Origin of the sequence: Fulvivirga marina, assembly GCF_016775155.1 — a bacterium.
Classification (GTDB): Bacteria; Bacteroidota; Bacteroidia; order Cytophagales; family Cyclobacteriaceae; genus Fulvivirga; species Fulvivirga marina.
Genome location: NZ_JAEUGD010000023.1, coordinates 173,014 through 230,684, shown reverse-complemented (window position 1 = coordinate 230,684; position 57,671 = coordinate 173,014). Strand labels below are relative to the sequence as shown.

The 57,671-nt window shown below is 39.0% G+C and carries 53 protein-coding genes and 2 pseudogenes (1 of these 55 running past the window's edge); 28 read left to right on the top strand and 27 right to left on the bottom strand.

Annotated elements, in window-relative coordinates; translation table 11 throughout:
- A protein-coding gene (locus JMN32_RS07975) for an ABC transporter permease (protein ID WP_202855781.1) crosses the window boundary here: on the bottom strand, window positions 1-1,545 show its 5' portion. It extends 882 nt beyond the left edge of the window; the window shows 1,545 of its 2,427 coding nt (coding positions 1-1,545); it begins with the start codon at window positions 1,543-1,545; the stop codon falls past the left edge of the window.
- A gap of 614 nt (window positions 1,546-2,159) precedes the next feature.
- On the opposite strand from JMN32_RS07975, the gene JMN32_RS07970 reads away from it, so the two are divergent.
- The 4 genes from JMN32_RS07970 to JMN32_RS07955 all read left to right on the top strand — a co-directional run bounded on the left by JMN32_RS07970 (window position 2,160) and on the right by JMN32_RS07955 (window position 7,813).
- The gene (locus tag JMN32_RS07970) at window positions 2,160-3,536 is read left to right on the top strand and encodes a sigma-54-dependent transcriptional regulator (protein ID WP_202855780.1); all 1,377 of its coding nucleotides are present in this window, start codon (window positions 2,160-2,162) and stop codon (window positions 3,534-3,536) included.
- Window positions 3,537-3,542: 6 nt separating this feature from the next.
- Window positions 3,543-4,880: a sensor histidine kinase gene (locus tag JMN32_RS07965; protein WP_202855779.1), complete on the top strand. Its 1,338-nt coding sequence runs from the start codon at window positions 3,543-3,545 to the stop codon at window positions 4,878-4,880.
- An 869-nt stretch (window positions 4,881-5,749) separates the two neighbouring features.
- Entirely contained in the window at window positions 5,750-6,979 is a 1,230-nt protein-coding gene (locus JMN32_RS07960; RefSeq protein WP_202855895.1) for a 4-hydroxy-3-methylbut-2-enyl diphosphate reductase, read from the top strand.
- 90 nt (window positions 6,980-7,069) lie between these two features.
- The gene (locus JMN32_RS07955) at window positions 7,070-7,813 is read left to right on the top strand and encodes a phosphatase PAP2 family protein (RefSeq protein WP_202855778.1); all 744 of its coding nucleotides are present in this window, start codon (window positions 7,070-7,072) and stop codon (window positions 7,811-7,813) included.
- On the opposite strand, the gene JMN32_RS07950 is transcribed toward JMN32_RS07955, so the two are convergent.
- Entirely contained in the window at window positions 7,790-9,760 is a 1,971-nt protein-coding gene (locus tag JMN32_RS07950) for a tetratricopeptide repeat protein (protein ID WP_202855777.1), read from the bottom strand. The genes JMN32_RS07955 and JMN32_RS07950 overlap by 24 nt on opposite strands.
- Window positions 9,761-9,944: 184 nt before the next feature.
- On the opposite strand from JMN32_RS07950, the gene JMN32_RS07945 reads away from it, so the two are divergent.
- The 3 genes from JMN32_RS07945 (at window position 9,945) to JMN32_RS07935 (ending at window position 13,144) form a co-directional block, all read left to right on the top strand.
- On the top strand, window positions 9,945-11,351 hold the full coding sequence (locus tag JMN32_RS07945) for an MATE family efflux transporter (protein WP_202855776.1): 1,407 nt from the start codon (window positions 9,945-9,947) through the stop codon (window positions 11,349-11,351).
- A gap of 282 nt (window positions 11,352-11,633) precedes the next feature.
- Window positions 11,634-11,855 carry a hypothetical protein gene (locus JMN32_RS07940; RefSeq protein WP_202855775.1) on the top strand — a complete coding sequence of 74 codons (222 nt, stop codon included), beginning with the start codon at window positions 11,634-11,636 and terminating at the stop codon, window positions 11,853-11,855.
- 20 nt (window positions 11,856-11,875) lie between these two features.
- On the top strand, window positions 11,876-13,144 hold the full coding sequence (locus JMN32_RS07935) for a YncE family protein (protein WP_202855774.1): 1,269 nt from the start codon (window positions 11,876-11,878) through the stop codon (window positions 13,142-13,144).
- An 83-nt stretch (window positions 13,145-13,227) separates the two neighbouring features.
- Here the strand turns inward: JMN32_RS07935 and JMN32_RS07930 are convergent, their stop codons facing one another.
- The 4 genes from JMN32_RS07930 to JMN32_RS07915 all read right to left on the bottom strand — a co-directional run bounded on the left by JMN32_RS07930 (window position 13,228) and on the right by JMN32_RS07915 (window position 16,694).
- Complete coding sequence (locus JMN32_RS07930; RefSeq protein ID WP_202855773.1) at window positions 13,228-14,187, bottom strand: calcium/sodium antiporter; 960 nt, start codon at window positions 14,185-14,187, stop codon at window positions 13,228-13,230.
- 179 nt (window positions 14,188-14,366) lie between these two features.
- Window positions 14,367-15,713 carry a cell envelope integrity protein CreD gene (creD, locus tag JMN32_RS07925; protein ID WP_202855772.1) on the bottom strand — a complete coding sequence of 449 codons (1,347 nt, stop codon included), beginning with the start codon at window positions 15,711-15,713 and terminating at the stop codon, window positions 14,367-14,369.
- 52 nt (window positions 15,714-15,765) lie between these two features.
- Window positions 15,766-16,074 carry a winged helix-turn-helix domain-containing protein gene (locus tag JMN32_RS07920; RefSeq protein ID WP_202855771.1) on the bottom strand — a complete coding sequence of 103 codons (309 nt, stop codon included), beginning with the start codon at window positions 16,072-16,074 and terminating at the stop codon, window positions 15,766-15,768.
- The gene (locus JMN32_RS07915) at window positions 16,071-16,694 is read right to left on the bottom strand and encodes a hypothetical protein (protein ID WP_202855770.1); all 624 of its coding nucleotides are present in this window, start codon (window positions 16,692-16,694) and stop codon (window positions 16,071-16,073) included. Before JMN32_RS07915 ends, JMN32_RS07920 begins: the two co-directional genes overlap by 4 nt.
- A 165-nt stretch (window positions 16,695-16,859) precedes the next feature.
- Between JMN32_RS07915 and JMN32_RS07910 the strand changes: the two genes are divergently transcribed.
- Window positions 16,860-18,206 (top strand): cation:proton antiporter domain-containing protein, encoded by a 1,347-nt coding sequence (locus JMN32_RS07910; protein ID WP_202855769.1) that lies wholly within the window; start codon window positions 16,860-16,862, stop codon window positions 18,204-18,206.
- Between the two features lie 62 nt (window positions 18,207-18,268).
- Complete coding sequence (locus JMN32_RS07905) at window positions 18,269-19,099, top strand: helix-turn-helix domain-containing protein (RefSeq protein ID WP_202855768.1); 831 nt, start codon at window positions 18,269-18,271, stop codon at window positions 19,097-19,099.
- A 200-nt stretch (window positions 19,100-19,299) separates the two neighbouring features.
- On the opposite strand, the gene JMN32_RS07900 is transcribed toward JMN32_RS07905, so the two are convergent.
- A complete protein-coding gene (locus JMN32_RS07900; RefSeq protein ID WP_202855767.1) occupies window positions 19,300-19,707 on the bottom strand; it encodes a hypothetical protein in 408 nt (135 codons plus the stop codon).
- A gap of 208 nt (window positions 19,708-19,915) precedes the next feature.
- Complete coding sequence (locus JMN32_RS07895; protein ID WP_202855766.1) at window positions 19,916-20,893, bottom strand: YpdA family putative bacillithiol disulfide reductase; 978 nt, start codon at window positions 20,891-20,893, stop codon at window positions 19,916-19,918.
- A gap of 133 nt (window positions 20,894-21,026) precedes the next feature.
- Between JMN32_RS07895 and JMN32_RS07890 the strand changes: the two genes are divergently transcribed.
- From JMN32_RS07890 to JMN32_RS07880, 3 genes are all read left to right on the top strand, one after another.
- The gene (locus JMN32_RS07890; protein ID WP_202855765.1) at window positions 21,027-21,482 is read left to right on the top strand and encodes a GNAT family N-acetyltransferase; all 456 of its coding nucleotides are present in this window, start codon (window positions 21,027-21,029) and stop codon (window positions 21,480-21,482) included.
- An 18-nt stretch (window positions 21,483-21,500) separates the two neighbouring features.
- Window positions 21,501-22,226 (top strand): MBL fold metallo-hydrolase, encoded by a 726-nt coding sequence (locus tag JMN32_RS07885; RefSeq protein ID WP_202855764.1) that lies wholly within the window; start codon window positions 21,501-21,503, stop codon window positions 22,224-22,226.
- Between the two features lie 86 nt (window positions 22,227-22,312).
- On the top strand, window positions 22,313-22,879 hold the full coding sequence (locus tag JMN32_RS07880) for a DNA-3-methyladenine glycosylase I (RefSeq protein ID WP_202855763.1): 567 nt from the start codon (window positions 22,313-22,315) through the stop codon (window positions 22,877-22,879).
- 279 nt (window positions 22,880-23,158) lie between these two features.
- Here JMN32_RS07880 and JMN32_RS07875 read toward each other — a convergent pair whose 3' ends face one another.
- Window positions 23,159-23,596, bottom strand: a complete 438-nt coding sequence (locus tag JMN32_RS07875; RefSeq protein ID WP_202855762.1) for a hypothetical protein — start codon at window positions 23,594-23,596, stop codon at window positions 23,159-23,161.
- An 83-nt stretch (window positions 23,597-23,679) separates the two neighbouring features.
- Between JMN32_RS07875 and prfA the strand changes: the two genes are divergently transcribed.
- The 3 genes and pseudogenes from prfA to JMN32_RS07860 all read left to right on the top strand — a co-directional run bounded on the left by prfA (window position 23,680) and on the right by JMN32_RS07860 (window position 26,630).
- Window positions 23,680-24,747 (top strand): peptide chain release factor 1, encoded by a 1,068-nt coding sequence (gene prfA / locus JMN32_RS07870; protein ID WP_202855761.1) that lies wholly within the window; start codon window positions 23,680-23,682, stop codon window positions 24,745-24,747.
- Window positions 24,748-24,782: 35 nt separating this feature from the next.
- The gene (locus JMN32_RS07865; RefSeq protein ID WP_202855760.1) at window positions 24,783-26,201 is read left to right on the top strand and encodes a right-handed parallel beta-helix repeat-containing protein; all 1,419 of its coding nucleotides are present in this window, start codon (window positions 24,783-24,785) and stop codon (window positions 26,199-26,201) included.
- 5 nt (window positions 26,202-26,206) lie between these two features.
- A pseudogene (locus JMN32_RS07860) lies at window positions 26,207-26,630 on the top strand (secondary thiamine-phosphate synthase enzyme YjbQ).
- Window positions 26,631-26,851: 221 nt separating this feature from the next.
- Here JMN32_RS07860 and JMN32_RS07855 read toward each other — a convergent pair.
- The gene (locus JMN32_RS07855; protein ID WP_202855759.1) at window positions 26,852-27,268 is read right to left on the bottom strand and encodes a hypothetical protein; all 417 of its coding nucleotides are present in this window, start codon (window positions 27,266-27,268) and stop codon (window positions 26,852-26,854) included.
- Window positions 27,269-27,470: 202 nt separating this feature from the next.
- On the opposite strand from JMN32_RS07855, the gene JMN32_RS07850 reads away from it, so the two are divergent.
- Window positions 27,471-28,046 carry a LemA family protein gene (locus JMN32_RS07850; protein ID WP_202855758.1) on the top strand — a complete coding sequence of 192 codons (576 nt, stop codon included), beginning with the start codon at window positions 27,471-27,473 and terminating at the stop codon, window positions 28,044-28,046.
- A 54-nt stretch (window positions 28,047-28,100) separates the two neighbouring features.
- Here the strand turns inward: JMN32_RS07850 and JMN32_RS07845 are convergent, their stop codons facing one another.
- The 5 genes from JMN32_RS07845 to JMN32_RS07825 all read right to left on the bottom strand — a co-directional run bounded on the left by JMN32_RS07845 (window position 28,101) and on the right by JMN32_RS07825 (window position 33,033).
- Complete coding sequence (locus tag JMN32_RS07845) at window positions 28,101-28,703, bottom strand: hypothetical protein (protein ID WP_202855757.1); 603 nt, start codon at window positions 28,701-28,703, stop codon at window positions 28,101-28,103.
- Between the two features lie 14 nt (window positions 28,704-28,717).
- Window positions 28,718-28,930 carry a hypothetical protein gene (locus JMN32_RS07840; RefSeq protein ID WP_202855756.1) on the bottom strand — a complete coding sequence of 71 codons (213 nt, stop codon included), beginning with the start codon at window positions 28,928-28,930 and terminating at the stop codon, window positions 28,718-28,720.
- A gap of 332 nt (window positions 28,931-29,262) precedes the next feature.
- Window positions 29,263-31,695, bottom strand: a complete 2,433-nt coding sequence (locus JMN32_RS07835; RefSeq protein WP_202855755.1) for a bifunctional UDP-N-acetylmuramoyl-tripeptide:D-alanyl-D-alanine ligase/alanine racemase — start codon at window positions 31,693-31,695, stop codon at window positions 29,263-29,265.
- Between the two features lie 128 nt (window positions 31,696-31,823).
- The gene (locus tag JMN32_RS07830; RefSeq protein WP_238354381.1) at window positions 31,824-32,714 is read right to left on the bottom strand and encodes a GNAT family N-acetyltransferase; all 891 of its coding nucleotides are present in this window, start codon (window positions 32,712-32,714) and stop codon (window positions 31,824-31,826) included.
- On the bottom strand, window positions 32,695-33,033 hold the full coding sequence (locus JMN32_RS07825; RefSeq protein ID WP_202855753.1) for a tRNA-binding protein: 339 nt from the start codon (window positions 33,031-33,033) through the stop codon (window positions 32,695-32,697). Before JMN32_RS07825 ends, JMN32_RS07830 begins: the two co-directional genes overlap by 20 nt.
- A 93-nt stretch (window positions 33,034-33,126) precedes the next feature.
- Between JMN32_RS07825 and JMN32_RS07820 the strand changes: the two genes are divergently transcribed.
- The 3 genes from JMN32_RS07820 (at window position 33,127) to JMN32_RS07810 (ending at window position 36,749) form a co-directional block, all read left to right on the top strand.
- Window positions 33,127-33,549, top strand: coding sequence for a hypothetical protein (locus JMN32_RS07820; protein WP_202855752.1), 423 nt, complete (start codon window positions 33,127-33,129; stop codon window positions 33,547-33,549).
- A 53-nt stretch (window positions 33,550-33,602) separates the two neighbouring features.
- Window positions 33,603-36,041, top strand: coding sequence for a TonB-dependent receptor (locus JMN32_RS07815; protein WP_202855751.1), 2,439 nt, complete (start codon window positions 33,603-33,605; stop codon window positions 36,039-36,041).
- 105 nt (window positions 36,042-36,146) lie between these two features.
- Window positions 36,147-36,749: a hypothetical protein gene (locus tag JMN32_RS07810; protein ID WP_202855750.1), complete on the top strand. Its 603-nt coding sequence runs from the start codon at window positions 36,147-36,149 to the stop codon at window positions 36,747-36,749.
- 102 nt (window positions 36,750-36,851) lie between these two features.
- Here JMN32_RS07810 and JMN32_RS07805 read toward each other — a convergent pair whose 3' ends face one another.
- Window positions 36,852-37,580 carry a 1-(5-phosphoribosyl)-5-[(5-phosphoribosylamino)methylideneamino]imidazole-4-carboxamide isomerase gene (locus tag JMN32_RS07805; RefSeq protein ID WP_202855749.1) on the bottom strand — a complete coding sequence of 243 codons (729 nt, stop codon included), beginning with the start codon at window positions 37,578-37,580 and terminating at the stop codon, window positions 36,852-36,854.
- Between the two features lie 554 nt (window positions 37,581-38,134).
- Between JMN32_RS07805 and lysA the strand changes: the two genes are divergently transcribed.
- A complete protein-coding gene (gene lysA, locus JMN32_RS07800; protein ID WP_202855748.1) occupies window positions 38,135-39,367 on the top strand; it encodes a diaminopimelate decarboxylase in 1,233 nt (410 codons plus the stop codon).
- Window positions 39,368-39,441: 74 nt separating this feature from the next.
- Here the strand turns inward: lysA and msrA are convergent, their stop codons facing one another.
- From msrA to JMN32_RS07775, 5 genes are all read right to left on the bottom strand, one after another.
- Entirely contained in the window at window positions 39,442-40,104 is a 663-nt protein-coding gene (gene msrA / locus JMN32_RS07795; protein WP_202855747.1) for a peptide-methionine (S)-S-oxide reductase MsrA, read from the bottom strand.
- A 97-nt stretch (window positions 40,105-40,201) separates the two neighbouring features.
- On the bottom strand, window positions 40,202-41,257 hold the full coding sequence (locus tag JMN32_RS07790; protein ID WP_202855746.1) for a PA0069 family radical SAM protein: 1,056 nt from the start codon (window positions 41,255-41,257) through the stop codon (window positions 40,202-40,204).
- Window positions 41,258-41,398: 141 nt separating this feature from the next.
- Window positions 41,399-44,566 carry a TonB-dependent receptor gene (locus tag JMN32_RS07785; protein ID WP_238354380.1) on the bottom strand — a complete coding sequence of 1,056 codons (3,168 nt, stop codon included), beginning with the start codon at window positions 44,564-44,566 and terminating at the stop codon, window positions 41,399-41,401.
- 117 nt (window positions 44,567-44,683) lie between these two features.
- A complete protein-coding gene (locus JMN32_RS07780) occupies window positions 44,684-45,394 on the bottom strand; it encodes a response regulator transcription factor (RefSeq protein WP_202855745.1) in 711 nt (236 codons plus the stop codon).
- Window positions 45,387-46,655, bottom strand: a complete 1,269-nt coding sequence (locus JMN32_RS07775) for a sensor histidine kinase (RefSeq protein WP_202855744.1) — start codon at window positions 46,653-46,655, stop codon at window positions 45,387-45,389. The genes JMN32_RS07780 and JMN32_RS07775 overlap by 8 nt, the downstream gene beginning before the upstream one ends.
- 340 nt (window positions 46,656-46,995) lie before the next feature.
- Between JMN32_RS07775 and JMN32_RS07770 the strand changes: the two are divergent.
- The 5 genes and pseudogenes from JMN32_RS07770 to JMN32_RS07750 form a co-directional block, all read left to right on the top strand.
- Window positions 46,996-47,226, top strand: a pseudogene (locus JMN32_RS07770) (DUF1573 domain-containing protein); the annotation flags it as partial.
- 198 nt (window positions 47,227-47,424) lie between these two features.
- Window positions 47,425-48,048, top strand: a complete 624-nt coding sequence (locus tag JMN32_RS07765) for an inorganic diphosphatase (RefSeq protein ID WP_202855742.1) — start codon at window positions 47,425-47,427, stop codon at window positions 48,046-48,048.
- On the top strand, window positions 48,035-48,913 hold the full coding sequence (locus tag JMN32_RS07760; RefSeq protein ID WP_202855741.1) for a hypothetical protein: 879 nt from the start codon (window positions 48,035-48,037) through the stop codon (window positions 48,911-48,913). The genes JMN32_RS07765 and JMN32_RS07760 overlap by 14 nt, the downstream gene beginning before the upstream one ends.
- A 331-nt stretch (window positions 48,914-49,244) precedes the next feature.
- Window positions 49,245-49,415, top strand: coding sequence for a hypothetical protein (locus tag JMN32_RS07755; RefSeq protein WP_202855740.1), 171 nt, complete (start codon window positions 49,245-49,247; stop codon window positions 49,413-49,415).
- A 94-nt stretch (window positions 49,416-49,509) separates the two neighbouring features.
- Complete coding sequence (locus JMN32_RS07750; protein WP_202855739.1) at window positions 49,510-50,730, top strand: tetratricopeptide repeat protein; 1,221 nt, start codon at window positions 49,510-49,512, stop codon at window positions 50,728-50,730.
- Window positions 50,731-50,745: 15 nt separating this feature from the next.
- Here the strand turns inward: JMN32_RS07750 and JMN32_RS07745 are convergent, their stop codons facing one another.
- Entirely contained in the window at window positions 50,746-51,231 is a 486-nt protein-coding gene (locus JMN32_RS07745; protein ID WP_262896703.1) for a helix-turn-helix domain-containing protein, read from the bottom strand.
- A gap of 124 nt (window positions 51,232-51,355) precedes the next feature.
- Between JMN32_RS07745 and JMN32_RS07740 the strand changes: the two genes are divergently transcribed.
- Window positions 51,356-51,613: a hypothetical protein gene (locus JMN32_RS07740; protein WP_202855737.1), complete on the top strand. Its 258-nt coding sequence runs from the start codon at window positions 51,356-51,358 to the stop codon at window positions 51,611-51,613.
- 3 nt (window positions 51,614-51,616) lie between these two features.
- Complete coding sequence (locus tag JMN32_RS07735) at window positions 51,617-51,841, top strand: hypothetical protein (protein WP_202855736.1); 225 nt, start codon at window positions 51,617-51,619, stop codon at window positions 51,839-51,841.
- 119 nt (window positions 51,842-51,960) lie between these two features.
- Here the strand turns inward: JMN32_RS07735 and JMN32_RS07730 are convergent, their stop codons facing one another.
- The 5 genes from JMN32_RS07730 to lipB all read right to left on the bottom strand — a co-directional run bounded on the left by JMN32_RS07730 (window position 51,961) and on the right by lipB (window position 57,078).
- Complete coding sequence (locus JMN32_RS07730) at window positions 51,961-52,935, bottom strand: polyprenyl synthetase family protein (RefSeq protein WP_202855735.1); 975 nt, start codon at window positions 52,933-52,935, stop codon at window positions 51,961-51,963.
- A gap of 19 nt (window positions 52,936-52,954) precedes the next feature.
- Complete coding sequence (gene rnr / locus JMN32_RS07725) at window positions 52,955-55,117, bottom strand: ribonuclease R (RefSeq protein ID WP_202855734.1); 2,163 nt, start codon at window positions 55,115-55,117, stop codon at window positions 52,955-52,957.
- 119 nt (window positions 55,118-55,236) lie between these two features.
- On the bottom strand, window positions 55,237-55,953 hold the full coding sequence (locus JMN32_RS07720) for a 3'-5' exonuclease (protein ID WP_202855733.1): 717 nt from the start codon (window positions 55,951-55,953) through the stop codon (window positions 55,237-55,239).
- A 1-nt stretch (window position 55,954) separates the two neighbouring features.
- Window positions 55,955-56,359, bottom strand: coding sequence for a hypothetical protein (locus JMN32_RS07715; protein ID WP_202855732.1), 405 nt, complete (start codon window positions 56,357-56,359; stop codon window positions 55,955-55,957).
- A complete protein-coding gene (lipB, locus tag JMN32_RS07710; RefSeq protein ID WP_202855731.1) occupies window positions 56,356-57,078 on the bottom strand; it encodes a lipoyl(octanoyl) transferase LipB in 723 nt (240 codons plus the stop codon). Before lipB ends, JMN32_RS07715 begins: the two co-directional genes overlap by 4 nt.
- Before the next feature lie 50 nt (window positions 57,079-57,128).
- On the opposite strand from lipB, the gene JMN32_RS07705 reads away from it, so the two are divergent.
- Entirely contained in the window at window positions 57,129-57,476 is a 348-nt protein-coding gene (locus tag JMN32_RS07705) for a YraN family protein (protein WP_202855730.1), read from the top strand.
- Window positions 57,477-57,671: the final 195 nt, after the last annotated feature.

Here is a 57,671-nt window from a genome sequence, read left to right as displayed (position 1 = left end):
TTTCCCAGGCACATTAGAAGTAGCAGATACAGCCTCAATTCCCGTTATCTTATTAAGCTCGGTCTTTACTACCTCAATCTTATCAATAAGATCACCATTTTTAACGGGGACTACTACAACTCTATCATCGTCAAAACCCAAATCCTTATCATGGATAAATTGAAGCTGATGATATATGACAAGGCTTCCACTAAGAAGTGTCATGGAGATTATAAACTGAAAAACTATTAAGGTCTTTCTAAAACCTGCTCCTTTCGGCTTAAGTTTTCCCACCCCTTTCAGACTCGAAACAGGATTCATAGAAGAGAGTACAAATGAAGGATAGATAGCAGCCACAAGTCCGGTTACTATAGTGCCCCCTATAAGAATTAGAAGCAGCCCGGGCTGCTGTATATAATTGATGTTTAAAGATTTGTTTGTTACAACGTTAAAAAATGGAAGGCAGACTTCAGCGATAAGCCCCGTGACCAACATAGCAAAAATGGCCGTTAACAAAGCTTCTCCTAAGAATTGTACGCTTACTTGTGATTTATATGCCCCCAAAGACTTACGAATGCCTATCTCTCGTGCACGCTCTGTAGAACGGGCAGTGGTTAAGTTCATAAAGTTTATACAAGCTACGACCAATATTAAAATGGCTGCTGCAGACATGATATATACATATTCCTTGTTACCATTTGGCTCCAGCTCCCACCTAATACGGGAACCAAGGTGAATATCCGTTAGTCTTTGAAATTTGAAGTGCATGCCATTTTGAATAGCTCTTTGCATTTCCTCCTCCGGTACTTCTACATATTTCATAGTCCACTCCATTAGCTGGCTTTCCAGCTTATCCGGATCACTCCCTTCTTTGAGCTTTACGTAATTATAATGCCCAAAATCAGCCCAGGTATAATATGGATCATCCGGCCCCTCTAGTGACTTTAAGGTCACATACGACAGCAATGCATCAAAATGAAAATGAGAATTTTTCGGAACATCCTTAAAAACTCCTTCCACTAACACCATGGTACGATCATCATTTATAGACAGGGTTTTCCCAATAGGGTCTTCATTGCCAAAATACTTTTGTGCATAGGTTTCGGAAAGCAAAATTCCTCCTACATTTCGTAACACCTCATTTTTATTCCCTTTTAAAAGATCAAATGAAAACACATCGAAAAAAGTACTGTCAACAGATAGTATGTCCCTTTCATCATAGGCAATATCGTTCTCCGGATTTTTTACCGAAAAGGTCTGTTTTGTAAGTCCAGCTCCCCATAACGGTGATAGTGAAGTTGCGGAAATCACCTCAGGAAAATCCCGCACCAGAGCCTGGGCCATAGGGTGTGGCGTCCTTGTCTGTGGGTTATCAGAAGACCATGTGATTCGATAAATATCTTCGGCATTTTGATGAAATTTATCGTAACTCAATTCATCCTTAACATATATAACTATGAGCAATACGCAGGCCATCCCAAAGGATAGACCGAAGACATTGATTACAGAATAAACCTTCTGCTTTAGCAGATTCCTTAGTGCAATTTTGAAGTAGTTCCTAAACATTGTAAGTCAAATTAGTGAAAATTCTCACATATTGACATACCCAAGAATGTGCCATCACACCAATTCACGGAATGCAGCCAAATTATGCTGTTTGTGACATTATATTGTTTCGGATTGAAACAACAAAATGTTCCGGATTGAAACATTTAGGCAAACAAACGCTCCATGATGTCCATAACTGCACTTGGTTGCCATAAATTGATTTTATTTTGTTTTATTCAGGATTCGAATAAAGTTGGAGGCAGGTAGCGTATCTTCAAGGTTCTTTAATGATTCCAGGATAGAAATGGTATGTTTTACGCTTCCAATATCAGCTACCGCCTGGGCTATTACATTGAGAATTCATACCTGGACATAGACGGCTCATCGTTTGATTAAGTGGGGTGTCACTACGGGGTTAGGTTTACCGCTTAAAGCATACGGAGCAATCAATATTTCATACCATTGAAAAGTTAACAGCACCACGAACAACAACCTGATATATGAAACTACAAACGAAATCAATCTTGGTATATCAATACATGATCTATGGTTTATAAAAAAAGGCAAAATAATCAGACGGCTTTTCTTGTTCCAGAATGAAACACCTATATTACGTGTGTAAACCTTATTTCATGAACAAAGTAGCCGCCAACGTTTTGGTTATCGACGATGACCCTGATGTGCTCCATACTGCCAGGGTTGTACTAAAGCCCCAATTTTCCAGTATAACAGTAGAAAGCAACCCTGAACAGATTAATTATCTGATCAATCATAACCAGTATGATGTGATTCTACTGGACATGAACTATACCACGGGTGCAACTAGTGGCAAGGAAGGGCTTTTTTGGTTAAAAAATATTATAACAAAAAACCCCATGCAGCAGGTTATCATGATGACTGCCTATGGAGACATTAAACTGGCGGTAGAAGCGATGAAAATCGGAGCCTCTGACTTTGTAGTAAAACCATGGGAAAATGAGAAGTTGCAAGCTACTGTTTACGCCGCTTATAACCTCAGCCAATCCAAGAAGGAAGTTGAGGAACTGAAGAATAAAAACAGTAACCTTAAAAAATTACTCGGTTCAACGGAAGAAACTATCATAGGTCATTCAGCTTCCATGAAAAACATTTTTTCCGCCGTGGATAAGGTAGCAAGTACTGATGCTAATGTTTTGATACTTGGTGATAACGGAACCGGTAAAGAGATGATCGCCCGGTCAATTCATAATAGATCCAACAGAAGTGCTAAGGTATTTATTAAAGTTGATCTCGGGGCAATCTCTGAAAATCTATTTGAATCAGAGCTTTTCGGTCACAAAAAGGGAGCATTCACCGATGCAAGGGAAGAACGCATCGGTAGGTTTGAGCTGGCAGATGGAGGCACATTATTTCTTGATGAAATTGGTAATCTATCACTTGCGATGCAGGCAAAGTTGCTTACCGCTATTCAACATAAAGAAATTGTAAAGGTTGGCAATAATGTCACCACCCCCGTGGATTGCCGGATAGTGGCTGCTACTAACAGCAACCTCCTCCAAATGGTGGCCGAAGGTAAGTTTCGGGAAGATCTGCTTTATCGTATCAATACCGTAGAGATTCATGTACCCAGACTTCGGGACAGGACGGAAGACATACCTCTGTTAGCCAATCATTTTCTGAATATTTATGCTCAAAAATATCGAAAACCAACCCTTTCGATTAACAAAAAAGCCATGGAATATCTTTGCCGGCATTCCTGGCCAGGCAATATACGTGAGCTTCAGCACGCCATAGAACGAGCCGTGATCATGGCTGATGATAATATACTTCGCCAGGAAAACTTTCTGCTATCCAACAAAATGACGAGCGCTGACTCCGGCGATAGTATTAATATGGATAAAGTAGAAAAAAGTACTATTGAAAAAGCCATTGCAAAAAATAAGGGTAATATTAGTAAAGCTGCCAAAGAGTTAGGGTTGGGCCGCACCACCATCTATAGAAAAATGGATAAGTATGGCATCAGGTATTAATGTAAAATGAACCTCAAAAACTTCAGATTTAACATCATCATCAGAGTAATGATCATCTCTGCACTGGCTTTGATTCTCGCATTTGTCTTGGTAAAAACCAAATGGCTCTTTACTCCTCTGGTTATTGGTATCCTGCTTGTATCCGCGGTTATCAACTTAATCTACTATGTTGAAAAGACAAACAGTGATCTGACCCAATTTCTTATATCCATAAAGCAGGGTAGCTTCACGAATAGTTTTAAGGGAAGTAAAGGAAGTAATCAGGAGCGATTAAGCCAGGCATTTAATGAAGTAATAGAAGAGTTTCAGAAGATCCGCATTGAAAAAGAATCTCAGTACCAATACCTTCGCACCCTAAATGAGAATATAGGCATATCTATTATCAGTTACAGCGATGAAGGTCAAGTTGAGCTAATGAACCCTTCTGCTAAAAACCTGCTTAAAAAACCTTATCTCAAAAATATCAGGGATGTGGAGGCTGTCGATCCAAATCTATACCACGCTATCACCACACTTCACTCCGGCGAGCGGCGGGTTATTAACGCTTTTATTAAAGATGAGATCATACAACTTTCGCTTCACATAAAAGACTTTATCCTTCAAAATAAGAGTTTCAGAATAGTACTGCTGCAAAACATTCACATTGAACTTGAGCAAAAAGAAGTAGAAGCATGGCAAAAACTTATCAGTGTATTAACCCATGAAATCATGAACTCTGTTACGCCGATAGTATCACTGAGCACAGCCATCAACCAGATGTTAAATAACAAAGAACTCTCACAACTTCCTGTTGATGACCAAAAAGACATAATTACCAGCATCCAAACAATAGAGAACCGAAGTAAAGGCTTGTTAAAATTTGTCAATGCTTATAAAGACTTTTCCAAAACACCTGAACTGAAGATCATTGATGTCGATATTTCAGGCATGATCGAGAGAATTACTTCACTACTGAAGCCCGACCTTGAAAAATCAAGTATCAAACTAAAACTTGATATAAAAGGCAGCGAACTAAAAGTAAAAGCAGATCATGAGCTTTTAGAACAAGTGTTGATCAACTTATTGAAAAATGCCATTGAAGCACTGGATGGAAGCCAGAAAGGTGAAATTAGAATATCGGCCCGTAGGGCCGGAGCTAGAAAAATTGCATTAACCATTGAAGACAATGGACCTGGAATGACCAAAGAAACCATTGATCGAATATTTATTCCTTTTTACACCACAAAAAAGAAAGGTACTGGTATAGGTCTGAGTTTCGCGCGGCAGATCATGAAGCTACATAATGGTAGCATAACGGCACAATCTGAACCAGAGAAGGGCACCATGTTTCACCTTGAATTCTAAATTACAGGATAAACAGCCAAAATGTGGATAAACATGTGATTATTACTAAAAAAGTGTGCATAACCACCTGCTTTTAACCTATAAAATTGTGGGAAAGTTGTGGGAAACAAACTTCTGGATTCATTGGTCCGCAAAGATATTGTTACGATCTTAGATATACCAAGTGAAAGATAATCAAGATAGACACAAAAGAGTGTCAGGTAAGTAATGATAGTGCGTGAAACACGCAATTCAGGAATTAAGGTCAATCGACTGATAATTTGAAATGACTAGAGTCACAGTAATGCGGTTTTATAGAGCGGTCCGGGTTGTAGATTCAAACATGTTTTGAATATCTAATCACGGATTTGGAAAAGTATACTGAATGGGTCACCATCACTATTGATGATCTGAAATAGCAAAGCTACAGAAAGTAACTTTTTTGAGTATAATTCAATTATATCGTTTGAGTAGTATTATAAAAACCAGAACCTGAATTAATGCTTAGGCATATCGCGGGTGAAATCAGATAACAGTAACTTGGAATAGGTTACAGCTATGGTTGTAACACTACTAAATGGGGGTTTTTCTTGAAGAAAAGTCCCCATTTTTGTACCAGGCCTATTCCGTTTTCGAATCATACTACAGGAAATTCATGTCCCTGGAATGAGTCAGGGGCCACCCTGGTTTCTGAGTATTAGCCGGATCTTGAAAGGTTTGTAAACCGAACTAAAAAAACCATGTTCTTATTTGAATTCTATTTCTCTGGGTTTCTTAATTTTTCTGATTCGCTCCCCAACAAAGGTTTCGTCCTTCTAAAAACTGCTTATCAATTTTTAAATCTTACCACTCAAATCACTAATTTTGCCGTGTATTAAAACTGATCGGCTATCAAAAAATTCGACATTCCTGAATATTACAGATCTTCCATCACAGGCAGGATCAAAGAGGCAAGGAGGATTACAGATCCTCGTAAAAAGGATTTTACTCCCACAGAACTCGATTTCGGCCCTGTAAAATTTTACATTGCCAGACACTTTGGTTTCTGCTATGGTGTCGAAAATGCTATTGAGATCAGCTATAAGGCCCTAGAAGAGAATCCTGACAAGAGAGTGTTCCTCCTAAGCCAGATGATCCATAACCAAGAAGTGAATAATGACCTTCAAGATAAAGGTATTAAATTCATTATGGATACAGACGGAACACAGTTTATTGACTGGAATGAACTCAAAAAGGAAGACATCGTGATCATCCCAGCCTTTGGTACTACGCTGGAAATAGAGAAAAAGCTCGATGAGATTGGCATAGAGGTGCAGAAATATAATACCACCTGCCCGTTCGTTGAGAAAGTATGGAAACGTTCCGAAAAGCTAGGTGAAGAAGATCACACCATCATAATTCATGGAAAACATAACCATGAAGAAACTCGTGCTACGTTTTCCCATAGTTCAAAAACAGCTCCTTCTGTTATCGTTAAAGATATTGCCCAAACAAGAACTCTGGGAGAGGTGATTAAAGGCAATATTTCAAAAGAAGAGTTTTATAACCTTTTTAAAGGTATGTATACCGAAGGATTTGATCCGGATATACACTTTGACAAAGTAGGTGTAGTGAACCAGACTACCATGTTGGCTACTGAAACACAGGAAATAGCTGATTATATCAAACAGGTAATGACAGAAGTACATGGACAGGAAAATTACCGTAACCACTTTGCCGATACCAGAGATACATTATGCTATGCGACTAACGATAATCAGGACGCTACCTACGGGTTGTTAGAACAAACCGCTAATGTTGCAATTGTGGTTGGAGGATACAACAGTTCAAACACTTCTCATATTGTAGAGCTGTGTGAAAGGAAATTCCCTACTTTCTTTATTAATTCGGAAAAAGAGATCAAGTCAGAAGAAGAGATCCACCATTTCAACTACCCAGAAAAGAAAATGGAGATTACGACCGGTTGGCTTCCAAAAGCTAATGAAACACGCATAGTACTCACAAGTGGAGCTTCATGCCCTGATACTTTGGTCGACCGTGTTATGCTAAAAATTCTAGATTTCTTCCCTGGAGCTGACAATGTAGAAGATGTTGTACACAAGATTGTTTCAGTCTCGTAATAACACGCAATAAAATATCCTTCCTATTTTGCATTTGCCCGGAACATATGAAACAGCTAATGGATTTCTTAAGAAACGTTTATTTTTATAATGCTTACTGCTTTTAAACGGTTAAAAATCGAACTTGGCAAACACTCAAATGAATATGTGCTTTTTGTCATCTCACTAATTATTCCTGCAATTATTTGCCTCCTTGCATTTAATGTCTTTTTGGAGATTATTGAAAGCCTGGAAGCAAATGAACTCGTAAGCTTTGATAACACAATCACTGAATTTATTCATAGCTTTCGAAACGATAAAATTACACCGGTAGTAACATTTATAACAGACCTGGGTGATGTTGCAGCATACATGGTCATCATTCCTTTAATTGCCATTCTACTTTATTACCATGGACACCATCGTTGGAAGTTATCTTTGCAGGCCACAATAGTACTTCTTTCCGCTTTTTTTCTAAATATTGCTTTAAAGAATCTCATCAGCAGACCTAGACCTCTTGAAGAATTGAGATTGGTAACAGCTCACTCTTACAGTTTTCCTAGTGGACACAGTATGAGTGCCTTCGCATTCTATGGTTTCCTCATTTACCTGACCTACAAGCATGTATCCAACACGTTGCTCAAAATTTTACTTATCCTGATACAGCTACTGCTAATCCTAAGTATAGGGCTAAGCCGGGTCTATTTGGGGGTGCATTTTCCTACTGATGTACTGGCTGGCTTTATTGCAGGCCTGATATGGTTGATTATTTGTATAGTTGTTTTCAATTTCATTAATCTATACAGAATACGTCAGATTCCAAAAAAGGGGTCAAAACCTCACTCCGATCATTAGGATATCATCTGTCTGCTCATTATTTCCTTGCCAACGGCTAATTTCCTCCTCTATAGCTTCAACCTGCTCTGTCATTGGGTAGTCGGCAACTTTCCTCAAAAGTTCTCTGAATCTAGGGTACATAAATTTTTTATTTTCTTTACCTCCAAACTGATCAACAATACCATCCGTAAACAAATAAATACTATCCGACACTTCGAGTACTAGTTCATGTTGATGATATATACGGTGTTCATCATATAGTATCCCACCAACAGGATAGTGATCACCTTTAAGCACGTTAAGTTCATGATTATGGAAATAATATAGAGGGCGCTTAGCTCCGGCAAAGGCCAGCCTCCTATTGTCACGGTTAAACAAACATATGCCTATATCCATGCCATCGTTAGACTTGCTCTGGGCATTGTCATATTTCAAATTTTTAAACACACGGATATTGAGTTCTCTAAGGATTTCGGCAGGCTCTATAATCTTCTCCTCATTGACGATCTGATTCAGCAGTGAATTACCCATCACATTTAAAAAAGCAGCAGGAATACCATGACCAGTACAATCAACCGCAGCTATTACCACATGATTTCCATCTTCTGCAAACCAATAAAAGTCTCCATTTACAATATCACGGGGCTTAGTAAGCACAAAGGCATCCTCAAAAACAGCTTTAAGCCTATCATTTTCAGCCAATATAGCTTCCTGAATGTTTTTAGCATACAGGATACTATCCATAATGTTTTGGTTCTTAGCTATGATCTCCTGATTTTTTTGCTTCAGTATTTTATTGGTCCTGGTTCTGTATACATCTTTTCGATACTGAAGCACAACGATAAAAACCACTAACACCAGCATACCTACCAACCAATAGAATGCCATTTGGTCATTATAGATCTTTAGGTCCTTTATTTCCGCTTCTTTACGAAGCAATTCTATCTCATTTTGCTTGGTTTGTATATGATAATTAGTCTCAATATCAGCTATTTTAGTTGTCTGATCTACATTAAAGAGCTCACGATTAACATCACTGTACATCTTATGAAAGTTCAGTGCTTTTTTAAAATCCCCCAGTTGAGTATAAATATCGGATAACCCTTCATAATTCTTTTTCAATAACAGCTTGATATCGGCTTTTTCAGCCATCTCTATGCTAAGATTGTGCTTTTCAATAGCTCTGTCAAATTGCCCCAAAGCAGCATTAAGCAAAGCAAACTCATACAAAAACTCCGCTTTTACATATTTATCATCGGTCTCTCCAAAAAGCATAACTGCATTATTATAAAAATATTGAGCGGAATCGAGATTTCCCAGCTTAAAATGATTCAAGCCAATATTTGCCAATGATACAAAAATGCCATAGTCATCTTTATTCCTTCTATCTATAACCAAAGCTTTATTATGGCATTCCGCTGCCCGTTTATAATCATTTAAACCTTCTTGGTAGACCAAGCCCAAATTATTGTAAGAAGAGGATAGTGTTAAGGTATCTGATGTTTGAAGTTTTAATTCAACGGATTTCTCAAGGTAATCAATACTTTTTTCGTATCTACCAAGCTCCTTGAACAAAAGGCCTAGATTATTATAAACACGGGACATTCCTTTCAAGTCATTTCTCGACTCTTGAAAAGCTTGTACTTTTAGGAAGCAATCCAGCGTTTGTTCATAATCACCAATGCCATAATAAATGATTCCTAAAGAATTGATTGCATCTGTCTTTTGTAGTTCATAGCCTTTGGCATCTGAGAGCTCTATGGCTTTGTTTACATAATCAATAGCCATAGCTACATCATGATCACTCATCAGAACACCTAATTGCCTGAGAGACTCAATCTTTACAGAATCAGTTCCAGCTTGAGCAACAACATTTTTCAAGCTGTCAATAACTCTGGTTTGAGCAAATACCTTGCAAACCAGACAACCTAAAACCAAAACAACCGTAAGAGGTATGTAGCGCAAAATAATGTTTGTTAAAACGTTGTTTTTATCTCTATTGAACTAATATAAATCATTTACTGCAAAAGCAGATCAAATTTTCAAGTCTATGAGCATAATATCGGTCCTCGTATGTTAAGAAAATGAACTTGAGAAGTTCGTCCTTCTAAGCCTTTCTTAATTTTTGTTTCCTTTTAAAACCGATATAATGCGTTCAATTTTACAATCTATATATAAGATTTTAACCACTATTGGCACTGCAGTAGCAGGCTCTGAAAAAAACTTCACAAACGGTAGTATCAACCGTGCAATATTTATGCTCTCCGTGCCAATGATCATTGAAATGGTCATGGAGTCGCTGTTTGCAGTTATTGATATTTATTTCGTAGGTAAGGTAAGTGTAAATGCTATTGCTACAGTCGCCCTAACGGAATCCGTTATCATGATCGTTTATGCACTCTCGATAGGCTTTAGTATGGCCGCAACAGCCATGGTAGCGAGGCGAGTAGGGGAAAACAAAGCTGAGCAGGCCAATAATGTTGCTGTACAGGCCATATTCATTACCATTCTTACCTCTCTGATATTCAGTGCTGCAGGAATGTTTTTTGCTAAAGATATACTTACCCTTATGGGGGGCGAAAAAGACCTTGTAGAGGAAGGTTATGGCTACACTATGATCATGCTGGCAGGGAATGCTACCATCATGCTGCTATTCCTCATCAATGCAATTTTTAGAGGAGCAGGAGATGCATCAATAGCCATGCGGGTACTTATAGTTTCTAATTGCCTTAACATTATACTAGATCCTATATTGATATTCGGGTTTGGACCCATTCCAGCTTTTGGTATAGAAGGTGCCGCCATAGCTACAACCATTGGCCGTGGTATAGGTGTCATATATCAACTGGTGATGTTAACCAGTTCCAAGGGTATAGTGCAAGTAAAATTGAAGCATCTGAAAATCCATTGGGATACAATATGGAAAATAATAAAAGTTTCGGCGGGAGGAATTGGGCAATACATGATAGGCACTTTGAGTTGGCTATTCCTTGTAAGGATTAGTGCAATATTTGGCTCAGAAGTTTTGGCTGGTTATGCCATAGCCTTTAGAATAATTATGTTCACTATCCTACCTTCCTGGGGGTTGAGCAATGCTGCAGCAACCCTGGTAGGCCAAAACCTTGGCGCAGGCCAGGCAGACCGCGCTGAGCGATCGGTATGGAAATGTGCATTTTACAACATGATTTTCCTGGGCCTTATTTCTGTTATATTTATCACATGGGCAGAAGCATTTGTACATATCTTTACTTCAGAAGCAAAGGTGATAGAATATGGAGCTCTTGCACTAAGAATCATTTCATTCGGCTATATTTTCTTTGCCTATGGCATGGTAATAGGGCAGGCATTCAACGGTGCCGGAGATACCAAAACCCCAACGGTTATTAACCTGTTTTGCTTCTGGCTTTTTGAACTTCCAATGGCTTACATTATGGCGATTCATTTTGGCCTAGGTCCTGCGGGTATATTTCTAGCAATAGCTATTGCATCAACTGCCCTAGCAGTTGTTAGTATCGTTATTTTCAGGAAAGGTCGTTGGAAACTTGTTGAAATTTAGCGAGCCCAAAAGGCATCATAACGAAAATTGTGATGCCTTTATATGCTCTATACGTATTTCCTATTTATTCATATCCAAATTTCCTGTTAAGTCGTGTTAAAACAAGCTAGCGTTCTGCCTAACAACACTTTAGGTAATTCGTTGCAGGCCTACACACTTAATCTACATACGCTTTAAAAAAGCATATAGGGGAAAAACACCCCTTTTGTACTATTAGGTTACTAAACCATTGATTTTCATATAAAATGATATTCTCTTTTATTATATTCAAGCCGAATTGCAATGAAAAACTTAATACTGTTGGCTTTAAAACGACTGCTTTTAGGTATGTTGTTCGCTATTATTTTAGCAACAACCGAATCTATAGGGCAAAGAATTTACTGGACACAAGGGAATGATATCAGAAGTGCAAACCTAGACGGGGCTATGGCTCAGACCCATTTCACCAATCCTGACCAGCCGCATAAAATCTCCATTGACCAATCCAGCAACATAGCTTTCTAACTAACCCGTGACAAGGAGACTTGTACAGAATTCCGCTATCAAGCTTTTCGGGGCCTACAATTACCTATAGCAGGCCAGCTATGACGGCTGGTTTCAATATTGACCACCACCCCGGAGAATCTCTGGTATATATTAATGGCTTTGTCGATAGTGATCCTGGCTCAATAGAATATAGCGACTACAATGATCAGGACTGTTGCCAAAGCCCATCTACCTTAAACATTGGAGCTTATAGTGGAGATATTTTTCACGATATCAATGTGGACACAGATGGTGAATATGTATATGTATCGAATGAGTTTGATGGTCGAATCTACCGTACAGGAACTTTTGGAGGATCGCTGACCGCAATAATATCTTCGGGAGCAGGAGAAGCATTTGATTTTGACTTAGGCGCTCGCGAAATAATTTATGAAAGCCCGTCGACTAATAGGGTAATGGCTGCCGACATGGATAACGGCTCTGGAGGCTATACAAAAATAACCTCAGGGCTTACAGATATTAAAGCTATTGCCGTGCACCCTGATGGGCGACTTATAATCTTAGACGGAACTTCTATTAAAACTGCCAATAGCGATGGCTCAGAACTAACTTCTATTATGGCCGGACTAAGCGGGGCCACAGATATTTCACTGGCAAGCTGCTCTGACCCAACAGTTCAGGCATCTGCCCCAGTCGTTTCGACTAGCTCCTCATCAATCGATCTTAGCTGGACGAACGGAAATGGCAACCAGGTAATCGTGGTTGCCAGGCAAGGTAGTGCTGTTAACAGCAATCCTGTAGATGGCATTTTGCACGCAGCAAATTCTGCTTTTGGCTCAGGGGATCTGTTGGGCACAGATAATTATGTTGTATATCGCGGAACAGGTAGTTCCGTTACTATAAACAACATGGCTCCATCCACAACATATCATTTTGCTGTATATAGTCTCAATACATTCGGAGCCTGTTATCGAACCCCGGCACTCACCACATCTGCGACAACACTGGCTCCTCCTTCGCCTCAAAATGTAACATCAAGTATGGCCAATGACAGCTACCCGTTGGGAACAACCATAACCATAGATGTCACTTTTGATCAGAATGTTAATGTAACAGGTACACCCAGAATCTTGCTTGAGACCGGAACGACAGACAGGTATGCAACATATAGCGGAGGATCTGGCACGGCAATATTACAGTTCCAATACATCGTACAAACCGGGGATGTTAGCAGTGATCTTGAATATACAAGCTCATCAGCCCTGGAAGCGGGGCTATCAGGATTTACTTTAACGGTTCGATTTTGAGAAACACACTACCAGGCACGCAACGTTTAATCCTGATCAATGCAATATAAGTGTTTGTTCCTTGACGAGGCTTATTAATCAGGTTACCCTCTCTCAATAAGGAAAGTGATATACCAGAAATAAGCTACCAGAAAGAAAAAACCTTCCCACCTGCTAATTATGGGTCTTCTACCAACTACAACTGCCAGAATCAGTGCCGTACTTGATGCAATGATCATAAATACATCTGAGTTACTAATAACATCGTAAGGAATAGGTTTAATTGAAGCGCTTAAACCAAGTATCCAGAGCAGATTAAAGATGTTTGACCCCACAACATTACCCACAGCAATATCCGTATCCTTTTTGAATGCCGCAACAGCCGAAGTTACCAGTTCCGGTAGTGACGTTCCTATGGCTATAATAGTAAGACCGATAAAAGCCTCACTCATTCCAAAACCTCTTGCAAGCTCAATAGCTCCATCAACAACCCAACGGCCACCAAAGTATAGGCCCACTATTCCTATGACTATAAGCCCAATGGACTTTCCAAAGGCCATTTCTTTGAATTCTTCTGTAGAAAACTCAGATTTCTTCTGTTTGGATACGATATATACATACCCCATAAACAATACAAAGAAAAATAGTAGAATAACACCATCATATTGGCTAATCACATAATCATTGGACTTCCCAAACAAAGAAGCGTTGGCCAGGAAACCTACCAGAAGTGTGGCCGTAAGCGAAAAGGGTACTTCGATAAAGTAAGTGTTTTTAGTGATCGGGAGAGGGTTGATCAACGCTGAAATACCCAGAATTAGCAAAATGTTGGCTATGTTACTGCCTAGTACGTTACCTACACCGATATCAGGAGTATCTTTATAGCTCGCAATCAGATTAACAAGTAACTCGGGTAAGGAAGTGCCGAACGATACAATGGTCAAACCTATTACAATACTGGAGACATTGAATTTCTTACCAATTGAAGATGCTCCCTCTACAAGAAGATCTGCTCCCTTGATTAAGAAAATAAAGCCAACAACAAATAAGGTATAAACCAACATATGGAGTTTTTATATTTGAATTTCTAAAATAGCACATTTTTTAAAGCTCAAAGGAAATATTTAAAGATTTTTAAAAATATTTGATTTTAATAAAGTATTGGAAAACAGCACAGATAGATTTACATAAACAAGCAGGGCTTATGATTAAATCACAAGCCCTCAGAAGGATAAATATTTTTTTAATTTGACTCCGTAATTGTACGTGTATTTAACTCATACCAATTTATATGTCTCGATAGATACATCAATGAAGCAAGTGCTGCAAAAAGGCCCAGACTGCCAACCAACAAAGCAAAGTCTTGTAGCTGAAGTATTACAAAAATGAAGAAATAGATCACAGTTAAAAGTATAGTTACCAGAATAGTAAGCTTCCGTGATTTAAAAACAGCCGCTACATATATGGCTATCAGACCAATCACTAAAATGCTAGAAATCATGTATGCCAGATTAAAGCCCATATGCTCGGTAAAAGATATTAACAAACTATAAAACAAAACTATAACCAGGCCAACCATTACATACTGAAAAGGGTGAAATCTCTTCCTATTAAGTATTTCTATCAAAAAGAAGATAATGAAAGAAAGTGCAATAACCAATATGGCATACTTGACAGATCTCATATTCTTTTGATATTCATCTACTGGTAAAATCAAACCCACACCAAAAGCAGCATTTTGTATGTTTTGAGTATTGCCAAGCCATTGCTGGGGGTAATTCCGATTAAGATCCAGCACCTCCCATTCGGCTTTAAAGCCGTCTATTGTAACTTCTCGCTTATCAGGCAAAAACTCTCCATTGAAACTTGGATCAGGCCAAGGGGATACCAGGTTTACCAATGTTCTTTTTCCTAGAGGTACGAAACTCAGTTGTCCGCTACCATTAAGATCTACCGAAAACTCAAAATTATTAACCTTCCCTTCTCCAAAAGATACCCGGCTAATCAGACCTGAGCTAATAACCTCCTTTTCTGGAAGACCCGACTCTACAACATGGCTTTTGCCATTCCACTTTAATGTAAGGTCCTTCTGTATCCCAGACATATCCGGAATACCGATAGAAATATATGCCTCACCCCAATGAACATTCTCTGAGTCTATACTCCAGATACTGAAGTCAGGCTTTTCAAAAGTTCCTGAAAATTGAAGTTTAGTGTTATAAAGTACTATCTCATAAATACCTCTTTTTCGTCTTTCAGGGTCCACCTTACCATCAATATTTAAGGATTTTGGTAGAAAGTGAGCATAATGCACAGTATACCTCAACTCTCCATCCTTATTTTTATGATATTCCCGATATGGAATGTTAAGAATAGGCCCCGCCAATATCTGTGCACCACCCCATTTATTGCTAACCTCTTGTATGGCAATATCTCGATTGAGCTGCCGCTCGTATATAAGTGATTCTATACTTGAAGCTGGAATTAGCAACAGGAGCGCTATAACTGCAACAGCTATCAATTTAACCATTATGGAATTCTTAATTCCACTACTGATCTTGCTAATTGTGTTTGTTTCTGATTCTTGCATGATAAGTTTATTTAAAAGTACTTTGCAATTCAAAGTATATGGATAAAAAATTTTATTTAGATTGATGTTGCTCTTTTATAAGCTGTTCCAATGCACCAATGTGCTCCTCAAAAGCACTGCGACCTGCTTTGGTAATGTGGTACTTGGTATTCGGCTTTCTCCCTACAAACGACTTCTCCATACCAATGTATTCTTCCTTTTCCAGAGCCTTTAAATGACTGGCAAGGTTCCCATCAGTAACATTTAAAAGCTCCTTCAATGCATTGAAATCTAAATAGTCATTCACTGTCAAGGCCGACATAATTCCCAGCCTTACACGGTTTTCGAAAGCTTTGTTAAGATGATTAAGATATTGCTTCACTTTTCGTATTTAAAATACATAACCGTACCATAGATAATGTGAAGCAAGCCAAAGCCAATAGCCCAGAATAAAAGACCATAGCCAATAAAATAGCTACTCAACAACCCTAATACTATCTCACAAAAGCCCAGATAACGGATATCCGTATAAGTGTACTTACTGGCGTTGATCAAAGCCAAGCCATAAAAAATCAAAGTACAAGGAGCGATCAGCCCAATTAGTCCTTTGCTAAACATTATCAGCACGAATATACCACCTGTGGTCAAAGGAATAGCCAAATTAATGATCATTCTTTTGGCCGTAGCATCCCACATTCTATAATTATGTTTTTTTGCTTTAGAATAAGAGAACCAAATACCTGTCCCTATTGCCAACACCAATACACCAAGAGCTAATAGCACGACATGCAGCACTTTATCCGACACCACACCTCTGGAGATAGTCCTATAAAGTATCTCATCCGAAAAGTAAAACAGCTTGTACGCAAGGTATGCGCCAACAAGTGCATAAATACCAGCCATTACTCCTGAAAGTCCACTGAGGGACATAAACCTTGAAGAACGCTCCATGATATTCCTTATCTCAGAAATATCCTTGATATAATCAGGCTCTTTATTCATTACAATCTTATATTAATAGTAAATTGAAAGCCCATAATAATTGCTTTCTTTACAATAGAACACAACAACATCAAAAGTACTTTGTGACACAAAGTTAAGAAACCATTTGTATATTCCAACAGTGAATTTTCTTCTAGTTAATTAACAGATTGTTTTTATTTGAATATGGAAATATTTAACTCATACACGGCAGTGATCACTTTTTCTTTAATTGTGATCATTTCCTATTTTTTTAATATCATCTCAGAGAAGACAAACATTCCAAGTGTTTTACTTCTCATTGTTACAGGAATATTCATCAAGCTGGGTCTTGATTATTTTGGTATTGCTACCGGAGGGATATTATTTAACGCCCTGGAAATACTGGGTATAGTCGGTTTGATCATGATCGTACTGGAAGCCTCTCTCGACTTGGAACTCTCCAGAAAGAAGTGGCCCCTTATTTGGAAATCATTTATGGTAGCCTTACTCGGGTTACTGGCCTGCTCATTTGCTATTGCCTTTCTCCTTTACTTTGCTATGATCAACAATTACACCACAGCGCTTATATATGCCATCCCTTTATCTGTTATGAGCAGTGCCATAGTAATTCCCTCTGTAGGTGAATTGGTAGATGAAAAAAAGGAGTTCATGGTTTATGAAAGTACTTTTTCAGACATTCTAGGCATCATGTATTTCTACTTCCTGATAGGCAATGTAGACAATGACAATGTGCATTCTGTAGTCTGGGATGTGTTTTCCAATATTTTTATTACCATCGTACTGTCTGTAGTTATTAGCTATGCCCTGGTATTTATTTTTCAGAAAGTAAAAACACATGTTAAGCTCTTTTTACTAATAGCCGTGCTACTACTCCTGTATTCTATAGGTAAAATGTTTCATCTGTCTTCTCTTCTCATCATCCTGATTTTTGGCCTCGTATTAAACAACCATAAAGTATTCTTTCGTGGTAAATTAAAAAAATTGATACAAATACCATCTGTCAACAGTATCTTGAACAACTTCCACCTGGTCACAATAGAGTCAGCGTTTGTAGTAAGAACTTTCTTTTTTGTGATATTCGGAATTACTCTGGACCTCACCACACTACTTGACTGGAGCGTTCTTTTTATTAGTCTTCTTGTGGTTGTTTTATTATTTGGCATACGTGCCATCTTTCTTTGGCTGTTCCAGGGCAAAAAAATTACCCCTGAAGTTTTAATTGCACCTCGGGGTTTGGTAACCATACTCCTGTTTTTTGCCATTCCATCCGAATTACAGGTTGATACCTTTAATGCTGGTATACTTTTGTATACAGTACTAATATCAAGTATGCTAATGGCTATGGCACTAATGGCCAGTGGTAAACATATAGAACCTGTTGAAGCCGTTCAGATGGCTTATTGGAATGAGATAGATAAAGAAATAGAATCCATACCAGAGCTAGAAAAAAACAAATCGAAGGAAGACAAGGAGATAGAGGAGAAGGAAAAACAAGCTCGGGAAAATGGTCAGGAACATATCAATAACTAGGATATTGATAGTGGCTCTAAAATCCAAATGGTTTAAAAAATTAAACTCCAGCTTGTTATTTGATGCAGAATACAAAAAATTCGGACAACCTAATTTTACGTGAATATGTGCCTGACCAATTTAAGGATTGTGTCGAGTCAGTTTGGTTCATTGAAACCCTGGAGCAAACCCATGATATTCTTATCCCTCCAGATCAGTTTGTATATATTATATTTCCTATATCTGACAAAGGGTTTTTCCACAATGGTAAGCTTATTAACCAGCCTCGTATCGATGGAATAACATTAAAAAATGTTTTAATACGGTTTTTACCACATACCAAAATCCTGGGCATAAGGATGTACGCCAGTGGACTATATCCATTTTTACCGATAACCGGTAGAACATTAACTGACTGTAACATCCCTTTTCCAATGCCAAACAACCATGAGCTTTTACAAAACATACAAAAGGCAGGAAGTGATGATGAAGCGATTAAATCGGTATATAAGTTACTTGCAACGTTGCACGACAAGAAAAGAGAGGACTCTACCAAGCTAGTAAAGACCTTATATTTTCATTTAGCAGAGACTAATGAGGCAACAAACATCCAACAGTTCTGTCATCAACATAATACAAATTATACTGCATTAAGCAGGCAGTTTAGCAAAATCTTAGGAATTTCTGCCAAGAAGTTTGAACGACTTATTAAGTTCAGAAAAGCCGTGAAGCAGTTAGTTGATTCTCCGGATAGTCTACTTCAAGTGGGTATTGACTGTGGGTATTTCGATCAGGCTCACTTCATAAAAGAGTTTAGGTACTACATGAATATGTCTCCATCAGAATATCTTGAATTACTTTCAGAGAGGAACGAACACGTTAATTACAAAGGCATAAAACTGTCAATTATTTAATAAAATTTGCTGTGCCTTTGCTTCACAAATTTAGTGGAAATAGAGCTTTGAAAGTCCCCAGTAAAGGCAACGGTTATGCCTTATCTATATTACACTTAATAACCGTCCAAACTTTTGGGGCACTTCACATTCTCTGCAGGACTTTTATAAAAAGAGACTTGTAGCAACTACAAGTCTCTTTTTACTTCTAATGATACATATCATGCATCACTCAACTTTTTAGCTTTTTCAATTTTAGACTGTATATCTTCTGTATCCGCGTAAAAGTCCTTCTGCCTGGTAAGCAGCATACTTTTTACATAGTGATTTATTGCCTGGTCATACAGTTTATTCAAAATATAGTAATCACCAGCAACTTCAAGACCTAACGCGCTTTCTTTAATAGATAATGAAGAATCCAACCATCCTTTCGCTTCCTTTAGGTTTACCTTTTTATCGATGCACATCTTAGCTGCTTTAGCCAGTGTTTCCCAATCATCAGGAGCTGCATTACTAACCGCTTCCCTGGCTTTTTCAGTAACCTTATCACCAGAGGCGGCCATTACATTCGACATCGTTAAAACAAGACCAAACATACAGACCAGCGAAATTTTCATTAAGTTTTTCATGACACTTGAGTTTTGAGTTTTGAAATAATTTGTTGTTATCTATCTCTATCCCATAGACGTGCCACACTTATCAATGTTGCTTAATATTAAAATACGGGCGTTTTTGCAGTTAATCGGCCAATTACAATAAGTGTAAAGCGTACAGCCAATGTGCGAAATCGAGCACCTGTAAAGACATAATGAAATGAAAGTCCTAATGAACTTTGAGCTACACCAAAAACCGCTGACTTAAAGTCTCCATAATGACCTCTGCATGCACCCTGGAGTTTTCTATAAACCACTTATTGGTTTTAAGTCCACCACATACCACCCCTGCCAGAAATACTCCCTCCACATTGGTTTCATTAGAATCCTCATCGTAGTAAGGAGTGTGCATTTGATCATCTCCGAAAGTGATACCTATTGACTCCATAAACTCAAAGTTCGGTTTATAGCCTGTCATAGCCAGAACGAAATCATTGTCCAGTGTAAGGCTACCTTCTGGAGTAATAATATCTACCTCGTGTTCCCGAATGGCTGTTATTTGTGAGTTAAAATATGACTTGATAGACCCTTCCTTTATGCGGTTCTCTATATCAGGTTTAACCCAATATTTAACCGAATCAAGCAAGGCCGATTCCCTGATCACCATAGTCACATCAGCTCCTTTTCTATAGGTTTCCAAGGCCACATCTACAGCGGAGTTTGCTGCACCTACCACTATCAGCTTTTGACTAAAGTATGGGTGAGGCTCATCATAGTAGTGCTTTACCTTGGGAAGGTCCTCTCCAGGCACACCCATCATAAACGGAAGATCATAAAAGCCAGTAGCGAGTACAATAGCTTTAGCCTGATATTGCCCTCTGGATGTTTTTACATCAAAAATTTCGGCTTCTTTTTTCACTTCTTCTACCGCTTCGTACAACTTAATTTCCAGCTCCCAACTCATGGCAACTCTTCTATAATATTCCAACGCCTCAAAACGGTTTGGCTTGTTGCCGTGTGAAATAAATGGCACACCGCCAATTTCCAAACGTTCGGAGGTGGAAAAGAATGTCATATTCAAAGGATAGTTATATATGGAATTTACCAGGCAACCCTTATCAATAATAACATATTTCAACCCATTTTTCTTTGCTTCAATGCCACATGCCAGCCCTATTGGCCCCGCACCTATGATCAGAACATCATACATATCTGTAACCATTTACTTTTTGTGAAGTATTCTCTTTAACAATTATAGGTTAAAAGGTTCAGAAATTCAGAGTAAATAGTATGGTTAAGTTTTGAAAGCGGCTTTCGAGTCGCTTTTTTCTTTTTAAGATACTATCTTTATATATATGATAACTATAAGACCTGCCAAGTATAAGGAGCGTAAAATTATAGTTGATTTTCAAAAGAAAATGGCCAGCGAAACGGAGGACCTGCAACTAGACGAGAAGCAACTAAAAAAAGGAGTTGAAGCCGTTTTTGAAGACTTCAACAAAGGAATTTACTATGTTGCCGAAGACAATAATAAAGTCGTGGCCTGCCTGCTTACTACTCCAGAATGGAGTGAGTGGAGAAATGGTACGGTGGTCTGGATACAGTCCGTTTATGTGCGCAAAGACTATAGAGGAAAGGGTATATTCAAAACCATGTACAATTTCATCAAACAGATGGTAGAACGGGAAGATGATCTTAAGGGTATACGCCTCTACGTCGAAAAAACCAACCTCAGTGCCCAGAAAGTATATCAGGCAATTGGCATGAATGGCGATCACTATCAATTTTTTGAATGGATGAAAAGCTTTTAATTGAACCTCTCCTAAACCATGCGCTTCACTTTTATTCTATTATTTTCTTTTACATGCTACTCAGCTATTTCACAGCAATTTGAAAAAGATGTTATTAACACTAACAAAGGACCTCTCACCATTACATTTATAGGGCACGGTTCATTAATGATGGAATTTAATAATCTGGTCATTCATATAGACCCCTCATCAAAAGAAGCTGATTATAGCGGCTTACCCGATGCCGATCTGGTGTTGATCACGCATCATCATGGAGACCATTGTGACGCAGTAGCCGTAGAACATCTGAGAAAACAGGGCACCGCTACAATACTTACTGCTTTGGCTAAAGAAAAACTGGGCTTAGGAGAAATTATTAATAATAATGAAACCAAAGATTTTAAGTTCATTAAAATTGAGGCTATTCCTGCTTATAACCTTATACATAAAAGAGATAATGGCGAACTCTTCCACACCCAGGGCTGCTGCAACAGTTATATTTTGAATATAGCTGATAAGAGAATTTTTATTGGAGGCGACACGGAAAATACACCTGAAATAAAGGCCTTGACAAACATTGATATTGCTTTTTTGCCTATGAACCTACCTTACACTATGACACCTGAAATGGTGGCTGATGCAGCTAAAGCTTTTCGCCCGCAAATCCTATACCCCTACCACTATGGTAAAACAGATACCTCAATCATACTGGAGCTGCTAAAAGATGAAAAAGATATAGAAGTTAGAATCAGGAAAATGCTTTGAATGAGCCTTTCACTTAAATATGCTTTATCTCTCAAACCCACCTATTACTTATATCGTAAAGTCACAAAAACCAAATTCAAAAACCAATGGAAAAACGCTGCGGATGGGCCGAAGGCCAGTTTGAAGAATATGTTAAATACCATGATGAGGAGTGGGGTGTTCCCGTTCATGATGATAATGTACATTTTGAATTTTTAATCCTGGAAGGAGCGCAAGCCGGCCTCAGCTGGGCCACGATACTTAAAAAAAGGAACGGTTATAGAACAGCCTTCTCAAACTTTGATCCGGAAAAAGTGGCAGAATATGATGAGCAAAAAATTCTTGAACTCATAGAGTACCCCGGAATAGTAAGAAATAAACTAAAAATCCGCGGCGCTGTTAATAATGCAAAACGATTTTTAGAGATTCAAAAAGAGTTTGGCAGTTTTGATAATTACATATGGAGGTTTGTTGGGGGGACTCCAATAACCAACCATCGTAAAGACATGTCAGAAGTGCCTGCCACCACCAAGGAGTCTGATGCACTAAGTAAAGATTTAAAGAAAAGAGGGTTCAAGTTTGTAGGGAGTACTGTTATTTATGCTCACATGCAGGCATGTGGGTTAGTTAATGACCATGCTATAGACTGCTTCAGGCATCAAGAAGTAATGTGAATTCTGACAATGCCTTGGTAATTGCTCTCTTTAAAGTGACTGCTGTTGAAAAACTTAATCTTACTATTACTCCTTGGACTTGGCCTACAATCAGAATGAAGAAGCTAACAATTGTATTGATGAGTCCAAATACCTCAAGGCATCGGCACCAGGCAATATCAATCGGTATATGGCTATGACAACAACACCAATATCAACCCTTGTGAAGCAGAAAAAGCTGGAGTTACTTCCTGGAAGGAAGCAGAATGCAAAGCCAACGAACAAACCCCATATTTCAGATCAAAGGGACAATACTATTTTCTTTGTAGGAATGTTGATAAACCAAACGCCATTAAAACCTGTACTATCCTTCACTGGGTAAGAATATAGTATTGTGTCTTTTTGTTTTTGCACATTATCCTGCAAGTCGGCTTCGGGGGTATATAAGTATGCATCGAAAAGCTCCTTTTGCTCATTTGACAGTGAAGATGCTAAAGTGTCTGCAAAATAAATAGTAACACCATTAACTTTCGCCACCGAATCCTGATTACTCAGATTCAGGTTTATTACATAGCTTCTCCCCATCTCCAAAGCTCTTTCAAAAATCTGATCACCCGAAACACGTTTGATCTCTCTGGTTTTCATTTCCTTTTTTAAGGCTCTGCGCTGCTCATCGGACAGTGATCCCCCACAGCTCATGATAGTTAAAAACAAGCCAAAAAGTAAGATTCCTCTCATTTTATGGATTTGATTAATATTCCACAAAGCTACAATTAAATCCTCCCTATTTGTTAATTTTGTTGAAATAATAGGAAATTCATATGATTCAAAAACTTGAGGAATTAACGCATAGGTTTGAAGAAGTAGGGCAGCTAATCGTGCAACCAGATGCGATGGCTGATATGAAAAAGTACTCACAACTGAGCAAAGAATATAAAGACCTCCAAAAGATCGTTGAAAAATACAACGAGTATAAAGATGTCCTATCCAATATAGATAATGCCAAACAAGTTATAAAAACGGAAAAAGATGAAGAGTTCCGTGAGATGGCAAAAATGGAGCTTGATGAGCTTGATCCTAAAAAAGAAGAGCTGGAAGAAGAGTTGAAACAATTACTCATTCCTAAAGATCCTAATGATGACAAAGATGCTATTTTGGAGATACGTGCTGGTACTGGAGGGGATGAAGCTGCAATTTTTGCTGGTGATCTTTATAGAATGTATCAGAGATTCTGTGAACGTGTAGGCTTAAAGCTAACTGTGCTAGACCTCACTGAGGGTACCAGTGGTGGCTATAAGGAAATTGTAAGTACCGTGTCAGGTGATAACGCCTACGGTACCCTAAAATTTGAGTCAGGAGTACATCGTGTTCAAAGAGTACCCCAAACAGAAACCCAGGGTCGGGTGCATACTTCAGCAGCCACTGTAGCGGTTTTGCCGGAAATGGATGATGTAGAAGTGGATATAGACATGAACGATGTCCGTAAGGATACTTTTTGTTCGTCTGGTCCTGGTGGTCAGTCCGTAAACACCACATATTCCGCAGTAAGGTTAACCCACATACCGAGCGGTATTGTTGTTTCTTGTCAGGACCAAAAATCACAGTTAAAGAACTTTGATAAGGCATTAAAAGTATTACGCTCAAGACTCTATGAAATTGAGCTGGCTAAGCACAATGAAGCTGTTGGAGCACAAAGAAAATCAATGGTTGGTAGCGGAGACCGATCAGACAAGATCAGAACCTATAACTATCCACAAAGTCGTGTTACGGACCACAGGATTAACTACAGCCAACACAACCTGCCTGCTGTAATGGATGGTGAAATTGATGAGTTTATCGAACAGTTACACATGGCAGAAAGTGCAATGAAGATGAAAGAGGGAGAATAAAATTTATTCTTCTTTTCAGCGTTAAAGAAGTTATTGTGAAGAAAACCTTACTAGTAATATTTGTATTTCTTGCCTTTATGGCCTGCAAACCTGAAGAGGAAAAACTAACCTTTGATAGTAATGTCAGCCTTAGGTTTTCTACTGATACTATCTTCTTTGATACAGTCTTTACCAGAGTCAACACTGAAATCAGGAATATTACTAAACGGCTCAAAGTATATAATGATAGTGATAATGCGGTTGAGATTGAGAGCATAGCACTAAGGAAGCCTACATCGCCATATACTATTTATGTTAATGGTCGCCCCTCTTCCAGTTTCGAAAACACAAAACTTCTGGGTAATGACAGCTTGCTATTGCTTGTGCAAGTTACCATTGACCCCATGGATGAAAACCTGCCTTTCATCGTATCAGATGAAATTAGCTTTCTTACTAATAACAACAAGCAAGGTGTGCAGCTTGTAGCCTGGGGGCAAGATGCTAACTTTTTGAGGGATTCTGTACTTGCATGTAATGTTACCTGGACTAACGACAGGCCTTACGTAATTTATAATTCTTTACTCATAGATTCGCTTTGCTCATTAACAATTGAACCTGGCACTAAAGTATACTCACACAACGGGTCATACATCTTCATTAAAGGTACCATTGACGTGCAGGGTGAAGCCGAAAACCGGGTTTTATTTAGAAATGATCGTCTTGACTTCAAAGAGGTCCCCGGTCAATGGGGCGGTATAATTTTCCTTCCCGGAAGCAAGAACAATAATATCAATTATACAGACATCCGTAATGCAGAAGTTGGTATATATCTGGGCACCCCCGATGAAGATACTGACCCAGACCTTGTTGTTGGAAATAGCACCATCGAAAACATCGGGGGTAATACCAAACTTCCTATCAACGGAGGACTTATTTTGCCAGGTTATGGCATACTGGCAATTACTTCAGACATGTATGTCTACAATACCCTAATTAATAACTGCGCAATAAATACGTTAGGAAATTATGCAGGAGGTAGCTACCGATATGAGCATTGTACATTTGCCAATTACTCTTTTGACTTTTTTCGTGAAGATCCATCAGTTGTATTTGCAGACAACTTGGTTGTTGGGGAAGATGCACTTTTGGTTGACGACCTGGAAGTAGAGTTAGCCAACTCCGTTATTTGGGGTTCATTAAAAAATGAAATTATTATCAGTAGCAGTGGGCAAGCCAATTTTAGTTTAAGTATGTCAAATAACCTACTCAAAACCTCCGATAGCGAACTTAATGTCAATGACAATATTATTAATGAAGACCCCAACTTCCTAGATCCGAGAGATCACAACTATCGACTGGATACGCTTTCTCCCGCTAAAGATAAAGGCATCATACTGGGTCTTTCAACTGATCACGACGGCAACCCTCGTGACGATTTGCCAGATCTGGGTGCTTTTGAAAGAATAGAAAACTAGGCTTTATGAAAGTTTTTCAAAAAGAAATATCTGTTCCTGTGCAATCAAGAGGCTTTCACCTGATTACCTCCACCATAGAAAATGCACTGTCTGAGCTTAAGGAAAATACAGGCTGGCATACTTCAGGTTTTCATCAAGCACACCTCTGCAAGCTTAACTATTAACGAAAATGCTGACCCGACTGTAAGGCAAGACTTTGAGAGCCATTTCAATAAAATGGTACCTGAAAATGCTCCTTACTACAAGCATACCTCTGAAGGTTCGGATGATATGCCCGCTCACATCAAATCATCTCTACTTGGAAGTTCTGTTTCTATCCCCATAAGCAATGGTCAGCTTAACCTGGGTACGTGGCAAGGGATATACTTATGTGAACATCGCGATTATGGCGGGAATCGCAAGCTGGTAATCACTGCATTCGGCAACTAGGTGGTTCACACAATTTTGAAAAACTAATTGTTAACCTGCTATGAAAAACGTCATGGTCTGGCCAACAATGACTTGCTGAGCATGACCTCAATGGTAGCAACTGGCTCAGTTGGGCATATTGCTCCGGAGTAAGCTATGATCCTTAGCACGAGCGCCAGTTCATAATAGAAATCACAGTCAGACCTACGCCCAAAGAGATAGTATACCTACCTTTGACTTAATCAGTAAACTCTCGTAAGCCTGTAATAATCTGTAACAGTAACACGAAAAGCTTCCCTCTCCTTCTGATCTTCAAGTATGGGAATTGCTCTATCTTCAGCTTGCACAGTAAAGTGTGCTTTCTGCTGAAGCGCCTCATATACCTGTGAAGCAAATTCTAACATTCCCTCACGGTTATAGTCATCCAGCACAATCGTTCCTATTGAGCCTTGCTCTCCGCTCCAGTCTATTTCAATATGATCCTGACGCTGGAGATATTCATTCGTTTCAAGCAAAAGGTAAGCCTCATCATGCAAATAGTTAATCACAATAGCCAGGTTGAGCAGCGGGTGGTCTGCCTCCCGCACCCTGTCTTCATACCTGAAAATGTTAAATTTTGCGGCCTTATTCTCCTCCAGGTCATAATAGGACTGCCTCATATTTTTAAAGAACAATTCAGTATCATCACCTGTCTTAAAACTGAATTTAGCACGATCGATTTTTTTGTTATGATCGATTTTACAAGAAATTAAGACTATAACAAGTATAACTGAGTATTTCACTAAAACAAACCGTTAACTATATAATGTTGATCAAATGCCTGATTTGACGTATTTTTACTTAAATACAAATATCAGAATTATGAAGAAATATATCCCCTGGATAATAATTGTTATTGTGGTGATTTGGGTGTTCTCATCATATAACGGCCTTGTCGGCAAAGCAGAAAGTACAGAGGCAGCATGGGCTCAGGTGGAAAATGTATATCAGCGTCGGGCTGATCTCATTCCAAATTTAGTAAACACGGTCAAAGGTGCAGCCGAGTTTGAGAAAAGCACATTAAATGAAGTGATTGAAGCCCGTGCAAAAGCGACATCCATCAATGTTGATCCCAGTAACTTATCCCCAGAGTCTATACAAAAGTTTCAAGAGGCCCAGGAAGGCTTAAGTTCTGCTCTGTCAAGATTAATGGTCGTTATTGAAAGATATCCAGAACTTAAGGCTACACAAAACTTTAGTCAATTACAAGCTCAATTAGAGGGCACAGAAAATCGAATTGCCGTTGAGAGAAGGCGATTTAATGAAGTTGTCAAAAAATATAATACCTCAATAAGAACATTTCCCGGAGTAGTTGTTGCCAATATTTTTGGGTTTGACAGAAAGGGATATTTTGAGGCTGAATCCGGCGCAGATGAAGCGCCTGAAGTAAAGTTTTGATTTAATCCAGGCTTCCGAAACCCATTGAGATTTCGGAAGCCTGGCCTCAAACAACTAATTATTACCTTTAAGGACTTTTCCTAACTCTTCGAGCCGCTTCCTTTCTTTTTCTACAACTTCCTTAAGTTCCTTAACTTTCTTTTCTGCCTCAGCTATTTTTTCATTTTTTCGCAAAATTTCTTCTGGAGAAACTTCACCTGAAGCCTCTTGCTCCTTAACCTTTTCCCTAGCCTCTTTTACTTTTTCTTCATTCTCTTTAACCTGCATTTCATGACGTTCTATCTGCTGCTTTGCTTCTGCCATTCTTGCCGCAGCCGCAGCCTTTGCATCTTCTGAGCGTTGCTGACCAAACTCCCCACCTCTCATATCACCCTTTTCTTTTCCATAGGCATTTGCCTCTCCCGTCTTATCCTCTGAATTTCGATTTTGCTTATCCTTATCCGGTTTACTACTATCTTTAGCTTCTTTATTTTTTACCTTAGCATCATCAGGTTTTCCTCCTTGCTTATTAGCTTTTATTTTATCACTTTTTCCTCGTGAACGCTCTACCGTAGTATCTGCTTCCTGTTTTTTACTTTGGCCTTTATTTTGTCCCTGGGCCGTACCAGAAAGGCTTAGAGCAAAAACCATAAAGCCTATTATTAATAAATTTTTCATATGGATAGGGTTGTTTATATATCTTTTAGCAAGTCATCAATTTCATTTTGCAGCGTGTCAATTTCCTGAATAGAGGAGTCAATCACAGCATCAATTTCCTGAGCTGATTGCTCTATGTTCTGCACCTCTTCCTCAGTGATTTGAGTTTCCTCGGTACTTTCTTTTTTTTCCCCTGAACAAGCTATCATAAGCCCGATCAAAGAGATTAGTACGATACTTTTTTTCATTTTCTACAGGTTAAGTTAAAACATTCTTGGCCCCTATCGGCCAGTGCTACGTCTCCCAATAATTTTGCATTAGTGAAAAAGTAAGATACTTTTTTTATATAATTCAACCAAAAGTTAATTAACCGTTGGGTGGCCCCACCATGATATGGAGGGCAAAAGCAGGTTTTCAAATGGCACTGTTTATTAAAATCGACAGAGGATCAACGGTATGAAAAATAATCAAATCTCATAGTAAGGAAAACCTGTCACTTGAAACCTATGCCTTGATTATTTCCTAATGATAGCTACGTTAGAAGCCCTGGTGAAGACCAAAGACATTACCTGTTTGAATATTATTCCATGTAGTAAATACGCTTTACACGTTGACTGACATTGGTAAGAATTTCATAAGGTATTGTATTGATTCTTGAGGCTGCATCAATAATAGTTAAATGTTCTCCAAACACTTCAACTTCATCTCCTTCGACAGCATCAATACCAGTGATATCTATCATAGTCATATCCATGCAAACATTCCCTATTACAGGGGCATTCTTTCCGTTCAACCATACCTCTCCCACCCCATTGCTAAACGCTCTACTAAAACCATCTGCATAACCTATAGCGATAGTAGCGATCTGCATATCACTTTTTGCCAACCCCTTTCTGCTATAACCAATGGTCTCTCCTTTTTTGATCTGCTTTATTTGTGAGATAATGGTCTTCAACCTGCTTATTGGTTGCAATCGGTGCTGTTCCTGTTTACTGGCCTCTAAACCATATAGACCTATTCCCAGCCTTACCATATCAAAATGAAATTCCGGGAAACGAACAATGCCAGGAGAGTTGACCAAATGCCTGAGGGGAGTACGGTGCAAGTGCTTCATGACTCGATCAGAAAGGCTTTTAAACTTAGCTGCCTGCTCCTGAGAAAATTGGTTATGTTCGGCTTCGTCCGCACCTGCCAAATGACTGAATATACTTTTAACCTCAATATTCCTATGCTTTTCAAGCAAATCAACCAATGAGTCAATATCACCCTCCTCAAAGCCCAGACGGCGCATACCTGTATCCAGTTTTATATGTACCCTCATGGTTCGGTTACCCAGAAAGGCAATCAACTGTTTGATAATATTAAAGTTATAAACCTCGGGTTCCAGTTGATATTGATAGAGCTTTTCAAAACTATCTTCACTGGGGTTCATGACCATAATAGGAAGGTAGATGCCATTTTTTCTAAGTATCATACCTTCATCAGCATAAGCAACCCCCAGGTAATCTACCCTGTGGAACTGCAATAGGTTGGCTACTTCCAAACTACCACTACCATAAGCAAATGCCTTGACCATTACCATTAGCTTGGTCTCAGGCTTCATCCTGGACCGGAAGAAGTTGAGGTTATTGGTAAGTGCATCAAGGTTAATCTCCAATTGAGTACCATGGATTTTTTCTTCAAGTGCTCTGACTATTTTTTCAAAAGTAAAAGTTCGAGCTCCCTTTATCAGAATGGTCTCCTCGCGGAAGGTAGTAAGGTCGTGGTTTTGTAGAAAATCGGAGGTAGTTTCATAAAACTCGGCTTCTATATCAAATAGCACTTTATAATGCATTAATGCCGAACCTATACCAACTAATTTAGTCACATTGGCAGCTTTTAGTAATTCGCTAACCTGAGCATATAATTTTTCCTGATCCGAAACCGATTGTAAAATGTCAGAGATAATAACTGATTTACGCTCATGCTGCTTTTGATGAGATAAAAAATCAAGAGCAATTTGTAAACCTGCAAGATCATTGTTGTAAACATCGTCAATCACATAGCTACCATGAATGGCTTTTTTAAGCTCAAGTCGCATATGAACTTTATGAAGTTTGCTGATGCCCTCTTGAATCGCAATGAAATCGTATCCCTTAAACAGCATATAAGCAATGCAGTGAAGGCAATTTTCCAAAGATGCTTTATCAACAAAGGGTATTCTGAAGGAAAAGTCTGAGCCAAACCTGATGTTTACAACTGTCTCCCGCTCATCATGCATAACATCAATGATTCTAACATCACTATCCACGTGATGCCCCCAGCTGAAGCCTTTGTTTGCAAGGTGTTGATCTACTTCCTCATGATCTTTACAGTAGATTACCTCCACAGCATTCTTAAAAAGCCTTACCTTCTCCTGAATTTTTTGTTTGTATGAATTAAAGCCAGCATCGTGCGCTGAGCCAATATTAGTGAAGATGCCTATCGTAGGCTGAATGATGACCTCAAGTTTTTCCATTTCACCAGGTTCTGAAATACCTGCCTCAAAAATCCCCACCTCGTGCTGCTCGTTGAGCTGCCAGACCGAAAGCGGAACACCAATTTGGGAGTTATAACTATGAGGGTTTTTTACGGCTCGCTTATGTGGGACTATAAGTTGAAAAAGCCATTCTTTTACTATTGTCTTCCCATTACTCCCAGTTATACCAATGACCTCTATATTAAACTGCTCACGATGTTTCCTGGCCAAAGCCTGCAAAGCCGCCAGGCTGCTTCTAACCTTAAGCAAGTTGCTCCCTTCAAGACCTGATATATCAATATCTCTCTCAACCACAAATTGCCGAACGCCCTTATCGTAAAGAGATTTGATATACTCATGCCCATCATGCCTCTCTCCACTTATAGCAAAAAATATCCCGCCACCAGCAAAAAAAGATTTACGACTGTCTGTTATCAGGTATTTGATATCCCCGGAATATTCAGATAACACAATCTCCCCAGAGGCAATCTTAGCAAGGTTATTAAAATTGATCATGAACCAAAAAACTGTTTTAATGACGGCGAATACAGCTAAGATACGTGTTTATTAGGTATTTGAGTGGTTTGAAACTAGACAAATACTTCCAGGATAAGCACTTAAAAGTATAAACAGAATAGGTTATTTCAGCTATCCAGCGGCATAATCATTTCATACTGATTCAACTGGTTTTTGAAGCCCAGGGTTTGGAAGAAATTGATTGTGTTCTCCGCTTCTCTCTGAATATTGATTACTGTTAATATCTTCTGCTTGCTAGTATCCTGAATATATTTGATCAGGCTGGAGCCTACTCCCTTCCCCCTGACCTCCGGCGCCACACCCACCTGACTTATTCTACCAAATGCTGGTTGATATATTGCGTAGCCCACACACTTCCCTTCATAATAGGCTTCTACAATAGTTTCGCTAGCAAGATTATCATTGATCATTAAAGAGGAGTCAAGAAAAGAAGGGGCTTGATCGGCAAAGCGCTCGTACATATCCCAGTTAGGTTGTTTTACCTCAAATATTTCCAGGCCAATTTCGGGATGCTTAACCTTCAGGTACTTTGAATCAAACTTAAAACACCTGAAATACTTTGTTTCCCTAAAACCAATACTTCTATAAGCCTTTATCGCTCGGTCGTTTTCAGTCAGAACCTCCAAAACACACTGCTTGATTCGTCTTTCTCGAAACCTGGGTATCAGGTAGTCATACATCCTAATTGTAAGCTTTTTTCCTCTATTAGCAGGTCGTACTCCGGTTCCCCCGTTGTATGCTGTTAATTTTCCCTCATAGTAATTTACGGCCGTAAATACAAAACCTACTAATGAGTTATCTACATAAGCTCCGGCTGAGAGTGAAAAATCAATTTTAAGTTTTTCAACAAACTTTCTAACAAACTGTTCCTTTGTAAGCCTGAATGGAACTTTGTAATCAGAAAAAGAATCCAGAAAAGTAATGTACATATCGGTCAGGTCGACCGGCTTAAGGCTTCTGATTCGCAACTCACTCATCTCAATGAAGTTTGGCGCCATTCGGAACCTGTTGATCAGGAACGGCCAAAAGAATATCTCCATTTTCATCAGCAAAACCTGTGATCAGTATCTGTGATAACAATGGCCCAATCTGTTTTTCCGGAAAGTTAACGACACAAACAACCTGCTTGTTGTGCAAGGTTTCTTTCGAATAATGATGAGTGATCTGGGCACTGGATTTTTTTATACCAATATCTTCTCCCAGATCAACCCAAACTTTATAAGCGGGCTTTCTGGCTTCAGGAAAATCCTCTACTTTAACAATCGTTCCAACACGAAGTTGAACTTTTTCAAAATCGTTCCAGCTAATTTGATCCATAATTGTGCAAATATAATATATCAACGAGTCGTATCAAGTAAGGTTTGTAACCTTTTGAAAATTAATACGTATATTAGAACACCTTGAAAAATCATGAGAGATAGGTCAATCAAATACATCGCATCCATCTTCTTATTTATTAGTGTAGGTTATATCAATCCACTGGCTGCACAAGAAGGTGGGTTTATGTTCCATGAAGGTGGTGGAGATAGCTATCAGGAAAAGCCTGAAGCTCCAAGCTCTCCGGGAACGGAAAATTCCTATGTACAACCGGGGCTGAAAAACACATACCAAAAAGATAAAAGTAAAGACGATATTCAGGAAAAGACTGAAGAAAGCAACAAACAAAAGTCTACACCTGGCAACACTCAGCCTCAAAATAAGCAGCCTGCAACTACACCATCCACCAACAACCCTGACGCAGGTAAGGACGAAGACAGCGATTCCGTGCTTTCCTTTAATTTTCTTCATTATATTATTCAAAGATTCAAGTTTTCTGAGGTTGTCGACGAATAAAATTTTCGTTATTTCTGTAATTTTTGAAATCGTATTTGCAACTTTGTTGCATTATGATTAGCCGTATACCCAAAACCTTAATCTTTGCAGCCCTATTGCTAACGCACATATCGACTTTCTCTCAGGAGAAAAAAGACTGTGCTACTGATTGTAGTTGCATTATTTCCGGCGTTATTATGGATGCCTCCACCCATGAGCCTGTCCCTTACGCTACGGTACAAATTAAAAATTCTGAAAAAGGTGTATTAACCGATGAAGCAGGAAAGTTTCTGTTTAACAAGCTTTGTGAAAAGGAGTTTGATATTTTTATTTCACATTTGGGCTATAAAAGCGTTATACACCATCACGACATCTATCATCCCGATTTAGTGGTAAAGCTCGCCCCTAGCGATGTCATTCTGGAAAGCATAGTAATAGAAGGCAGTTCTATCGAAACCGGTCTCGAATCTATGACTGAATCTAAAATATCAGGCAAAGACCTCGAAAGTATGCAAAACGAATCTCTTGGAGACGTGCTGAGCAATATCACGGGAGTTTCAACTCTAAAGACCGGACAAAATGTAGTAAAACCTATGATCCATGGATTACACGGCAGTAGGGTTTTAATTATTAATAACGGCGTAAGGCATGAAGGGCAGGGCTGGGGGCAGGAACATGCACCGGAAATAGATGCGGCAATGGCTGACAACATCGCATTGGTCAAAGGCGCAGCTTCCGTCAAGTATGGCCCGGATGCTATGGGCGGCGTTATTATCATAAACCCTCCTAAAATGGAACTATCCACGGGTCACCTGCATGGAGCAGCGGGAATAACCACAGCTACTAATGGCCGCTCAATTAATACCGACCTTTTATTGCAGCAAGGATATAAAAACTTCGCCTGGATGGGGCAGGTTGCAGGGTTATACCAGGGAGATCTAAGCGCCCCGGATCATATACTTACTAACACTGGTGCCCGTGAATTGAGTTACATGTTCGGCTCAAGGTATCATCATAAAAAACTTGATCTTACAATTTTGTATAGTCATGTTGAACAAACTCTTGGCATATTAAGAGGGTCAGTGGTGGGTAACCTGAACGACCTTGACATTGCTCTAAAAGCAAAAGAACCATTCTTTACAGAAAGCTTTAGTTATGACATCAACAACCCTCGCCAAGAAGTTAGCCACGACCTGGTCAGGTTAAAAGGACACTATAATTTTAAAGATCATCAATTGAATTTCCAGTATGGTTTTCAGGCAAACACAAGGCAGGAGTTTGATGTGAGGCGGGGTAGCAACAATGAAAGACCTGCCATTGACCTGGAGCTTTTCACCCATACTTTTGACCTGGACTGGCAACATGCGCAGATTTCCGGGTGGAATGGTACAGTGGGAACTCAGTGGCTCTACCAGGACAATAATAATATACCCGGCACTAATACTATCCCGTTTGTTCCTAATTACAATAACAACAGGTTTGGCATATATATCATTGAATCAAAGGCTTTAGGCAGTCTAGATTTTGAATTGGGTTTACGCTATGATTATCAATCCAGCTCCATAAGAGGCCGTGACACCGAGAATGATATCTATAAGCAAGACCTTAATTATCAAAGCATTACTGGCTTGGTGGGGGTAAATGCCCAATTAGGCAAAAACACAAGCTTCAGAAGTAATTTCGGAACGGCTTGGAGACCTCCAAATATTGCTGAATTATATAGTTATGGTAAGCACGAATTCACGATTGATTTTGGCCTTTGGCGTCACTCTACTGATGAATTTGGAACTCCGATTAGCTCAACTGATGTATTAGATCAAAATCAGAAACCAGTAGACAATGAATTGGGGTTTAAATGGGTAAATACTTTTAACCATACCACAAAGGAGCAAAGCTTAGAGGTAACAGCGCATTTCAATTACCTTAAGGGGTATATCTATTCCAAACCAGCCGGAATTGCAGCTACGGTTCGTGGCCCATTTCCATTTTATATCTATGACCAAACAGATGCAGTGTTTTTTGGACTGGACGCGAGCTACATATATCGTCACTCTACCATTTGGGAATCGCAAATAAAGGGCTCGTATCTCCACGCACGTGATGTCAATAATGATGATTTCTTTATAGGAATTCCTCCCAACAGAATTAGTTATGAACTTTCGCATTCAAAATCACTTTTGGGATTGGATGAATTTAGTGCTGCTTTTGAGACCAGCTATACGTTTGAGCAATTCAATTCGCCAAGGGTAATTACAGTTGCTGAAATCAATGATGCCCAACTTAACGGAGAAAACCTCTTCCAACAGGATCGGTCTAACTTTGACTTCCTTCCGGCACCAAGTGGTTATCTACTGATGAACCTGAAATTACAGGGTATTGTTAATCAGTTCGTTTTTGGAGTAGAATTTAAGAATATACTCAACTATAGCTACAGAGATTATACCAACAGGTTGAGATATTTCGCAGATGAAACAGGCTTTAATATGCTCATATCAGCTCGCTACAAATTTTAAGCGGATAAAATAAAAACAAAATCTATTTGCATCATTGTTGCATTTAGATATATTTGTATCCGTCAACTAATGCACAATTTGTTTAAATCTATTTAAAAAACTGATATGACAATTTTAAAATCAAACTTTCTTGCCCTTTTGCTACTGGCCTCTGCCGTATTTATGACTGCATGTAGCGACGATGATGCTCCCGAGGCTGAAAACGAAGAAGAAGTAATAAATGAAGTGACACTTACCTTCACACCAGTGGCCGGAGGCACACCACTGGCTTTTACTTATAATGACCCTGACGGCGACGGAACGCTCACAGCTGAGCAGGACGACATTATGCTATCGGCCAATACTATATACTCTCTTGCTATAACGCTTAAAAACACTGTAGGTGGCAACAACGAAAACATTACTGAAGAGGTCAAAAACGAGGGTATAGAACATCAGATATTTTTCGGGTGGACAGGAGCACTATTTTCAAGCCCAACAGGATTGGGTAACATAGGAGCTGGAAATCAAGTAAACACTCTTAATTACCAGGATGAAGACGCCAACGGCTTACCCATAGGTCTCGCAACTGTTTGGGAAACCGCCACTCCAACAATCGGCACTTTCCGTATTCTTTTAAAACATCAACCTGATATCAAATCAGCCTCATCATCATCAGAGGATGGTGAGACAGATGTTGACCTTCAGTGGAATATTGAGATAAAATAAAACTGATTGCTCTCTCCTTTGGTTTAGGTTGAAACCAATCAGTATAAAAAGGGCCGTTCAAAGTTTTGAGCGGCCCTATTTTTTTATTGGTCTGGCTTAGACTCAGGCCTTAACCAAAAATTCTTCAAGTTCGTTTAGCTTTATTTGCCCTTCATAAAAGGCTTTCCCAAAGATAACAGCAAATACTCCCATATCATTGAGCCTTTTGATATCATCAACACTCCTAACACCTCCACTGGCCAATACGCAGATATCTGGGAACCTCTCTATTACCTGTTGATAAAGGTCAAATGCAGGCCCCTCCATTGTACCATCCTTGCTGATATCAGTTATTTTCACATACTTTAATCCTCTGGAATAGAAATATTCTATATGATCAATAATATTCAGGTCAGTACTTTTTTGCCACCCTCTAAAAGCTATTTTACCATTTATGGCATCAGCTCCTAACGTAATCTTTTCCCTTCCATACGAAATGATCCATGAAGAAAATAATTCTTTTCTGGTAACAGCAACACTCGCTGCCGTGATATAACTAGCTCCATACTCATAAGCCTTGCTAATATCACCATCTGTATGAATACCACCGGTAAAGTCAATCTTCAACCCCGTATAACCTGAAATTGCTTCAAGTATATGATAGTTGACTGGCTGGCCTCTACGGGCTCCGTCAAGGTCAACAAGGTGAACTACCTCAATACCATGATCCTCAAAGGATTTAGCCAAATCAATTGGGCTTTGGTCATATACCTTCTCCTTTGAAAAGTCTCCCTGTTGTAACCTGATTACTTTGCCTTCATTAATCGCTATGGAAGGTATTATCTGGATCATATGCCGTTGGTTTATTAAGTTAAAAGGTTAAGTGCACAAAAATAGACATTCCGTTATCTGGAAATGCAAAAGAATTAACAACAAATGTAAAAATTTCCCCTGCTGATTTTCTTCCCGATAGCACTTTAAAGGTGATTGATTCTTGGGGAACTGGTAAAATAACAAAACTTTACGAAAATAACAAGAGAAAGTCTGCTGCAACAACCTATTCTCTGAAGTTATTTTTTCACCCTCCTATAAGCCAGAGGCACATTTTTCATCACTACATCTGGTGGAGTTAGCAATAGTACGGAGCATACCTAATAAAGCAAGAAACTAATAATCAGCCTCAACAGAACAACTATAAAGAACAAGTTTTCTCATTGAGGATTTTCATTTTTAATCATTATAACAAGCCAAACATAGGGCTGTTATGGTCACCTTATTTTTACATGCAACAGGTATTGTAAACCATGAGTTCTATTTTTATTCACCAACCAGTATAAATCCCTGTTTATTAAATCAAATGATATAGTGTGGTTGGTTTTTATATCTTTGGCGAATATTTTTGACTTATGGAAATAAAAAACAACGCTTATCAGATACAAGGTGTCGATCTTAACAAAGTTGTTAAGGAGTTTGGCTCACCTGTATACGTTTATGACGCTAACAAAATAATTGATCAACTTAACACGCTCAAGAATGCTTTTAGTAAGCAAAAGATAAAGATAAAATATGCGGCTAAGGCGTTGACGAATATTTCTATACTTAAGCTAATGAAAAAACACGGTGCAGGTGTTGATGTGGTTTCTGCTCAAGAAGCCAAATTGGCACTAAAAGCTGGGTTTGAACCTGGAGACATTCTTTTTACTCCAAATTGCGTTTCTTTTGAGGAAATTCAACAAGGTGTTGAAATGGGACTGACCATCAACATTGATAATATTTCTATTCTTGAGCAATTTGGACATAAGTACCACAACAGCGTACCATGCTGCATACGTCTTAACCCTCACATTATGGCGGGCGGCAATTCTAAAATATCTACTGGCCATGTTGATTCCAAGTTTGGGATCTCCATATATCAGCTACCTCACCTGCTGAGAGTTATCAAAACGAACCAAATTAATGTGATAGGCCTTCACATGCATACCGGCTCTGACATATTGGATGCAGAAGTTTTTTTAAAGGTTGCAGATATACTTTACGGTGTAGCACGTGATTTCCCAAATCTCGAATTTATCGACTTCGGCAGTGGCTTTAAAGTGGGCTACAAAGAGAATGATATAACAACTAACGTTCATGACCTTGGTATAAAGCTTGGGAAGTCATTTGACAAGTTTTGCGAAAGCTATGGCAGAAAACTTGAAATGTGGTTTGAACCAGGGAAGTACCTAGTAAGTGAGTCAGGCTACTTCCTCGTTAAGTCTAACGTAATTAAAACAACACCAGCAACCGTTTTTGTAGGCGTGGATTCAGGAATGAATCACTTGCTGAGGCCTATGATGTACGATGCATACCACGAAATTGTAAACATTTCTAATCCCAAAGGAACTCAAAGAGTATACACTATTGTAGGCTACATCTGCGAAACAGATACTTTTGGCTGGGACAGAAAGCTAAATGAAGTGCGTGAAGGAGACATTCTCGCCATTAAAAATGCAGGAGCATATGGCTTCAGTATGGCTTCTAATTATAATTCCAGGTATCGCCCGGCAGAAGTACTAATTTATGAAGGTAAAGCTCACCTGATAAGGGAAAGAGAGACCATGGATGATATATTGAGAAATCAGGTCGAAATAGATATTTAATTAGCCCGAACAAATATTTTTGAGAAGTTGGACATTGATTAGCTAACCAGTCCAGCTTCTCATGCATATATTATCTAGTCCTTATACTTGTCTTTAAGCTTGTTTTTATACTCCTTCATAAACTTCTCTACTTTAGGTCGGCTTACTGAGGCCACATAAGGTTGGTTTGGATGAAGTTCATAGTAGTTTTGATGATAATCTTCGGCTTCATAAAATGAAGTAAATTTTGTGACCTCAGTCACTATCGGTTTATCATATTTTCGGGAACTCTCGAGCTTAGCCATTACCTTCTTTGCAATTTCCCGCTGACTAGCGGTTCTGTAAAATATCGCAGAGCGATACTGTTTTCCAATATCAGGTCCCTGCCTGTTTAATTGGGTTGGGTCATGCGATGCAAAAAACATCTCCACCAACTCCTCATAAGTTACTACATCAGGGTTAAAGAGGACCCTAACAGACTCTGCGTAATCTGTCCTTCCTTCACCTACTTCTTCATATGTAGGGTTAGTTTTAGTTCCTCCACTATACCCTGACACTACATCTTCCACACCCTTTACCCTTTCAAATACAGCCTCCGTACACCAAAAACACCCGCTGGCAAAAATAGCAGTGTCAAGCTTGGCTGCCAGTGCAGGATCAATGGGTTGTCTATCGTGTTTTACATCACCTCCCGAAGCGCAGCTTACAACGGCTGCAAGTACAAACACTATTAAAGGAGTCTTTATTAAATAATTCATTTTATTAATCTTTTATATAACATCTAACTTACTTTAAATTTTTTTGTTTCATCAGAAGTATCGCCTGGATGACAAATGAACATCTAAAGTTCTGCCACTAAAACAAACTATAATTTCCCCCTTTTCTAAATTTAGTGAGATCAAAAGGTGGAATTTTCCTCCCTGACATATAACGCGACCTGGACGATTTAAACAACTGAGATATCATTTCAGCGATGTTTCCTTCTCCTTTCATTCGTGTTCCAAACCGGCTATCATTAACATGACCTCCGTGCACTTCACGTATCTGATTCCAGACTTTATCGAACCTGTCAGGAAAATTTTTGCGAAGCCAATCTTCGAAAACCTCGCCTATATGACCATTGAGCCTTACCATGGTGTACCCTGCACCCATTGCACCATGCTCAGCCGCTGCTTTTATGACTTTAGGAATTTCATGGTGATTTAGACCTGGTATAATCGGAGCGTTCATAATAGTAACTGGCACACCTGCTTTTGAGAGCTCTTCAATAGCACGCAGCTTTCTTTTAGCACTTGCAGTGCGTGGTTCCAAAACAGACCTTAACTTTTCGTCAAGGGAAGTAATAGAGAGTACCACATGTACCAGCCTATCTCTGGCCAATGGCTCCAGAATATCTAAATCACGAAGTACTGTTACATTCTTGGTTATAATACCCACCGGGTTTCTGTATTTCAGAAATATTTCCAGGAGGCTCCGAGTTATTCTCAATTTTCTTTCAATGGGCTGGTAACAATCCGTGTTACCAGATAGCATGATCGGTTGAGGCTTCCATGATCTCTGTAGCAGATGCCTTTCTAAAAGCTCTGCAGCATTTTTCTTAACAATGATTTTGGTTTCAAAATCCAGGCCTGCATTATATCCCCAGTACTCGTGCGTTTTGCGGGCATAGCAATAGATGCACCCGTGCTCACATCCCTGGTAAGGGTTAAGCGAGTAATACATTCCCACATCCGGGCTTTCAACTTTATTAACAACCTTCTTGGGGTGTTCATAAAAAATTTGAGTCGAGATCTTCTCTCCAATCATCTCTTCATCTATCCCCTCTATATGCTCGAAAACATACTCCTGCTTTAAAAATGGGTTTGATGTTTTTATCTGTGCCCCTCTACCTTTGTGATATTCCGTTTCCATAAACCAAATTTACCAAATTGGTTAGTTATTACTAATTTTTTTAGTAAATTTGTTATTCCATTAAATGCTATAATAAAAAAAGAGATCTATGCATGGCTCTGCCGCATAGATCTCTGATTTTTTTGTAGAAACTAGTTTTACTTAAAAGGAATATCTAAGTCCAAATTGCATTTGCCACCTGGATAACAAACCTGTCTCCGGTGTAAAAGTGTCTGTTAGATTTGTATCGAACGAATAAACAGGGTTTCCATTGGTAACGCTGACACCAATAGGTTGAGTGTTGGTTGGGAACTGACGAACTCCCCAGTCTGAGCTAATGAAGTTACCAATGTTCAGGATGTCAAGGCTAAACTCTATAGAGTTGCCATTACCAAATCTATAGTTCTGCAAAAACCTAAAATCCCAACGAGAGTACCAGGGGCTAAGAGCATCATATTTCTCAGCATACGAGCCTCTGTTGTCACTTAAGTAATCATCCTGGCTAATAAATGCCTTCAATGCTGTTCTTTGAGCTGCCTCCTCTGCTGCCGTACCTGCAAAAGTCATGTTGTCAATCTCACTATCCGTTGGAATATAGATAAGATCATTCAGGCCAGATCCGTCATTATTAATATCACCGGAATAGGTGTAACTAAAGCGCCCTCCTTTAGCATACTCCAAGAAAATGGAAAGGGTAGTTGACCAGTTACCACCATATTTGAAAGTCTTATTTACATTGCCAACCACACGATGTTTATTACCGTAGAGAGATGGCGCCAACCTTGCCTTATTAACATGCCCGATCGCTGGGTTTCTGTCATAAGCATCACCAGAAATCTCCGCCTCGATAGAACTTGCATCTTTTGCATCAAGGTAGTTATAAGCAAGACTTGTATATAAACCGTTAGACCAATTTCTCTTTATCTCCAAAGTTCCGTTGAAAGTTCTTCCTTCATCCGTATTGCTAAAGACATAGGCATTTGTGGAACCTCCAAATGGACCCTGCGCCCTATCAGATGCTTGATAAATCACCCTGTTGTCAACACCATTTAATGTACCAGAAGGTAATCTCAAGCCATAGTTCCTTACCATCATAGCATTGATATCCTTTGTATAAGATAAATCTACACTCGCAATCCAACCGCCATTGAATTTTTTGTCAGCTCCAACACTTGTTCTCCAAACTTGCGGAAACTTGAAATCCTCCTCAGTCATCGTATAGAAGAAGAAATCTGGATTTGCCACTTGGTTTCCTACCCACACAAAGGGAAATCTACCGGTAAAAAGCCCTGTACCACCACGCACCTGCAACGTCTTGTTCCCAGTCACGTCCCAATTAAACCCTACTCTTGGTGAAATCAGCGGTGTCTGATCCGGAAGATTTGTATGATCAAACTGCACGGGGTTTCCCTTCTCATCATAGTAAATCACATCTGGCGCATAGGATCCGCCCTCACTAATCGTTCCTCCCTTTCTTGCTATATTTTCTTTAATTTTATCTTCTGTATCAAAATACAGTGGCAAATCCATCCTCAGACCATAAGTCAGGGTAAAGTTACCTGATATATCCCACCTGTCCTGTGCGTACAGAGCGAACTGACCAACATTGGTTTCTGCCAAAGCCCAGCTATCATTAGCATTATTGTTATTGAATGTGTTGATCGCATGATCTCTCACAAAATTCAATGAATCAGCTGCTACGTAGTCAAGAAAGTCCTGAACGCTATTAAAACCAGGACCGAAAGTTCCCCCTGGATATGGATAACCAAAACGCTCATATACACCAAGATTAAATGAGTTGTCAAATGAGAACTTTTCAAAAGAGCCTCCAACTGTCACAGAATGAGCCCCGAAATAAATATCAAAATTATCCGTAATCTGCAGTACCTGCTGATCTAGCTTATTGTTTATAGAAAATGGTTCGTGTCCTGCAACAATGTAGCGTATTCCGTCTTTATTAATGTTAACTACAGGGAATGGACTACTAAAAGGGTCACGACTATCCTCAAACTTAGTTATACCAATTTGAAATTTATTGGCTGTCTTGTTCGTAAATCGCGATTTGAATTCGAGCAAACCAGAGTGTATTTTGTTATTAATCGCGTAACCTGAGTTCCTGAACTGTAGCGTGGTGGCATCAGGCCCCCTACGCCCAATAGCTGATGGGTGAGCCGGCTTTTGTTTAGTCGCATTCAAAAAATTGTAAGTTGCGGTAACGGTATGTTTATCGCTAATATTGTAATCAATCTTGATGATACCTTTTTCATTATCGGTATCATGCTTATAGCCCTGATATGGACCTGTTTCATAACCTATGCTTCTCAAAGCATTTTGTACCGCTATGAGATCAGACTCCTCTACTCTTGACTCATTTGCTCCATCCTGAGGACCGTTTTTAGCTACGAAGCTTGAGCCAAGATCCTCTCTTCTCTCAACCTCCATATTCGCAAAAAAGAATAGCTTGTCTTTTATGATAGGGCCCCCTACACTAAAGCCTGTTTGAATCTGAGTAAGATCCGGAACAAAAATCTCTTCTCCCTCTACTTTCTTACCTGTTAGGGCGTCGGATCTATAAAAACCAAATACAGTTCCTGAAAATGTATTTGTTCCACTCTTAGTAACAGCGTTGATAGAAGCTCCTGTAAACCCAGATTGGGTTACATCATATGGAGCAACGGCAACCTGTATTTGATCAATAGCATCTAGTGAAATAGGTTGCGCATCTGTCTGACCACCTGGTGTGGCAGCATCCAGACCAAAAGGGTTATTAAAGATAGACCCGTCAAGGGAAAAATTATTGTACTGGTCATTTCTACCTCCAAACGAATTGCCATCAGAGGACGGCGTCAGTCTGTATATATCACTTGCAGAACGTGTAATAGTCGGTAGTTTGCGTATTTCCTCATTACTGAATGATTCCGATGCCCCGGTACGGTCACTATTAAAGGTTTCATTATTACCTGTAATAATGACCTCCCCCAAGGTTTGAACGTCCTCGTCAAGATTAAAATTAAGTTCCAACACCTGTCCAAGCAGAAGCTGAACATCTGTAAGCTCCTGAGCCGAATATCCTATATATGTTACCGTGACGGTATAGGGGCCGCCGACACGGAGGTTAGGTAAATTATACTTGCCATCGGGTCTTGTTGATGTGCCATATTGAGTTCCTGTGGGCTCATGGAATGCTATAACGGTTGCTCCTGGCAAACCATCGCCAGCAGCATCAGTTACTTCTCCCCTTATGGCAGCAGTCGTAACACCCTGCGCAAAAGAGAAGACTACTCCAATGAACATCAATGGTAGTGATAGTAATAATAGTTTTCTAATCATGGTTTTTTGGTTAGGTTTTATATTGTTTAAGGGTTAATGAATAAGTGTTATTAGCCAATCTAGTCAAGATAACTCGTTATAACGATCATTCAAAAATATTTTACCAAATATGATTTCTTAGGCATTTAAATTAAGCTTAAAGCCTATACCATGATAATTTACGATTTCAATGGAAGGATCTTCAGAAAGGTATTTTCTTAGCTTAGATATAAAGACGTCCATGCTACGCCCCAAAAAGTAGTCATCATCACCCCACACTTCTTTAAGAATATCCTCTCGCCGTATAACAACGCCCAGGTTATTACAGAAACAGTGCAACACATCTGCTTCCTTCTGAGTCAGTACTTTCCCTGTATCTCCATTAATTAAGGTAAGGTTATTATAATCAAAGATATACTTACCCAACTCAAAAGTGTGCTTCGGCTTCTCTCTAACAGTTTCAGTGTCCTCAGACAAACAACGACTCCTTTTAAGGAATACTTCTATACGGCAAACCAATTCCTCCATGCTAAAAGGCTTAACAATATAATCGTCAGCTCCTGTTTTGAATCCCTCTAGCTTGTCACCCTGCATAGATTTGGCTGTAAGAAACAGTATGGGAATCTCATTATTATTGTGGCGTATCTGCCTGGCAAGAGTAAAACCATCTTTTTTTGGCAGCATAACATCAAGAATGCATAGGTCAAACGCTCCCTGCCTGTACTCCAGCAAGCCCTCTTCTCCATCAAAGCACCTGACTACATTATACCCCTTCAACGCCAAGTTATCCTGAACAACAAAACCAAGGTTTTTATCATCTTCAACTAATAGTATCCTTTTCTCAGTCATTGTTAAGATATAGTTTAAAGGTGCTTCCTTGTTGCAGTTCGCTTTCAAGCTTTAATGTTCCCTTATGTGCAGTAATAATCAAATTTACATAGTTAAGGCCTAAGCCAAAACCTTTAACATCATGAACATTGCCTGTAGGCACGCGATAGAATTTATTAAAAACCCTTTTACGTTCTTCACTACTAATGCCAATACCATTATCCTCAACTTCAATGCATAATTTACCATTCTTATTGTGCGTTCGAATTTTTATCTCAGGAGGTTTTTGGGTGTATTTAATGGCGTTATCCAGCAAATTGTAAAACACATTAACAATGTGTAGTTTATCTCCATTTATATATGGGTTTGCTGCCTCCATAAAGATCTCCACATTTCCAGACCTCTCCTCCAGATTTAAGGCAACACCTTTCAGGGCTTCTGCTATAATTTCATGAATATTAATTCTTCCATTTTTAAGCGTGATCTCTTCCTCATCAAGGCTAGCCATTTGCAATACACGCTCTACCTGTTTCTTCAGTCTCTGATTTTCATTTTGGATTATAGCGGCATAGTTAAGCAAACGTTCAGGTTGCCTGATGATTTGCGGGTCTTTCAGAACCTCTGCCGACAAAGCAATGGTGGAAATTGGTGTTTTGAATTCATGGGTCATGTTATTAACAAAATCCTTTTGCACTTCGGAGAGTCTCTTCTGCTTAAGAATTACAAAGAGTGCATAAGCAAAAAAGATAATGACTACCAGTAAAACTGAGGAAGAAAACATCCAGACTCCCATCCGGTTTGTAATTATAGATGCTTTATTTGGGAACTGTACTCCGAAATAGTAATTCTGGTTTTCCCATTTAGGAAGTATACCTGTAGTACTGGCATGAGCTATTTGTTCATCCATAGCCACGTAGCTACCGTATACCATCTTTTCATTGGTACAGTCATAAATTCCATACTCAAAATCAGCAGTTATGTTACGTTTTTCAAACTCTGTTTTTAATAAATGCTCCAACAGGTTAGCATCTATTTCATTATTTATCATTACTACATAATAGTTTGTTGAGAGCTGCCGGATAGGGTTGTTGGCAGGTTCGGCAGTATTGGAAATTTGAAAAAACTGACTAGCCACATTGTAAAGAGCGGTACTCACGTCTCGGTTAAACTGATCTGCTTCCGTGTTAAATGCCTGTTTAAACCAATACACTTGGGTAATGACAATTCCAGCTATGCTAAGAACCGCTAATACTACTATTAACCTTATGGTGTTGCGCTTCATTACTTGAAAATAATAAAAAGGGAGATGGAACAGCCACTCTTTAACATCTCATTAACAATTATTACAAATCTCCTAACAAAATGATTCTTAAGTTCTTCACAATTTGAGCGTTAGTACCCTCTTATGCAGTTTAACAAATTACCATCGCTTAAATACTTGTTATAAGAAAAAGGCTTTTTTCTTAATAACGTCCATTTTGTTTACAGCCATTTCGTATGCACAAGGCCTGATAAGTACTTCCGACAACACTGGTTTCCATTGGGAAGAACCTCAGACTTACGACTTTGGAAAGATTACTAAAAACGAAGGAGTAAGTAATTATTTCTGATTTACAAATACAGGAGATATGCCTTTGATCATTTCCATCGCTAAATCCTCTTGTGGCTGTACAGTTTCCGCATATTCCAAAGATCCCATTATACCTTGTGAATCTGGAGAAATAACAGCTTCATATCATGCCAAAAAGAATGGCTCATTTCTCAAAAGTGTTACTGTTACCCCCAATGCCCGAGACAATGTAGTTGTCCCATACCTTAAGGGCAAAGCAAGAGAGTGTTGCTATATAAGTTAGTAGAACACTCTTTGATTCCCAACATAACTATTGATCAAAGTCTTTGAAGCTGAACCTCTATTACATCAACATCTGTAATATTTTTTAGATTTAATATTCACTTAAGATAAAAATGTGGTGTGGTTTATTAAGGTATTTGTTAAATTTGCCCTCTTGTTTCAATAAGTGGTGACTTATTTAAACCTAACTCGTAACGCAATGTCATCTAATCTCGCCAGATCCGGTGCTATTTTATTGATGCTTTCCTTTGGGATCGTACTGGTGGCATGCAGCACGTCTCCCTACGAGTATTCGGCAATTTCTCAAAGCGGCTTTGTCAATGTAGTGGTTGAAATACCAGCCGGAACCAACCTCAAGTATGAGTTTAGCCCTAAAACAAAGCAGTTTGATGTTGAAATAATAGATGGTAATAAGCGGCGGGTAAACTTTCTTCCTTATCCTGGAAATTATGGATTTGTCCCTTCTACATTAATGGACAAATCAAAAGGTGGGGATGGTGATGCCCTTGACATCTTGATTATCTCCGAATCATTGCCCCAGGGAACCATTATAGAGACTATCCCTATTGCTGTATTGCAATTATCGGATCGTGGAGAAACTGATGATAAGATAATTGCCGTTCCGGCAGACAAATCATTACGGGTTATTGACTGCACCACTTTAAATTGCCTTCAAGAACAATCTCCAAAAGCACTATCCATTATACAAGACTGGTTTAGCAGCTATAAAGGGGTTGAAAAAATGGAGTTTCTTGGATGGGCAAATGAAAATGAGGCTCTAAGTGAAATAAAAAAATGGTCAATTTCTGATGAAAAAAAATAGTTATCTCTGGATGATTTTTGCTGTTGTTGCCTGTAGTGCCAACAGCGATAACAAAGAATCTATAAATGATATTTATTTTAACAGCGCCGAATCACGCGGCGAAGTTGAAAACCCATTGATCAATGAAGCATCAGGCCTAGCAGAAAGCCTTAACAACCCTGACATGCTATGGACCCATAACGATAGCGGCAATGATCCATTTATATTTCTAATCGATGAATATGGCAAAGACCAAGGCACGTATGAACTAAAAGGTGTGCATAACCGTGATTGGGAAGATATTTCTACCGGGCCAGGACCAGAAGCTGGCCAAAACTATCTCTATGTTGCAGAAATGGGTGATAATAATGCTGTACATGAGTTCAAATATATTTATCGCTTCAAGGAACCCATTGCCGGCGAGTCTGGTGTTATTGAAAACATCGAAACCATTACCTTTCAATACCCTGACGGCAAAAGAGATGCAGAGTGCCTAATGATTGATCCTCTTACCAAGGACTTATACATAGTATCAAAAAGAGAGGATAATGTAGGTATCTACCGTGCTCCGTATCCACAGTCTACAGAAGAGGTTATCATTTTAGAAAAACTGGGAACCATACCATATCACAATATTGTTGGTGGGGATATTTCTTCTGATGGTGGTGACATCATAGTAAAAACTTATGATGAGATCTTGTATTGGCAGCGAACAGACGCTTCTGATGTTTTTGAGGCCATGCAACAAGAGCCGCTATCAATTCCATATATGCCCGAACCTCAAGGGGAGGCCATAGCATGGAAGAAAGACAAAACTGGCTTCTTTACTTTAAGTGAAGAACGGGATGGCATAGAAGCAGTATTATATTTTTACAAAAAGCAATAGTGCCCTGAACAGCCGATGATAGTTTTTTAGTAGAAAGGATACTTTTCAACCTTCCGATTTCAAGTAGCAGCTAAAAGGTTACACCAGTTCCATGACGCTATTTGGCATCTCTAATAGCTCTCCGAAAGGAGAGTAATATTCAAAGTGCATTTTTAGTGGATTTCGCGAACCTTTGTCTCTCAGTGTTAAAAGTTTATACACCAGTTTATACTCAACTTAGGCATATCTCTGTCAAGTGTCCAAAAACGGAAAAGAACGCTTATTTTGCCAAGTTAATGTTTCATAGATTTACCATATAATAGTGAATACTAACAAATTAAATGGTTAAAATATGAAAAAGACTTTAATTTTTCTCTCCTTCTTAGGACTATTATTAATTGCTGTTTCCTGCAGTGATCCTGCCGCTGATGAATTGTATGATTTGAAGAAACCGGATCCCACAACTTCAACCGTAGGAGATAAAAGCCCAGACACTGATGACAATCCCCCCCCTGCTCATTAAGAAAATTATACATGTAAGTTTTTCAAAGAAAGGCTCGAATAAAATTCGGGCTTTTTTGTTTAATTTACATTTTGGTGTAGGAAAAATTATATTTATGAGTAAACTTGTTTTTATCCCCTTTTTGCTGGTCTGCTCGTTGTGTTTTGCGCAATCAGATTTACAGAACCTCTATGATTCTGCTCGACATAACTCCAATCTCAATCTTGCCCAAAAAGTAAATCACTTGGCCAATGAGTCACACGAAAAGAAGCTTTTGGCAAACTCCTATTTCTTAATGGCTTATTTACAGAAAAAAGATGAAAAGTTCTACGAGGCAGTTTCCAATTATTTTAATGCTCTATCAGCTTACCGTACTCTTGGAGACATAAAGCAGGTAGCTAATGTTACAGAGAACATTGCCAATATTTACAATGCCACTGGCTTTCATGACAAAGCTCTTGAATATTACTACGATGTGATCAGAATTAGAACTTCCCTTGCTGACACAGCTGGGCTGATAAAAGTAAACTCTGCCACTGGCTTACAACTGCAGGAGATGGGGCGCTATGATGAGGCTTTGGCTTTATACTCAGAAACGCTCAATATGGCTCAAATTACCAATGATAAACACAGGGTATATTGGATAAATAACAACATTGGTCGCATATATAGGTCACTACATGATTTTCCAAAGGCCAGGGCCGCTTATGAAAAGTCCATGGAAGCTGCCATAAACAAAAACGACATAGGAGAAGTTTATAATAACCTTGGGTACCTATACCTTACATTTAACGACACCCTGGCCGCTTACAAATACCTTAAAGAGTCCCTCAATATGCTCTCCGACCATATGTTTATAGGCACGGCTTATACCAACCTGGCATACATATATGAAAAAAGAAACTCGGATTCTACACAACTTTTCTTTGAAAAGAGTTTTTCCTTTTTCAAGGATCATCAAATAACCATGAGCGAAGAGTACTTCGAGGTATGTAGAAAGCTAAAAGAAATCAACCGTGCAAACGGTAACCTTCAGGAAGCCTTAAAATATAGCGACAACATAGACCAACTAACCACTGATTTGCTTGAGCTTAGGATAAACCTCAACGATATGTACAACCAGTACCAGGTAGAGGCCGCAACCTATAAATTCGCCAGTGAAGAAAAGGCCAGAGCCTTAGCCAAACAGTTAAAAATTGATCAGTACATTAAGTGGGCATTGGCAGTTCTAGCGGTTATTTTGATTACTTTACTAATTATACTATATCGCAAAAACCGCAAGATACAATTTGCTCAAGACACGGCCAGAAAAATTTACAAGGTCATTCACTCTTAAGACTTACAGGGCTGTTCAGTTGCCCTTCATGTTTATCAACTGGGTGAGAAAATCACTCGAAGCAGATAGTTTGCCTTCAAGTTTTTGCTTTTCCTCTTTCAGGCGTTCATTAACATTAACCAGGGCTTCATACTCTTGCAACAGATTCGTAAAAGCCTCCTTAGGATTATCTTCAAATAACTTGCGGTAAAGCTCTGTTTTTGCCTTAGCTGCATCGAACAAACCAGGCTCTTCGGTGTTAGAAGTATCAGTTGGGTTTGCCAAGTCATTACCTTCACCTGGGGTAAACAAATAGGTGACTGACGTTTCCAGTATTTGGGCAATTACAGGCAATAAATCACTGGTAGGGGATGATTGTCCATTCTCCCATGAGGAAAGTGTAGCGTTTCTAAAAGAAATACCCGCAACCTGATTTACCTTCTCAATGAATTCAGATTGCGTCATCTTAAGTTTTTTGCGATAAAAAGCAATTTTATTGCCTAGTAGAATTTTATTATTCAAGATAACCGTATATATTTAATCAAATTTACGATAATTAGTAAATAATAATAGTGTTATGTCTGTTAAGATACGAAATTTAACAAAATGAACGCACTAACATTGCGCTCCATAAACCTAAAAACTTATGATACTTACCGAAAGAGACATTTATCCGAGGCTGGAATTTGATCGGAATAGTAAACATGATTTTACTATACAGCTTTTTTTTGATGAGATTAAAGAGTTTTCACTGTGCTGGCTTGCTGAAGAGGAGCTTGAGCATAAATACCCAAATCGTGTGATTAACAAAGAGCTCAAGTACAGACGTAACGGCAATATGATTGAGATATTAGAAAAAAAGAGCAAAAGTAATATAGCACAGATCAGGTATATACCACTTTAATGGATGGGACTACAAGAAATATTATCAAGATTTAACAGGCTTCAGGAGCTAATAGAACAGGAAAGCACCGGTAGCCCGGAAGACCTCGCAGAAACTTTGGGGGTGTCTAAGAGACAATTGTTGAACTACATCATAGCATTGAAGAATGAATCTGATCAATCTATTATATATGATCGGTCAATTCAAAGCTATAAGTTCATGAACGGCAATGCCACTGAGATGGATTGACCAACAAACTCCATAAGCCCAGGTCCCCATTTTGGTGCTAGAGCTGTATGCATCTCATTGTTTAAGTGTCAATTAAACAGGCATTAGCACTTAACATAGATGCATCAATCTACACGCCACTACTTTTCACGGGCAGCTAGACTTTCAGTAAATTTTCTCAAAACACTCTTGCGATGTAAGGGTGCATCGATTCGCCTTAAAAAATTAAATCCTTGCTCAAAATACTCATTCATAGTATTCTCAGTAAGCTCTTTTATGCCTAGGTCGTTATAAATCTTCGTTACGGCCTTTACTTTTTCCTCCGGATCAAACTGCTTTTTTTCTAGCCAGCCTTCAAGCTCCTTCTTTTGCTCACCTTTTGCATTATCCAATGCCTTTATGAGCAGAAATGTTTTTTTGTTTGACAAGATGTCTCCACCAACCTGCTTTCCAAATTTCTCTTTGTCTGCATAAACATCTAACAAGTCATCCATCAGCTGAAAACCAATGCCGATATTAATACCATACTTCTGTAATGCTTCACAGTTTTGCTTTTCAGCACCAGCGAGGAGTCCTCCAAGCTCAAGGCTAAACCCAAGCAATACGGCTGTCTTCTGCCTGATCATATTAAGGTACTCCTCTTCAGCAACTTCCCTGCGGCTCTCAAAAAGCATATCCAGTTGTTGCCCCTCACAAACCTCTCGTGCACATTGGTTAAATGTCTGTAATACCTCCACTGTAAGTGATGCCTGATCCGTAATAAGCATCTCATAAGCTTTTACCAGCATTACATCGCCCGAAAGTATGGCCGTATTGTGGTTCCATTCCTCATGTACAGTATTTTTACCCCTTCTGAGTGGCGCTTCATCCATGATGTCATCATGCATTAAGGTAAAGTTATGAAACACCTCCACGGCAATTGCCTGCCTCAAAACTGACTCCACGTCATCCTTGTAAAGTGAATACGCCAGTAAGGTTAGCAAAGGCCTTAGCCTTTTGCCTCCTAATGACATGATATATTCAATGGGCTCATAAAGCTCCCTCGGAGCCTGCCCGTATTCAGTTCGCTCAATTTCTTTTGAAATTAAAGCCTGCAGTTGCTTTATGTTATTCATGGGTTATGTAGTGGCGAAACTAAACCATATCCTTCTTATCAACAAATTCAAGGTCGATGGTTCTTCGATCTATATCAGTACTCTTCACAGTAACATTTACCTCATCACCAAGAGTGTACATCTTCTTATTTCTGCGGCCAAAAACACGATAGTTTTTCTCATCAAACTCATAGTAGTCATCTTTCATATCTACCATTCGCACCATACCCTCACATTTTGTTTCTACGATTTCAACGAAAATCCCCCACTCAGTAACTCCTGATATAATACCTTCAAAAACCCGGTCTTCCACACTTTGCATAAATTCTACCTGCTTATATTTGATAGAAGCCCGTTCAGCATCCGCAGCCCTCTTCTCCCGTTCGGAAGAATGGATACACTTTTCTTCGTAATCATTTTTATTAACAGATTTGCCTTTTTCTAGATAGTGTTGCAAAAGTCTGTGTACCATCATATCTGGATATCTCCTGATGGGTGATGTAAAATGTGTATAATGTTTAAAAGCCAGCCCGAAATGACCCATGGCTTCAGTAGTATATTTGGCTTTTGCCATTGACCTGATGGCCAACTGCTGTAATACGTTCTCTTCAGGTTTTCCCTCAATGGTTGTCATCAGGCTATTGAGAGACTGAGAAATAGATCCTTGGTCTGTCCTGAGCTGGTGTCCAAATTTTTTTGCAAACTGGGCAAATGAATCAACTTTTTCAGGGTCCGGATAGTCATGAGTCCTGTATACAAAAGTATTCTTATCCTCACCTTTCTTCATTTCATACACAAATGCAGCCACCTTCCTATTGGCCAAAAGCATAAACTCTTCAATGAGTTTATGTGCATCTTTCCTCACTTTAGGGATAATTCCCAAAGGCTTCCCTTTTGCATCCAGTTTAAACTTAACCTCCGTAGTCTCGAAATTAACAGCTCCCTTATTAAACCTTTCCTTTCTAAGCTTCTTTGCAAAATCGTTAAGTTTTTGAAGTTCTTGTACTAAATCGCCTACTCCGGTTTCAATACACGCCTGAGCCTCCTCATAGGTAAATCTCCTATCTGAATGTATCACAGTTCTTCCAAACCATTCCTTTTGTACATTGGCTTTATCATCCATTTCAAAAATAGCAGCAAAGGTCAGCTTATCTTCTCTGGGCCTTAATGAGCAAAGGCCGTTTGAAAGCCTCTCTGGTAGCATAGGAACGGTACGATCAACAAGGTATACGGAAGTAGCTCTGTCAAAAGCCTCCTTCTCAAGCACAGTGTTGGGCTGAACATAATGAGTTACATCTGCGATATGGATACCTACCTCATAGTTGCCGTTGTCCAAAACTCTGAAAGAAAGTGCATCATCAAAGTCCTTGGCATCTTCAGGGTCTATGGTAAAAGTAAGTACTTGTCTAAAATCCCTTCTTTTCTCAATTTCTTTTTTTGTAATCCTATCAACGATACCTTCTGCCTCTTTTTCAATATGCTCAGGAAACTCAAAAGGCAGGTCAAACTCTGCCATTATAGAGTGTATCTCCGCTTCGTTATCTCCGGCAGGACCAAGTACATTTACTATTTCACCTTCAGGGCTTTTATCTCGCCCCGGCCATTGAGTGATCTTTACTATTACCTTGTCATTATGTTTGGCTCCACTTGTTGCATCAAGCCTGACAAATATGTCCTGATGTATCTTTTTGTTATCCGCAATTACAAAAGCAAATCTTGGAGAAAACTCAACCCTTCCAACAAACTGTTCCCTCGCACGCTCAATGATCTCTACAACCTTACCTTCAGGCTTACGGCCTACCCCTGAACCCTTGAGCTGTACTTTAACGGTATCGCCATCCATGGCAAAATTAATGTCCTGAGATTTGATGTATACATCCTCTTTGTCATCTGGCGTTAAAAGGTAGGCGAAACGGGGATTGACATGATCCAATTTACCTATAAGGAACTCAGCTTCACTAACACTTTTGTAGCTTCCGTTAGTCAGCTGAATAATCTTGCCATACTTCTGTAATTCAGAGAGCACGTAGGGTATCTCTCTGTTATAATCTTTTCTGCGGTAGCCGAGCTTTTTGGCTACCTGACTTGCCGTATATACTTTGTTATAATTATTGTTAAGAAGAGAAAGTATCCGGGCCTTTAGTTTTTCTTTAATGCTTCCGGATTTTCCAGACTTCTTCTTTTTTCCTTTCTTTTGACTCATAAATTATTGTGTCATGCATCTAAACAAAGATGCGATTAAAATTAATGCTTATTACGCCCTAGCAATACTAAATGTTTAAAATTAAAACAAGATTAAGGGCTCTTAGTTAGCCTTTTAGACTAATTGGCTGGCGTGATGGTAACCTCAAACGGTACTGCGGCGATATTCTTTAGTTTTAAATATAATTGCGCTGTTACGGCCACATCTTGCAGGCAATAATCAGCTATCTTTTCCAGTTTTCGATCTTTATAATAAACACGATTTACATCGCTGCCATTCATATCAGTTTTACTGGACTCAATATTAAATATTGCTGCCAAAAGATCAAGAGATGTATAGTGTTTCCAATCACCAAACTTCCACATATCCATGGTATCAATATGATTTATTTCCCAGGGCTTCTTACCAGCAAGGTCCAAAACCGACGGCAGTGAAATACCATTAATGAGCATCCTCCTACTTAAATAGGGAAAGTCGAACTCCCTTCCGTTATGCGCGCACAACTTCAGGTTGTCAGACCTCATTTTACCTAAAACAACATTAAAATGCTCCAAAAGTGCTTTTTCATCTTCATTATAGAGCCCCTTGAGCCTCAACTCCAGCCTCTCTTCTTCAGCGTGGAAAAAACCAATACCGATGCTTACTACTTTACCAAACTCAGCATAGATACCAGCGCGCTGAAAATAAAATTCATCCTCTGTAAGCCCCTCTTCTCTTTTCAGAAATGAAGCCTTACGGCTCCACAGCGTTTTCATCCGCTCACTCAGCTCCTCAAAGGTCTCTGATATGCTGACTGTTTCTATATCAAGAAATAAAATATCCTTCAGTTCTTTCATATTACGAATGAAGAACTCCTTCCATATCTAACTCTTTTATATAAATAAGGTTATCTTCTTTGATGGTATCGGGAAGAAAAATAAACTTCTTGTCATATATCTTACCATCAATATAATAGCTCACCCAAAACTCATTATTGAGATGGAAAATGTCAGAGTTTATGGGCTCTATTAATGCCGTGCTTTTAGCTGGTACGGTTTCTAAAAAATGCCTTAGGGTTGACGTTTTTTGATGCTCATCACCTACCTTTCCATAGCCTGTTGAAGCCACTAAGGTGTTTTCTATATCATGCTCGTTTCTATTGATAAGATGAACATTCCACTCTGCCTGATTAAGCTTATTGACTTCTCGGGTAACAGCTAGTGTTACATTCTTAACTTCAGGTACTTTAATATCTTTTCTCATTCTAAAAACAGGTTCATTTCAAACAGACCTGCCAATTTGGTCTTCAATATGGCTTTTACCTCATTGATATCCAACTTTCTACCCAATTCATTTTCTAATGAAGTTACTGCTTTGTCATCGATTCCACATGGCACTATATTGCCAAAGTAATCCAGGTCAGTATTAATATTAAACGCAAACCCATGCATGGTCACCCATCGACTTGACTTAACACCCATTGCACATATTTTACGCGGGTTCACCTGTTCTTCGTGGTCCAGCCATACCCCTGTTAACCCTTCAATCCTACCTGATTTGATACCATACTCAGCAAGTGTTTCAATTATACCTTCCTCCAACAGTCTTAGATATTTGTGGATGTCTGTAAAGAAGTTGTCAAGATCAAGTATAGGATACCCGACTATTTGCCCTGGGCCATGGTAGGTAATGTCCCCTCCACGGTTAATCTTGTAATATGTTGCTTGTTTAGCTTTTAGGCCTTCGGCATCAATCAATAAGTTCTCTTCAGAACCACTTTTTCCTAACGTGTAAACATGTGGATGTTCACAAAATATCAGGTAGTTTGGTGTTATTTCTTGTTTCTCTATGGGAAGTTTCCTGTTGCTGATTTTTAAACTAACAATTTCATCAAACAGTTTTGTCTGATAATCCCAGGCCTCTTTATAGTCGATACTACCCAGATCGATGAATTGTACTTTTTTATTGATGGTTGAGTTCACTGCCGAATCAAAACACTCTTATATTTGAATCGCGTAAAGGTAATGAAATTATGAACAATAAAGTGCAAACGGGGAAAGACGGAGAACAGATGGCCTCCGAATATCTTGCGGCCAAAGGGTACGAAGTAGTGGAAAGGAACTATCGTTATAAACGATCCGAAATAGATATTATCGCAAAAAAAGAACAGCTTTTGGTTTTTGTGGAAGTAAAAACCAGAAGCTATAGTTCTTTTGGATACCCTGAAGATGCAGTCAATGGCATCAAGATTAAAAAAGTGATTGAAGGAGCTGATCAATACATTCATGAAAAAAATTGGTGTCATGATGTTCAGTTTGATGTGATCTCCATAGATTACTCTACCCTGGAAATTGTTCATTTTGAAGATGCCTTCTACTAATCGGTATACACGGCCACACAAATATCATGGGGCGCGGTCTCATCACCTCCAAAATAAGGAAATAGTATATGGTTTACATCCTCAAGCAATTCGGGTTTTTATTGACTTTCACGCGAAATGTTCGATTTACAACAAACACATCTGCCTGGTAATCAATTTATTCAGGTCAGATAAAGTTATATATTTATTATTCTA

Excerpts from the sequence above, each read along its gene's own strand:
- JMN32_RS07820 (WP_202855752.1), top strand. The coding sequence starts at position 33,127 with ATGAGAGATAGGTCAATCAAATACATCGCATCCATCTTCTTATTTATT.
- JMN32_RS07930 (WP_202855773.1), bottom strand. The coding sequence starts at position 14,187 with ATGTTGGTTTATACCTTATTTGTTGTTGGCTTTATTTTCTTAATCAAG.
- JMN32_RS07900 (WP_202855767.1), bottom strand. The coding sequence starts at position 19,707 with ATGAAAAACTTAATGAAAATTTCGCTGGTCTGTATGTTTGGTCTTGTT.
- JMN32_RS07780 (WP_202855745.1), bottom strand. The coding sequence starts at position 45,394 with ATGACTGAGAAAAGGATACTATTAGTTGAAGATGATAAAAACCTTGGT.
- JMN32_RS07705 (WP_202855730.1), top strand. The coding sequence starts at position 57,129 with ATGAACAATAAAGTGCAAACGGGGAAAGACGGAGAACAGATGGCCTCC.
- lysA (WP_202855748.1), top strand. The coding sequence starts at position 38,135 with ATGGAAATAAAAAACAACGCTTATCAGATACAAGGTGTCGATCTTAAC.
- JMN32_RS07720 (WP_202855733.1), bottom strand. The coding sequence starts at position 55,953 with ATGAAAGAACTGAAGGATATTTTATTTCTTGATATAGAAACAGTCAGC.
- JMN32_RS07735 (WP_202855736.1), top strand. The coding sequence starts at position 51,617 with ATGGGACTACAAGAAATATTATCAAGATTTAACAGGCTTCAGGAGCTA.
- JMN32_RS07885 (WP_202855764.1), top strand. The coding sequence starts at position 21,501 with ATGCGCTTCACTTTTATTCTATTATTTTCTTTTACATGCTACTCAGCT.
- JMN32_RS07755 (WP_202855740.1), top strand. The coding sequence starts at position 49,245 with ATGAAAAAGACTTTAATTTTTCTCTCCTTCTTAGGACTATTATTAATT.
- prfA (WP_202855761.1), top strand. The coding sequence starts at position 23,680 with ATGATTCAAAAACTTGAGGAATTAACGCATAGGTTTGAAGAAGTAGGG.
- JMN32_RS07940 (WP_202855775.1), top strand. The coding sequence starts at position 11,634 with ATGAAAAACTTAATACTGTTGGCTTTAAAACGACTGCTTTTAGGTATG.
- JMN32_RS07845 (WP_202855757.1), bottom strand. The coding sequence starts at position 28,703 with ATGAAAAATTTATTAATAATAGGCTTTATGGTTTTTGCTCTAAGCCTT.
- JMN32_RS07715 (WP_202855732.1), bottom strand. The coding sequence starts at position 56,359 with ATGAGAAAAGATATTAAAGTACCTGAAGTTAAGAATGTAACACTAGCT.
- JMN32_RS07850 (WP_202855758.1), top strand. The coding sequence starts at position 27,471 with ATGAAGAAATATATCCCCTGGATAATAATTGTTATTGTGGTGATTTGG.
- JMN32_RS07855 (WP_202855759.1), bottom strand. The coding sequence starts at position 27,268 with ATGAGGCAGTCCTATTATGACCTGGAGGAGAATAAGGCCGCAAAATTT.
- msrA (WP_202855747.1), bottom strand. The coding sequence starts at position 40,104 with ATGAATTATTTAATAAAGACTCCTTTAATAGTGTTTGTACTTGCAGCC.
- JMN32_RS07750 (WP_202855739.1), top strand. The coding sequence starts at position 49,510 with ATGAGTAAACTTGTTTTTATCCCCTTTTTGCTGGTCTGCTCGTTGTGT.
- JMN32_RS07880 (WP_202855763.1), top strand. The coding sequence starts at position 22,313 with ATGGAAAAACGCTGCGGATGGGCCGAAGGCCAGTTTGAAGAATATGTT.
- JMN32_RS07895 (WP_202855766.1), bottom strand. The coding sequence starts at position 20,893 with ATGGTTACAGATATGTATGATGTTCTGATCATAGGTGCGGGGCCAATA.
- JMN32_RS07740 (WP_202855737.1), top strand. The coding sequence starts at position 51,356 with ATGATACTTACCGAAAGAGACATTTATCCGAGGCTGGAATTTGATCGG.
- JMN32_RS07910 (WP_202855769.1), top strand. The coding sequence starts at position 16,860 with ATGGAAATATTTAACTCATACACGGCAGTGATCACTTTTTCTTTAATT.
- JMN32_RS07790 (WP_202855746.1), bottom strand. The coding sequence starts at position 41,257 with ATGGAAACGGAATATCACAAAGGTAGAGGGGCACAGATAAAAACATCA.
- JMN32_RS07830 (WP_238354381.1), bottom strand. The coding sequence starts at position 32,714 with ATGGCGCCAAACTTCATTGAGATGAGTGAGTTGCGAATCAGAAGCCTT.
- rnr (WP_202855734.1), bottom strand. The coding sequence starts at position 55,117 with ATGAGTCAAAAGAAAGGAAAAAAGAAGAAGTCTGGAAAATCCGGAAGC.
- JMN32_RS07970 (WP_202855780.1), top strand. The coding sequence starts at position 2,160 with ATGAACAAAGTAGCCGCCAACGTTTTGGTTATCGACGATGACCCTGAT.
- JMN32_RS07775 (WP_202855744.1), bottom strand. The coding sequence starts at position 46,655 with ATGAAGCGCAACACCATAAGGTTAATAGTAGTATTAGCGGTTCTTAGC.
- JMN32_RS07965 (WP_202855779.1), top strand. The coding sequence starts at position 3,543 with ATGAACCTCAAAAACTTCAGATTTAACATCATCATCAGAGTAATGATC.
- JMN32_RS07805 (WP_202855749.1), bottom strand. The coding sequence starts at position 37,580 with ATGATCCAGATAATACCTTCCATAGCGATTAATGAAGGCAAAGTAATC.
- JMN32_RS07875 (WP_202855762.1), bottom strand. The coding sequence starts at position 23,596 with ATGAGAGGAATCTTACTTTTTGGCTTGTTTTTAACTATCATGAGCTGT.
- JMN32_RS07825 (WP_202855753.1), bottom strand. The coding sequence starts at position 33,033 with ATGGATCAAATTAGCTGGAACGATTTTGAAAAAGTTCAACTTCGTGTT.
- JMN32_RS07730 (WP_202855735.1), bottom strand. The coding sequence starts at position 52,935 with ATGAATAACATAAAGCAACTGCAGGCTTTAATTTCAAAAGAAATTGAG.
- JMN32_RS07810 (WP_202855750.1), top strand. The coding sequence starts at position 36,147 with ATGACAATTTTAAAATCAAACTTTCTTGCCCTTTTGCTACTGGCCTCT.
- JMN32_RS07785 (WP_238354380.1), bottom strand. The coding sequence starts at position 44,566 with ATGATTAGAAAACTATTATTACTATCACTACCATTGATGTTCATTGGA.
- JMN32_RS07905 (WP_202855768.1), top strand. The coding sequence starts at position 18,269 with ATGCAGAATACAAAAAATTCGGACAACCTAATTTTACGTGAATATGTG.
- JMN32_RS07815 (WP_202855751.1), top strand. The coding sequence starts at position 33,603 with ATGATTAGCCGTATACCCAAAACCTTAATCTTTGCAGCCCTATTGCTA.
- JMN32_RS07765 (WP_202855742.1), top strand. The coding sequence starts at position 47,425 with ATGTCATCTAATCTCGCCAGATCCGGTGCTATTTTATTGATGCTTTCC.
- JMN32_RS07955 (WP_202855778.1), top strand. The coding sequence starts at position 7,070 with ATGCTTACTGCTTTTAAACGGTTAAAAATCGAACTTGGCAAACACTCA.
- JMN32_RS07915 (WP_202855770.1), bottom strand. The coding sequence starts at position 16,694 with ATGAATAAAGAGCCTGATTATATCAAGGATATTTCTGAGATAAGGAAT.
- JMN32_RS07840 (WP_202855756.1), bottom strand. The coding sequence starts at position 28,930 with ATGAAAAAAAGTATCGTACTAATCTCTTTGATCGGGCTTATGATAGCT.
- JMN32_RS07760 (WP_202855741.1), top strand. The coding sequence starts at position 48,035 with ATGAAAAAAAATAGTTATCTCTGGATGATTTTTGCTGTTGTTGCCTGT.
- JMN32_RS07945 (WP_202855776.1), top strand. The coding sequence starts at position 9,945 with ATGCGTTCAATTTTACAATCTATATATAAGATTTTAACCACTATTGGC.
- JMN32_RS07890 (WP_202855765.1), top strand. The coding sequence starts at position 21,027 with ATGATAACTATAAGACCTGCCAAGTATAAGGAGCGTAAAATTATAGTT.
- JMN32_RS07835 (WP_202855755.1), bottom strand. The coding sequence starts at position 31,695 with ATGATCAATTTTAATAACCTTGCTAAGATTGCCTCTGGGGAGATTGTG.
- creD (WP_202855772.1), bottom strand. The coding sequence starts at position 15,713 with ATGCAAGAATCAGAAACAAACACAATTAGCAAGATCAGTAGTGGAATT.